53 protein-coding genes, 2 tRNA genes and 1 riboswitch (2 of these 56 running past the window's edge) are annotated in these 55,739 nt (G+C 71.1%); of the genes, 31 read left to right on the top strand and 24 right to left on the bottom strand.

Annotated features, from left to right (window positions below; translation table 11 throughout):
- On the bottom strand, nt 1-701 hold the 5' portion of the coding sequence (locus ACZ6C6_RS11460) for a ThiF family adenylyltransferase (protein WP_469201511.1). 448 nt of this gene lie to the left of the window's left edge; 701 of the gene's 1,149 nt are visible here — the first part of the coding sequence; the start codon lies at nt 699-701; the stop codon falls past the left edge of the window.
- 210 nt (nt 702-911) lie between these two features.
- Between ACZ6C6_RS11460 and ACZ6C6_RS11455 the strand changes: the two genes are divergently transcribed.
- The 4 genes from ACZ6C6_RS11455 to ACZ6C6_RS11440 all read left to right on the top strand — a co-directional run bounded on the left by ACZ6C6_RS11455 (nt 912) and on the right by ACZ6C6_RS11440 (nt 4,776).
- On the top strand, nt 912-1,532 hold the full coding sequence (locus ACZ6C6_RS11455; protein ID WP_469201508.1) for a M48 metallopeptidase family protein: 621 nt from the start codon (nt 912-914) through the stop codon (nt 1,530-1,532).
- A 131-nt stretch (nt 1,533-1,663) separates the two neighbouring features.
- Complete coding sequence (locus tag ACZ6C6_RS11450) at nt 1,664-3,310, top strand: TerD family protein (protein ID WP_469201504.1); 1,647 nt, start codon at nt 1,664-1,666, stop codon at nt 3,308-3,310.
- A gap of 11 nt (nt 3,311-3,321) precedes the next feature.
- Complete coding sequence (locus ACZ6C6_RS11445; protein ID WP_164402472.1) at nt 3,322-4,002, top strand: AIM24 family protein; 681 nt, start codon at nt 3,322-3,324, stop codon at nt 4,000-4,002.
- Nucleotides 4,003-4,020: 18 nt separating this feature from the next.
- Nucleotides 4,021-4,776: an AIM24 family protein gene (locus ACZ6C6_RS11440; RefSeq protein ID WP_469201501.1), complete on the top strand. Its 756-nt coding sequence runs from the start codon at nt 4,021-4,023 to the stop codon at nt 4,774-4,776.
- Between the two features lie 69 nt (nt 4,777-4,845).
- Here the strand turns inward: ACZ6C6_RS11440 and ACZ6C6_RS11435 are convergent, their stop codons facing one another.
- Together ACZ6C6_RS11435 and ACZ6C6_RS11430 are read right to left on the bottom strand one after the other, a co-directional pair.
- Complete coding sequence (locus ACZ6C6_RS11435) at nt 4,846-5,394, bottom strand: NUDIX hydrolase (protein WP_469201499.1); 549 nt, start codon at nt 5,392-5,394, stop codon at nt 4,846-4,848.
- Nucleotides 5,391-6,839: a zinc-dependent metalloprotease gene (locus ACZ6C6_RS11430; RefSeq protein WP_469201497.1), complete on the bottom strand. Its 1,449-nt coding sequence runs from the start codon at nt 6,837-6,839 to the stop codon at nt 5,391-5,393. Before ACZ6C6_RS11430 ends, ACZ6C6_RS11435 begins: the two co-directional genes overlap by 4 nt.
- A gap of 189 nt (nt 6,840-7,028) precedes the next feature.
- On the opposite strand from ACZ6C6_RS11430, the gene ACZ6C6_RS11425 reads away from it, so the two are divergent.
- From ACZ6C6_RS11425 to ACZ6C6_RS11410, 4 genes are all read left to right on the top strand, one after another.
- A complete protein-coding gene (locus ACZ6C6_RS11425; protein ID WP_469201495.1) occupies nt 7,029-8,171 on the top strand; it encodes an SDR family oxidoreductase in 1,143 nt (380 codons plus the stop codon).
- Between the two features lie 89 nt (nt 8,172-8,260).
- Nucleotides 8,261-8,722, top strand: coding sequence for a molybdenum cofactor biosynthesis protein MoaE (locus ACZ6C6_RS11420; protein ID WP_469201493.1), 462 nt, complete (start codon nt 8,261-8,263; stop codon nt 8,720-8,722).
- 127 nt (nt 8,723-8,849) lie between these two features.
- Complete coding sequence (locus ACZ6C6_RS11415) at nt 8,850-9,038, top strand: hypothetical protein (protein WP_365680293.1); 189 nt, start codon at nt 8,850-8,852, stop codon at nt 9,036-9,038.
- Nucleotides 9,039-9,131: 93 nt separating this feature from the next.
- Entirely contained in the window at nt 9,132-10,220 is a 1,089-nt protein-coding gene (locus tag ACZ6C6_RS11410; protein ID WP_469201491.1) for a YlbL family protein, read from the top strand.
- A gap of 27 nt (nt 10,221-10,247) precedes the next feature.
- On the opposite strand, the gene ACZ6C6_RS11405 is transcribed toward ACZ6C6_RS11410, so the two are convergent.
- Nucleotides 10,248-10,817: a PPA1309 family protein gene (locus tag ACZ6C6_RS11405; protein WP_469201489.1), complete on the bottom strand. Its 570-nt coding sequence runs from the start codon at nt 10,815-10,817 to the stop codon at nt 10,248-10,250.
- 128 nt (nt 10,818-10,945) lie between these two features.
- On the opposite strand from ACZ6C6_RS11405, the gene ACZ6C6_RS11400 reads away from it, so the two are divergent.
- The 4 genes from ACZ6C6_RS11400 (at nt 10,946) to ACZ6C6_RS11385 (ending at nt 16,514) form a co-directional block, all read left to right on the top strand.
- Nucleotides 10,946-13,924, top strand: coding sequence for a UPF0182 family membrane protein (locus ACZ6C6_RS11400; protein WP_469201846.1), 2,979 nt, complete (start codon nt 10,946-10,948; stop codon nt 13,922-13,924).
- 52 nt (nt 13,925-13,976) lie between these two features.
- A tRNA-Met gene (locus ACZ6C6_RS11395) sits at nt 13,977-14,050 on the top strand.
- A gap of 214 nt (nt 14,051-14,264) precedes the next feature.
- Entirely contained in the window at nt 14,265-16,346 is a 2,082-nt protein-coding gene (locus ACZ6C6_RS11390; protein ID WP_469201487.1) for a tetratricopeptide repeat protein, read from the top strand.
- Between the two features lie 94 nt (nt 16,347-16,440).
- Nucleotides 16,441-16,514 (top strand) — tRNA-Met (locus ACZ6C6_RS11385).
- A gap of 98 nt (nt 16,515-16,612) precedes the next feature.
- Here ACZ6C6_RS11385 and ACZ6C6_RS11380 read toward each other — a convergent pair.
- Nucleotides 16,613-17,032, bottom strand: coding sequence for a Fur family transcriptional regulator (locus tag ACZ6C6_RS11380; RefSeq protein WP_026171852.1), 420 nt, complete (start codon nt 17,030-17,032; stop codon nt 16,613-16,615).
- A gap of 174 nt (nt 17,033-17,206) precedes the next feature.
- Between ACZ6C6_RS11380 and ACZ6C6_RS11375 the strand changes: the two genes are divergently transcribed.
- On the top strand, nt 17,207-18,658 hold the full coding sequence (locus ACZ6C6_RS11375) for a catalase (RefSeq protein WP_469201485.1): 1,452 nt from the start codon (nt 17,207-17,209) through the stop codon (nt 18,656-18,658).
- 72 nt (nt 18,659-18,730) lie between these two features.
- Here the strand turns inward: ACZ6C6_RS11375 and ACZ6C6_RS11370 are convergent, their stop codons facing one another.
- From ACZ6C6_RS11370 to ACZ6C6_RS11345, 6 genes are all read right to left on the bottom strand, one after another.
- Nucleotides 18,731-19,132 carry a CBS domain-containing protein gene (locus ACZ6C6_RS11370; RefSeq protein WP_469201482.1) on the bottom strand — a complete coding sequence of 134 codons (402 nt, stop codon included), beginning with the start codon at nt 19,130-19,132 and terminating at the stop codon, nt 18,731-18,733.
- Between the two features lie 185 nt (nt 19,133-19,317).
- Nucleotides 19,318-20,118, bottom strand: a complete 801-nt coding sequence (gene hisN / locus ACZ6C6_RS11365; RefSeq protein WP_445065163.1) for a histidinol-phosphatase — start codon at nt 20,116-20,118, stop codon at nt 19,318-19,320.
- Nucleotides 20,119-20,169: 51 nt separating this feature from the next.
- Nucleotides 20,170-20,493: a DMT family transporter gene (locus tag ACZ6C6_RS11360; protein WP_073964058.1), complete on the bottom strand. Its 324-nt coding sequence runs from the start codon at nt 20,491-20,493 to the stop codon at nt 20,170-20,172.
- Between the two features lie 110 nt (nt 20,494-20,603).
- Entirely contained in the window at nt 20,604-21,620 is a 1,017-nt protein-coding gene (rsgA, locus tag ACZ6C6_RS11355) for a ribosome small subunit-dependent GTPase A (protein ID WP_469201479.1), read from the bottom strand.
- A 3-nt stretch (nt 21,621-21,623) separates the two neighbouring features.
- Nucleotides 21,624-22,973 (bottom strand): 3-phosphoshikimate 1-carboxyvinyltransferase, encoded by a 1,350-nt coding sequence (gene aroA, locus ACZ6C6_RS11350; protein ID WP_469201477.1) that lies wholly within the window; start codon nt 22,971-22,973, stop codon nt 21,624-21,626.
- 37 nt (nt 22,974-23,010) lie between these two features.
- Nucleotides 23,011-23,724, bottom strand: coding sequence for a M50 family metallopeptidase (locus ACZ6C6_RS11345; RefSeq protein ID WP_469201475.1), 714 nt, complete (start codon nt 23,722-23,724; stop codon nt 23,011-23,013).
- Nucleotides 23,725-23,789: 65 nt separating this feature from the next.
- On the opposite strand from ACZ6C6_RS11345, the gene ACZ6C6_RS11340 reads away from it, so the two are divergent.
- The 9 genes from ACZ6C6_RS11340 (at nt 23,790) to ACZ6C6_RS11300 (ending at nt 31,967) form a co-directional block, all read left to right on the top strand.
- The gene (locus tag ACZ6C6_RS11340; protein ID WP_469201474.1) at nt 23,790-24,605 is read left to right on the top strand and encodes an SOS response-associated peptidase; all 816 of its coding nucleotides are present in this window, start codon (nt 23,790-23,792) and stop codon (nt 24,603-24,605) included.
- A 50-nt stretch (nt 24,606-24,655) separates the two neighbouring features.
- A complete protein-coding gene (locus ACZ6C6_RS11335; protein ID WP_469201472.1) occupies nt 24,656-25,315 on the top strand; it encodes an alpha/beta hydrolase family protein in 660 nt (219 codons plus the stop codon).
- Nucleotides 25,316-25,598: 283 nt separating this feature from the next.
- Nucleotides 25,599-26,255: a sigma-70 family RNA polymerase sigma factor gene (locus ACZ6C6_RS11330; protein ID WP_018105559.1), complete on the top strand. Its 657-nt coding sequence runs from the start codon at nt 25,599-25,601 to the stop codon at nt 26,253-26,255.
- The gene (gene rsrA / locus ACZ6C6_RS11325) at nt 26,252-26,572 is read left to right on the top strand and encodes a mycothiol system anti-sigma-R factor (RefSeq protein WP_164401170.1); all 321 of its coding nucleotides are present in this window, start codon (nt 26,252-26,254) and stop codon (nt 26,570-26,572) included. Before ACZ6C6_RS11330 ends, rsrA begins: the two co-directional genes overlap by 4 nt.
- A gap of 109 nt (nt 26,573-26,681) precedes the next feature.
- Nucleotides 26,682-28,046: an HD-GYP domain-containing protein gene (locus ACZ6C6_RS11320; protein ID WP_469201468.1), complete on the top strand. Its 1,365-nt coding sequence runs from the start codon at nt 26,682-26,684 to the stop codon at nt 28,044-28,046.
- A complete protein-coding gene (locus ACZ6C6_RS11315; RefSeq protein WP_469201466.1) occupies nt 28,043-29,311 on the top strand; it encodes an HD-GYP domain-containing protein in 1,269 nt (422 codons plus the stop codon). The genes ACZ6C6_RS11320 and ACZ6C6_RS11315 overlap by 4 nt, the downstream gene beginning before the upstream one ends.
- A 91-nt stretch (nt 29,312-29,402) precedes the next feature.
- Complete coding sequence (locus ACZ6C6_RS11310) at nt 29,403-30,395, top strand: tetratricopeptide repeat protein (RefSeq protein WP_147970808.1); 993 nt, start codon at nt 29,403-29,405, stop codon at nt 30,393-30,395.
- A 59-nt stretch (nt 30,396-30,454) separates the two neighbouring features.
- Nucleotides 30,455-31,093 carry a peptide deformylase gene (gene def / locus ACZ6C6_RS11305; RefSeq protein ID WP_073964049.1) on the top strand — a complete coding sequence of 213 codons (639 nt, stop codon included), beginning with the start codon at nt 30,455-30,457 and terminating at the stop codon, nt 31,091-31,093.
- Between the two features lie 142 nt (nt 31,094-31,235).
- Nucleotides 31,236-31,967, top strand: coding sequence for a D-Ala-D-Ala carboxypeptidase family metallohydrolase (locus tag ACZ6C6_RS11300; protein WP_469201463.1), 732 nt, complete (start codon nt 31,236-31,238; stop codon nt 31,965-31,967).
- Between the two features lie 46 nt (nt 31,968-32,013).
- Here ACZ6C6_RS11300 and ACZ6C6_RS11295 read toward each other — a convergent pair whose 3' ends face one another.
- Together ACZ6C6_RS11295 and ACZ6C6_RS11290 are read right to left on the bottom strand one after the other, a co-directional pair.
- Nucleotides 32,014-33,924 (bottom strand): family 20 glycosylhydrolase, encoded by a 1,911-nt coding sequence (locus ACZ6C6_RS11295; protein WP_469201461.1) that lies wholly within the window; start codon nt 33,922-33,924, stop codon nt 32,014-32,016.
- A gap of 88 nt (nt 33,925-34,012) precedes the next feature.
- A complete protein-coding gene (locus ACZ6C6_RS11290) occupies nt 34,013-34,987 on the bottom strand; it encodes a GlxA family transcriptional regulator (RefSeq protein WP_469201459.1) in 975 nt (324 codons plus the stop codon).
- Between the two features lie 81 nt (nt 34,988-35,068).
- On the opposite strand from ACZ6C6_RS11290, the gene ACZ6C6_RS11285 reads away from it, so the two are divergent.
- Nucleotides 35,069-35,281, top strand: a complete 213-nt coding sequence (locus ACZ6C6_RS11285; protein WP_469201457.1) for a hypothetical protein — start codon at nt 35,069-35,071, stop codon at nt 35,279-35,281.
- Here the strand turns inward: ACZ6C6_RS11285 and ACZ6C6_RS11280 are convergent.
- The 5 genes from ACZ6C6_RS11280 to ACZ6C6_RS11260 form a co-directional block, all read right to left on the bottom strand.
- Nucleotides 35,278-36,297, bottom strand: coding sequence for a ribonucleotide-diphosphate reductase subunit beta (locus ACZ6C6_RS11280; protein ID WP_469201455.1), 1,020 nt, complete (start codon nt 36,295-36,297; stop codon nt 35,278-35,280). The two genes, ACZ6C6_RS11285 and ACZ6C6_RS11280, sit on opposite strands and share 4 nt — an antisense overlap.
- Nucleotides 36,297-38,723, bottom strand: coding sequence for a ribonucleoside-diphosphate reductase subunit alpha (locus ACZ6C6_RS11275; protein ID WP_469201453.1), 2,427 nt, complete (start codon nt 38,721-38,723; stop codon nt 36,297-36,299). The genes ACZ6C6_RS11280 and ACZ6C6_RS11275 overlap by 1 nt, the downstream gene beginning before the upstream one ends.
- A 140-nt stretch (nt 38,724-38,863) precedes the next feature.
- A riboswitch (cobalamin riboswitch) is annotated at nt 38,864-38,987 on the bottom strand.
- Between the two features lie 65 nt (nt 38,988-39,052).
- Nucleotides 39,053-40,669 (bottom strand): monocarboxylate uptake permease MctP, encoded by a 1,617-nt coding sequence (gene mctP, locus ACZ6C6_RS11270; RefSeq protein WP_469201451.1) that lies wholly within the window; start codon nt 40,667-40,669, stop codon nt 39,053-39,055.
- Entirely contained in the window at nt 40,666-40,920 is a 255-nt protein-coding gene (locus ACZ6C6_RS11265) for a DUF3311 domain-containing protein (protein WP_469201449.1), read from the bottom strand. Before ACZ6C6_RS11265 ends, mctP begins: the two co-directional genes overlap by 4 nt.
- A gap of 257 nt (nt 40,921-41,177) precedes the next feature.
- The gene (locus tag ACZ6C6_RS11260; RefSeq protein WP_469201844.1) at nt 41,178-41,948 is read right to left on the bottom strand and encodes a GntR family transcriptional regulator; all 771 of its coding nucleotides are present in this window, start codon (nt 41,946-41,948) and stop codon (nt 41,178-41,180) included.
- Between the two features lie 281 nt (nt 41,949-42,229).
- On the opposite strand from ACZ6C6_RS11260, the gene ACZ6C6_RS11255 reads away from it, so the two are divergent.
- From ACZ6C6_RS11255 to ACZ6C6_RS11240, 4 genes are all read left to right on the top strand, one after another.
- On the top strand, nt 42,230-43,528 hold the full coding sequence (locus ACZ6C6_RS11255) for a sugar ABC transporter substrate-binding protein (protein ID WP_469201447.1): 1,299 nt from the start codon (nt 42,230-42,232) through the stop codon (nt 43,526-43,528).
- Nucleotides 43,529-43,643: 115 nt separating this feature from the next.
- Nucleotides 43,644-44,657 carry a carbohydrate ABC transporter permease gene (locus tag ACZ6C6_RS11250; RefSeq protein ID WP_469201445.1) on the top strand — a complete coding sequence of 338 codons (1,014 nt, stop codon included), beginning with the start codon at nt 43,644-43,646 and terminating at the stop codon, nt 44,655-44,657.
- Nucleotides 44,654-45,517 (top strand): carbohydrate ABC transporter permease, encoded by an 864-nt coding sequence (locus ACZ6C6_RS11245; protein ID WP_365680342.1) that lies wholly within the window; start codon nt 44,654-44,656, stop codon nt 45,515-45,517. Before ACZ6C6_RS11250 ends, ACZ6C6_RS11245 begins: the two co-directional genes overlap by 4 nt.
- Nucleotides 45,518-45,526: 9 nt before the next feature.
- Nucleotides 45,527-47,062, top strand: a complete 1,536-nt coding sequence (locus tag ACZ6C6_RS11240) for a glycoside hydrolase family 3 protein (RefSeq protein ID WP_469201443.1) — start codon at nt 45,527-45,529, stop codon at nt 47,060-47,062.
- Nucleotides 47,063-47,122: 60 nt separating this feature from the next.
- Here ACZ6C6_RS11240 and nagB read toward each other — a convergent pair whose 3' ends face one another.
- Nucleotides 47,123-47,908: a glucosamine-6-phosphate deaminase gene (gene nagB / locus ACZ6C6_RS11235; RefSeq protein WP_469201441.1), complete on the bottom strand. Its 786-nt coding sequence runs from the start codon at nt 47,906-47,908 to the stop codon at nt 47,123-47,125.
- A gap of 199 nt (nt 47,909-48,107) precedes the next feature.
- Here nagB and ACZ6C6_RS11230 point away from each other — a divergent pair, with 199 nt between their 5' ends.
- Complete coding sequence (locus ACZ6C6_RS11230) at nt 48,108-49,178, top strand: SIS domain-containing protein (RefSeq protein WP_469201439.1); 1,071 nt, start codon at nt 48,108-48,110, stop codon at nt 49,176-49,178.
- 351 nt (nt 49,179-49,529) lie between these two features.
- A complete protein-coding gene (locus ACZ6C6_RS11225) occupies nt 49,530-50,996 on the top strand; it encodes a sensor histidine kinase (RefSeq protein WP_469201842.1) in 1,467 nt (488 codons plus the stop codon).
- 165 nt (nt 50,997-51,161) lie between these two features.
- Here ACZ6C6_RS11225 and ACZ6C6_RS11220 read toward each other — a convergent pair whose 3' ends face one another.
- Both ACZ6C6_RS11220 and ACZ6C6_RS11215 read right to left on the bottom strand, forming a co-directional pair.
- Nucleotides 51,162-51,419 (bottom strand): WhiB family transcriptional regulator, encoded by a 258-nt coding sequence (locus tag ACZ6C6_RS11220; protein ID WP_003953983.1) that lies wholly within the window; start codon nt 51,417-51,419, stop codon nt 51,162-51,164.
- A 319-nt stretch (nt 51,420-51,738) separates the two neighbouring features.
- On the bottom strand, nt 51,739-52,707 hold the full coding sequence (locus ACZ6C6_RS11215) for a diacylglycerol/lipid kinase family protein (RefSeq protein ID WP_469201437.1): 969 nt from the start codon (nt 52,705-52,707) through the stop codon (nt 51,739-51,741).
- A gap of 141 nt (nt 52,708-52,848) precedes the next feature.
- Between ACZ6C6_RS11215 and ACZ6C6_RS11210 the strand changes: the two genes are divergently transcribed.
- Nucleotides 52,849-53,307 carry a hypothetical protein gene (locus ACZ6C6_RS11210; RefSeq protein ID WP_469201435.1) on the top strand — a complete coding sequence of 153 codons (459 nt, stop codon included), beginning with the start codon at nt 52,849-52,851 and terminating at the stop codon, nt 53,305-53,307.
- Nucleotides 53,308-53,374: 67 nt separating this feature from the next.
- Here the strand turns inward: ACZ6C6_RS11210 and ACZ6C6_RS11205 are convergent, their stop codons facing one another.
- From ACZ6C6_RS11205 to ACZ6C6_RS11195, 3 genes are all read right to left on the bottom strand, one after another.
- Nucleotides 53,375-54,355 (bottom strand): RNA polymerase sigma factor SigF, encoded by a 981-nt coding sequence (locus ACZ6C6_RS11205; protein ID WP_469201433.1) that lies wholly within the window; start codon nt 54,353-54,355, stop codon nt 53,375-53,377.
- Nucleotides 54,352-54,765: an ATP-binding protein gene (locus tag ACZ6C6_RS11200; protein ID WP_018105584.1), complete on the bottom strand. Its 414-nt coding sequence runs from the start codon at nt 54,763-54,765 to the stop codon at nt 54,352-54,354. Before ACZ6C6_RS11200 ends, ACZ6C6_RS11205 begins: the two co-directional genes overlap by 4 nt.
- A 230-nt stretch (nt 54,766-54,995) precedes the next feature.
- Nucleotides 54,996-55,256, bottom strand: coding sequence for a UBP-type zinc finger domain-containing protein (locus ACZ6C6_RS11195; protein ID WP_328902252.1), 261 nt, complete (start codon nt 55,254-55,256; stop codon nt 54,996-54,998).
- 35 nt (nt 55,257-55,291) lie between these two features.
- Between ACZ6C6_RS11195 and ACZ6C6_RS11190 the strand changes: the two genes are divergently transcribed.
- Nucleotides 55,292-55,739: the 5' portion of a Na+/H+ antiporter gene (locus ACZ6C6_RS11190; RefSeq protein ID WP_469201431.1), read on the top strand. 1,148 nt of this gene lie beyond the right edge of the window; the window shows 448 of its 1,596 coding nt (coding positions 1-448); its start codon is at nt 55,292-55,294; its stop codon lies beyond the right edge, outside the window.

Here is a 55,739-nt window from a genome sequence, read left to right as displayed (position 1 = left end):
GGGACGTACGCCGAAAGTCCGTCGCGCGGGGCGACCACGATGAGGGACAGCCCCGGCTCGTGCCCGGCCGGACCGGAGCCCGCCGCCCCGGGCGCCCGGGGCCCGGGGCCGGGGGCGGAGCGGCGCACCAATTGCCGGGCCGCCTGGTCCCTGCGCTCCCCGACGGCAGAGGCGGGCAGGCCGCCGGGGGACACGTCTCCCGGCTCCGTACACCCGCCGTCCATGACCTCCACCCGGCCGACCCCCGCTCCCGAGAGCACCGCCGCGACGGCCGCGCCGACCCGGCCCGCGCCTCTGACCTGCACGCGCATCGAGCGGCGGGCCGCGAGTCTGCGCATCCCTCCGCCGGGCTCGGGATGGACGACGGAGAGCGACGCCAGGTCGGGGCGGTGACGCTCCAGGACGCCGGACCTGGCTCGCAGCGCTTCCGCCGGCGGGCCGCCCGCCCGTACGTCGTCCACGAGTCCGGCATCCACCAAGCGCGCCACGAGGGTGTCCACGTGACGCTCGGTCAAGTCCATCGCCCGGGCCTGTTCGCGAAGCAGCGGCATGCCTCTGGTGCCGTCCAGCAGTTCCATGAAACAGCCCGTCGCGATATCCATCGGGCCGACCTTCACCGCATGCGCGGGGGTCACCCCGAATTGCACGGTGTCCCCACCCCGCCAAGCGCGGCGCAGTGCGGGCTTCAACATCGGATGCACGGCTTCCCCCGGTCTGTGTGTCTGTGACTCCGCTGTGCGTGACTTGCTGTGCGTGTTCCTTTGCCAGAATGCAGCGGGGCGCCGAGACGTGCGGAAAGTTATCCACAGGCGTGGGTATTAGTCGTTCAAATGGTGCAAGGCGTGGAGCCGATCATGGAGAACCGTCCCGGAGGCGGGACTTCCCCCGCATACAGCGGGTAACGTCGAGGCGTGCCCGCCGATCCGTCGCCCGGCTCTGCCGGGGAGCCTGCCGTGCCCGCCGCCGGACCCCGCCGGCGCCGTGCGGACCCTGCCCGCCGCGCCCCCGCGACGAGCGCGGTCGAGGTCCGCAGAAGCGCCCGCCGCAGCAGGACGGTCTCCGCCTATCGCGAGGGCGACCGCACGATCGTGCTCATCCCCGCCCGGATGTCCGAGGCCGAGGAGCGGCGCTGGGTGGACGTGATGCTCGACAAGCTCGCCGCCCAGGAGAGCAGGCGCGTCCTCGGCGACACCGAGCTCGCCGAGCGGGCGGAGCACCTGTCCGCCGAGTACTTCGAGGGCCGGGCCAGGCCGGTGTCCGTGCGGTGGGTGACCAACCAGAACACCCGCTGGGGCTCGTGCACCCCGTCCGAGGGCAGCATCCGGCTGTCGCACCGGTTGCAGGGCATGCCGGAGTACGTCGTGGACTACGTGCTCGTCCACGAGCTCGCCCACCTCCTGGTGCCCGGGCACGGGCCCCGGTTCTGGCGGCTGCTGGACGCATACCCCCGCACCGAGCGGGCCCGCGGCTACCTGGAGGGTGTGGTGGCCGCCGACCGGCTGCCGCACCTGCCGGCCGCACGCGGCGAGTGACCGGTGGTGGCGACGGGTGAGCGGTGTCGGGTGTTTCTGTACCGGGTCTGTACCGGCTTCGCCCAATGCCGGAGTTTGCGGATAGCCTGACGCGACGCATTCACCTTCCGGATGGGGGACGGTCGTTACGCATGGCCAGGGAATTCCAACGCGGCCACAAGGCCAAGATCAGCGATCTCACGCCGGGGACGGACCTGTACGTAGGGGTGCAGATCGCCGGCCCGGGGCTGAGCTTTGACATCAGCTGCTTCGGGCTCGATGCCAATGAGCAGCTCTCCGACGACCGGTATTTCATCTTCTTCAACCAGCCGAAATCTCCCGAGGAGTCCATTCAGCTCCTCGGTGCCCAGGCCGGGGACACCGAGTCGTTCCGCGTCACCCTGGACCGCATTCCGGCGAACATCCACAAGCTGTCGTTCACCGCGACCGTCGACGGTGCCGGGCAGATGTCGCAGGTCGGTCCCGGATACATCCGGATCGTCGCGGGCGGCGAGGAAGTCGTCAGGTACGCCTTCAACGGCTCGGAGTTCAGCACCGAGCGCGCCGTCATGCTGGGCGACTTCTACCTCAAGGACGTCTGGCGCTTCGCCGCGGTCGGCCAGGGCTTCGACGGCGGCCTTGAAGCGCTGCTGAAGAACTTCGGCGGCGAGGTCGCCGAGGAGGAACCGGCCGCCGCCGCGCCGCCACAGGGCGCCGCCCCGTCGTTCGCCCCGCCCGCCCAGGCGGCCCCGGCCCCGTCCTTCGGTGCCCCGGCGGCCCCGCAGGCGCCCCAGGCCCCGCAGCCCGCGCCGTCCTTCGGGACCCCGGCACCCGCCCCCGGCCCGGCGCCGACCCCGCAGCAGCAGATGCACGCCGCGCCGACGATCGTCGCCCCGATGACGCCGCCCGGGGGCACCGTGCCTCCGCCGCCCGCGCCGGCCCCGTACGGGCAGCCCGGCCAGCAGCCGCCGCAGCACTTCGGGCAGCAGCCCCACCAGCCCCAGCAGCAGTTCGGACAGGTGCCCGGCCAGGCGCCCGCGCCCTACGGGCAGCAGGCCCCGGCCCCGTACGGCCAGCAGCCCCCCGGCATGCCTCCGGGCGGGCAGGGCATGCCCGGCGGCATGCCGCAGGCCGCCGGTGCCGGTCTTCAGGCCGCGCTCCAGCCGTACAAGGAGACCGCGACCGGACAGCGCTGGACCCCGCAGAACAAGCAGCTCATGCGGGTCGACCTGACCATGGGCGGTACGGGAGTGCTCGCCCGGCAGGGCAGCATGGTGATGTACCAGGGCAAGGTCGACTTCAGCTACAAGGGCGCGGGTTTCGCCGGCCGCATGGTGGGCAACGCCACCGGCCAGGAGATGCAGCTCATGCGCTGTACCGGCCGGGGCCAGGTCTTCCTCGCCGAGGAAGGCGCCCATCTGCACACCATCGAACTCCAGGGCGACGGAGTCTGCGTCTCCGCCGAGAATGTACTCGCCTTCGACGAGTCGCTCCAGTACGAGGTCCGCCGCATCGAGGGCCACGGAATCCCCGGCGGTGCCTTGTTCACCATGCAGTTCCAGGGCACCGGCACGCTCGTCGTCAAGACCCACGGCACCCCTGTGGTCCTGCCGGTCACCCCGACCACCTTCGCCGACTGCAACGCGGTCGTGGCGTGGTCGTCCGCGTCCCAGGTGATCATCTCCAGCCAGGTCCGGCTGCGCCGCAACGCCTATCCCGGACACAGCGGGGAGACCGTGAACCTCCAGTTCCGGGGCGCGCCCGGCAACTTCATCGTCGTCCAGCCCTACGAGGTCTGAGGGAGCCCGTCATGAACCAGCAACTCGCGGGCTACGCCCCGACCCCCGTCACGGCACGGATGGAGAACCACGGCCATTCCATGCTGAAGGTCGCCATGGCGACCGGCCAGGACCTCTACGCGCGCACCGGATCGATGGTCGCGTACGAGGGCTTCATCCAGTACGAGCCCAACCCGCCCGCCGTCCGCCAGATCGCCTCGCAGTGGATCACCGGCGAGGGCGCGCCCCTCATGAAGTGCACCGGCGACGGGCTGCTCTACCTCGCCGACTACGGTGCCGACGTCGTCGTCATCAACCTGAACAACGACTCCCTCTCGGTCAACGGCACCAACGTCCTCGCCTTCGACGGCCACCTCACCTGGGGCGTCGAGCGGGTCAAGGGTCTCGCCAAGTTCGCCGGCCAGGGCCTGTGGAACGTCTGCATCTCGGGGACCGGCTGGGTCGCGATCACCTCGCGCGGCACGCCGATCGTCGTCGACTGCGGGCGCGGCGAGGACGAGACGTACGTCGACCCGGACGCGCTGGTCGCCTGGTCCCCGAACCTCAAGGTGAAGGGCAAGCGCAGCTTCAAGGCGTCCTCGCTCATCGGACGGGGCAGCGGCGAGGCGTTCCAGATGGCCTTCTCCGGCCAGGGGATCGTCGTCGTCCAGCCGAGCGAGGACAGCACCGACCGGCTGCGCGTCCGGCACTGACGGGGAGGGAGACACACCATGCAGAGTTCGCTTTTCGGCCTCACGGAACAGCAGTCCCAGGAGCGCTACACCATCCAGAACCCGCAGCTTCTGCGGGTCGCGCTGACCGGCCACGACGACGTCCTCGCCCGCAAGGGCGCCATGGTCGCCTACCAGGGGCTGATGGAGTTCGACGGCGAGTACCAGTCGAACAGCCAGCGCCGTTCCCGCGCCCACACCGGTGAGGGCCTGGACCTGATGCGCTGCTCCGGGCAGGGCACCGTCTACTTCGCCAACCTGGCGCAGTACATCCACGTCGTGGACGTCGACCACGACGGCCTGACCGTGGACAGCTCCTACGTCCTGGCGCTCGACTCCTCACTGCACACCGAGGTCATCGCGGTGGACAGCCAGTACGGCATCTCGGGCACCGGCAAGTACCAGCTCAACATCTCCGGCACCGGCAAGGTCGCCCTGATGACCTCTGGCCAGCCGCTGATGATGCAGGTCACGCCCGACAAGTACGTGAGCGCGGACGCCGACGCGATCGTCGCCTGGTCGACCTCGCTGCGGGTGCAGATGCAGGCGCAGACGCACTCCTCGGGCGTCTTCCGCAGGCGCGGCAACACCGGCGAGGGCTGGGAGCTCAGCTTCCTCGGACAGGGCTTCGCCCTGGTCCAGCCGAGCGAGCTGATGCCGCCGCAGAACGCCCAGATCGGACAGGGCCTCGCCGCCCAGTACGGCATGGGCCAGCAGGGCGCGCACGGCCAGAACCAGAACAACGCCTGGAACTGAGCCATACAGCGAAGTAAGGGGCGGCCTCTCTGGAGGCCGCCCCTTACCGTTGTCCTCTCGTACGGGCCGCTACCGGCCGCCCTCCAGCACCGCGCGCGTACGCTCCACCAGCCGGACCACCGAGGCGTCGGAGACCCCGGCCACCTCGTCGTACGCGAACCAGCGCAGGTCCAGGGATTCGTCGCTGATGCTCTCCGTCGCGCCCGCCGGTGCCACCGCCGCGTACTGCACGTCCAGGTGCCAGTGGCACGGCGCGGGGATCGGATGCCGGTCCAGGAGCACGGGCCCGCCCGGCAGCAGCGCCAGTCCGGTGATCCCGGACTCCTCCGTCGCCTCCCGCAGCGCGGCCGCCGCGAGCGTGGCGTCACCGGGCTCGCAGTGGCCGCCCATCTGCAGCCACATCCGCAGCTTCCGGTGCAGCGTGAGCAGCACGCGGCCGCGCTCCGGGTCCACGACCAGGGCGCTGGCCGTCAGATGCCCGGCCCCGCAGGACTTCCACATGCCGTCCGGATGGCGCGCGAGGTGTTCCAGATAGGCGTCGCGCAACTCCTCCTGGGCGGCGCCGGCCCCCGCCCCGTAACCCTTGAGTACGAGGACGGCGTCGTCGTGCAGGCTCACTTGTCGGTGTCGTCCTTGCCGTCGCTGTCGCCCTCGTCCGTGACGTCGTCGGGGGTGTCCGCCCCCGCCTCGGGCTTCTTCGGACCGTTCGCCGCCTCGCCGAGCATCTTGTCCAGCTCGGAGAAGTCCAGCTGCTCGTGGTGCACGAAGCCGTCCGGGTCGTCCAGGTCGTGAGCGGTCGGGAGCATGTCGGGGTGCTCCCACAGCGCGTCGCGCCCCTCAAGACCGCGGGCGTCCGTGAGCGAGGCCCACAGCCGCGAGGCGTCCCGCAGCCGGCGCGGACGCAGCTGGAGGCCGATCAGCGTGGCGAAGGTCTGCTCGGCGGGGCCGCCGGACGCACGGCGCCGGCGCATCGTCTCGCGCAGCGCGTCGGCCGAGGTCAGCCGGGACTTCGCGGCGGCGTGCACCACCGCGTCCACCCAGCCCTCGACCAGCGCCAGGGCCGTCTCCAGGCGGGCCAGGGCCGCCTTCTGCTCCGGGGTCTCCTCCGGCTGGAACATGCCCTGCTGAAGGGCCTCCTGCAGCTGCTCGGGCTGCGAGGGGTCGAACTGGCCGACCACGTCCTCCAGCTTGCTGGTGTCGACCTTGATGCCGCGGGCGTAACCCTCGACGGCGCCGAACAGATGCGAGCGGAGCCACGGCACATGGGCGAAGAGCCGCTGGTGGGCGGCCTCGCGCAGCGCCAGATACAGCCGCACCTCGTCCTGCGGAACGGACAGGTCCTTGCCGAACCGCTCCACGTTCAGCGGGAGGAGCGCGGCCCGGCCCGCCGGGCCCAGAGGCAGCCCGATGTCGGTCGAGCCGACCACCTCGCCCGCCAGCACGCCGACGGCCTGCCCGATCTGCTGGCCGAACATCGCGCCGCCCATCGACCGCATCATGCCGATCAGCGGACCCGCCATCGCCTGCATCTCCTCGGGCAGCACATCGCCCATGGCGAGGCCGACCCGCTCGGCGACCGGGTCGACCAGCTGCTGCCAGGCCGGGAGCGTCGCCTCGACCCACTCCGCGCGGCTCCACGCCACGCTGGAGATGGCGCCGGACGGCATCGACGTCACGCCGTCCAGCCACAGGTCGGCCAGGCGCAGCGCCTCGTCGACCGCCGACCGCTCGGCGGGACCCACGCTCGCGTCCTTGGAGCCGTCCGGCGTGCCCTGCGAGACCGTCTGGCGGGCGATCTGCTTGGCCATGTCCCAGTTGACCGGCCCGCCCTCGTAGCTCAGCATCTGGCCGAGCTGCTGGAAGGCCGCGCCCAGGTCGTTCGGGTTCATCGAGCCGAACATGGCGGCGAAGGGGTTGTCACCGCCCGCGCCGGGGCCGAAGCCGAACGGGTTCGCCGGACCGCCCGAACCCTGCCCACCTCCGGTGGGGTCGTTCTTCTTGCCCTTGTCGCCGTCGTCCGGCTCCTCCGGCGGAAGGCCGAATCCGAATGGGGTGTCACTCACGGGTTTCCTCGGCTCGTAGGGCCGCCGGGGGAACCGACGGCGACTGCCCGACATCACCATCCAGCGTAGACACCAAGTCCGCTCAGGGCCTCAGTGCTCCGCCCGGTCCGGCCCTGCGGCAGGATGGACGCCACCTGGTACGTACGTGTCACGCGGGTACGTACTGAAGACAACCGCTGGAGACGCCCGGTGAGTTCCCCAGATCCGCAGGTTCGCGCAGCGCGAAACCTGGCCGACCCGTCACCCGAGAAGAAAACCGTTCCCGGCCGCCCCAGAGACCGCGGCCCGGTCGTGGCCGTCACCGGAGCCGCGACGGGCGTCGGTGACCTGCTCACCGCGCGGCTCGCCGCCTCCGAGGAGATCAAGCAGGTCATCGCCATCGACGAGCGCCGGGGCGAGGTCTCCGACGCGACCTGGCACCTCCTCGACGTCCGCGACCCAGCCATCGCCGACAAGCTGCGCGGCGCGGACGTCGTCGTCCACCTGGCGCTCGACCTCGACCTGGAGACCGACCCCGCCGCGCGCACCGCCTACAACGTGCGCGGCACCCAGACCGTGCTGACCGCCGCCGCGGCCGCCGGCGTCCACCGCGTCGTCCTGTGCACCTCCGCCATGGTCTACGGGGCGCTGCCCGACAACGACCTCCCGCTCGCCGAGGACGCCGAGCTGCGGGCCACCGCCGAGGCCACCGGGGTCGGCGACCTGCTGGAGATCGAACGGCTCGGCCGCCGCGCCCCGCGCGCCCACCCCGGGCTGCACGTCACGGTCGTACGCCCCGCCGTGCTCGTCGGCGGCACGGACACCGCGCTGACCCGCTACTTCGAGTCGCCCAGGCTGCTCGTCGTCGCCGGTTCCCGGCCCGCCTGGCAGTTCTGCCACGTGGAGGACCTGGTCACGGCGCTGGAGTACGCCGCCCTGGAAAAGATCGACGGGGAGTTCGCGGTCGGCTGCGACGGCTGGCTGGAGCAGGAGGAGGTCGAGGAGCTGAGCGGGGTGCGCCGGATGGAGCTCCCCTCCGCCGTCGCGCTGGGCGCCGCCGCCCGGCTGCACCGGATCGGCCTCACCCCCTCGCCCGCGGGCGACCTGGCGTACACCATGCACCCCTGGGTGGTCAGCGTGAGCCGGCTGCACGACGCGGGCTGGCGCCCGGCCTGGACCAACGAGGAGGTGCTCGCCGCGCTCCTGGAAGAGGTGGAGGGACGCCACACCGTCGCAGGCCGCCGCCTCGGCCGCAAGGACGCCACCGCCGCCGGAGCCGCCGGGGCGACCGTCGCGCTGCTGGGCACCGCGGCACTGGTGCGCCGCGCCCGCAAGGCCCGCCGCCGAATCTGAGCACCCTGTAGAAGGCTCCAAGACGGGGCGCGGCCCGCCGGGTGAACCGGCAATTCCGTCTTGTCGGTGCGGTACGGCACGATGGGCTCATGGCACTCACGTACGACCACCCCGGCGAGCAGACGGCGCAGGACCCCCTCCGGCTGCTGGACATCCGTGACACGCCGCTGTCGGTGGACGAGGTCTTCCGGGCGGTCGGTGACGACGCCGCGGGCGGCACCACCCTCTTCGTCGGCACCGTGCGTGACCACGACGGCGGACAGGACGTCGACGGCCTCGGCTATTCGTGCCACCCCTCGGCCGCCGAGGAGCTGCGCCGGGTGGCGGAGAAGGTCGTCGCCGAGTTCCCGGTCAGGGCGCTGGCCGCCGTCCACCGGGTGGGTGAACTCCGAGTGGGCGACATCGCGGTCGTCGTGGCGGTCTCCTGCCCGCACCGCGCGGAGGCGTTCGCGGCGTCCCGCAAGCTCATCGACGACCTCAAGCACGAGGTTCCGATCTGGAAGCACCAGCGCTTCTCGGACGGCACGGAGGAGTGGGTCGGCGCCTGCTGAACGCAAACCGGAACGGCGTCCATCCGCCCCGATTTGCGTAACCGCACCCCTGCCACGAGCGTTGGTTTTCCAGATGGTTAATCTGCTGATCGGCCAGTCGGCCGGATCAAGGGGTAGGGAGGTCGGCATGGCAGCGCTCGCCTGGTTGTTGATTCCGGTTCTCGCCGCGTTCGGCGCGGCGATATGGGGAGGCTGGGCCGCCCGCAACCGGACCACCGGTGACGTCACCGAGCTCGCCGGGTATGCGCGATTCCGCGAAGCCATGGAGAAGTCCCACTCCGGTTCCGAACCGGTGGAGCAGATATCGAACGTCTGAGGCCACGCCCGGCGTCCTCATCCGGCCCGCCCCCGGCCCCGTACGGACCGGCCCCGGCGGTGCACTGACAGACCCTTCCCGTACTGTCGTTCCATGCCACGCCGCACCGCGACGATGCTCGCCTCCACGCTGATCCTGATCGCGCTGCTCTGCGCGGGCGTGCTGATCAAAGTGCCGTACTCGGAGATGTCTCCCGGTCCGACGGTGAACACGCTCGGTGACGTCGAGGGCGATCCCGTTCTGCGGATCACCGGCCACAAGACGTACAAGACCTCCGGCAACCTCAACATGACGACGGTCCGCGTCACCGGCGCCGACTACAGCATGAATCTGGTCGAGGCCGTCTCCGGATGGCTGGGCCACGACAGCGTCGTCGTCCCGCACGACACCCTCTACCCGGACGGCAAGACCGAGGAGCAGTCGACGCAGGAGAACGCCGAGGAGTTCAGCCAGTCCCAGGAGAGCGCCAAGGTCGCGGCCCTCGAGGAGCTGAACATCCCGGTCACCTCGCACGTCGTGGTCTCCAGCGTCGTCAAGGACAGCCCCTCGCAGGGCCGACTGCACGCGGGCGACATCATCAAGAACGTCGACGGCACCGCGGTCGAGAAGCCCGAGGACGTGGCCAAGCTGGTCACCAAGCGCAAGCCGGGCCAGGACGTCACCTTCACCGTGATCCCGGCCAAGACCGCGGCGGCGGCCGAGAAGGCCGGCAAGCAGCCCGAGGGCACCGAGAAGATCACCCTCACCACGGTGAAGGCCCCCGAGGGGAACCGGGCGATCGTCGGCATCCAGGCGGGGACCGACCACACCTTCCCCTTCGAGATCGACATCAAGCTCGCCGACGTGGGCGGTCCGAGCGCGGGACTGATGTTCTCGCTGGGCATCCTCGACAAGCTGACCCCGGGGCAGCTGACGGGCGGCAAGTTCATCGCCGGCACCGGCACCATCGACGACGACGGCAAGGTCGGCCCGATCGGCGGGATCACCATGAAGCTGGTCGGTGCGCGCAACGCGGGCGCACGCTACTTCCTGACCCCCGACGACAATTGCGAGGCGGCTGCGGCGGACACCCCCGACGGGCTCACCCTGATCCGGGTCAAGAACATCGACGACGCCAAGAAGTCGCTGGACAAGCTCCGTGCGGGGGACACGGCCGGGCTGCCGAGCTGCTCGGCAGGCTGACCGCGCCCCCGCGGCACATGACGGCGGTCAGGACTCGAAGGTGGCCGCCAGCGCCTCGGCCAGCCCCGGCACGAGACCGGCACCTGTCAGCACCTCGCTCGCCGAGTCCTTCTCACGCAGGCGTACGGCGGACTCGCGCGCCCCGTCCCGCAGGACGGCCACGGTCATCCTGACCTCCTGCCGGTCGGGGTGCTCGGCGACCCACTTGGTCAGCCGCTCGTCGTCCAGCCCGTCCGGTACGGACGCCTCGGCGGACGGCGGCAGCATCAGGCGCTCCACCGTCATGGCGCACCCGGCGACCGCGTCGGGCCAGGCGATCGTGGCGAGGAACTCGTCCAGCGCCGTTCCCGCGGGCAGCTCCTCCTGCTCGACGGGGGTCAGCGCGGCGGCCTTCGTACCGTCGTCGTCAAGGCCGAGCTGGGCGGCGAGGCCCGGTTCCTGGGCCCGCAGCCGCGCGGTGTCGACCAGGGCGAAGAGGCGGGCCGGCTGGTCCCAGCCGAGGGTGGAGATGTACTCATCGATTTCGAGCACCGCGACGGTGAGCGGGCTCGCGGCCATCGGAGGGCCTGAGGGGGAAACGTTGGACATGGGCAACATCCTGCCTCCTTCAGCCCCCGGAACGGGAACTAGGTAAAGCATCAGTAAGTTGAAGGGATGGGCTCTACGATCGCTGGGCCCGCTCCACACGACCCGCGAACTTCGAGGTGCGCACGTTGGCTTTCCAGATGCCGGACCGCGGCGGAGGCCCGACCGGGCCACGGATCAGAGTCGGCCGCCCGTCCCGGCGCGCCCGAACCCTGCTCATGACTCTGGGCGTCCTGGCGATTCTCGCCATGGCGTTCGTCATGTTCGCCGGGTTCTGGACGGACTGGCTCTGGTACCGGTCGGTCGCGTATTCGTCCGTCTTCACCACCACCCTGTGGACCAAGATCGGGCTGTTCCTCGTCTTCGGACTGCTGATGGCCCTGGCCGTCGGCCTGAACATCTGGCTCGCGCACCGGCTCCGGCCGCCGCTGAGCGCGATGTCGCTGGAGCAGCAGAGCCTGGACCGCTACCGGATGAGCCTCGCCCCGTACAAGAAGTGGGTGCTGCTCGCGGTCACCGCGCTGGTCGGTCTGATCGCCGGCGCCTCCGCCTCGGGTCAGTGGCGGACGTGGCTGATGTACGTGAACGGCGTGTCGTTCGGTCAGAAGGACCCCCAGTTCCACCTGGACGTGTCGTTCTACGCCTTCGACCTGCCCTGGTACCGCTTCATGCTGGGCTTCGGCTTCGCGGCCACGGTGCTCTCGCTGATCGCCGCCGCGCTGACCCACTACCTGTACGGCGGGCTGCGCGTCACCAGCCCCGGCGCGCGGGCGACGGGCGCGGCCACCGGCCACCTGTCCGTGCTGCTCGGGGTCTTCGTCGCGCTGAAGGCCGTGGCGTACTGGCTCGACCGGTACGGCCTGGCGGTGAAGTCCAGCGACTTCAAGGCCACGGACAACTGGACGGGCCTGCGGTACGTCGACGCCAACGCCTACCTCCCGGCCAAGACGATCCTGTTCTGCATCGCCGCGATCTGCGCCGTGCTGTTCTTCGCGACGCTCTGGCGGCGCACCTGGCAGCTGCCGGTGATCGGCTTCGGTCTCATGGTGCTCTCGGCCATCCTGATCGGCGGCCTCTACCCGGCGATCGTGCAGAAGTTCCAGGTCCAGCCGAACGAGCAGGCCAAGGAAGCCCCGTTCATCCAGAAGAACATCGAGGCCACGCGCAACGCGTACGCCATCGATGACGCACAGGTCTCGGACTACACGGGCAAGTCCACCGAGGACGACGACGCCAAGCTCCGGGCCGCGGCGAACGAGGCCGCGAGCTACCGGGTGATGGACCCCAACGTCGTCTCGCCGGCCTTCCAGCAGCTCCAGCAGAAGAGGAACTACTACCAGTTCCCCAAGACGCTGGACGTCGACCGGTACAAGGACGCCGCCGGCAAGGAGCAGGACACGGTCATCGGTCTGCGCGAGCTCAACATCCAGGGCATCCCCAAGCGCAACTGGATCAACGACCACTTCACCTACACCCACGGCTACGGTGCCATCGCCGCCCGGGGGACAACGACCGGTAAGAACCCGAAGGGATCTCCCGACTTCACCGAGTCCGGACTGCCGACCACCGGCGACCTGGGCACGTACCAGCAGGAGATCTACTACGGCGAGAAGACCGAGCAGTACTCCATCGTCGGCGGGCCCCAGAAGGAGCTCGACTACGAGGACGACGGCGAGAAGACCACCAGCTACAAGGGCGACAGCGGGGTCAGTCTCTCCAACACGTTCAACCGCGCCGCGTACGCCGTGGCGTTCAGCGAGCCGCAGATCCTGTACTCGGGCGCCATCGGCGACGGTTCGCGGATCCTCTACAACCGCACGCCCAAGGAGCGCGTCGAGGCGGTGGCCCCCTGGCTCACCATCGACGGCGACGCCTATCCGGCCGTGGTCAACAAGCGCATCCAGTGGGTGGTCGACGCCTACACGACGACCAACGGCTACCCGTACGCCTCGCGCACCACGCTCGGTGACACCACGGCCGACTCGCTGACCACCAACCAGCGCGCGGTCGTCGCCCAGCAGAACCAGGTCAACTACATCCGCAACTCGGTCAAGGCCACCGTCGACGCGTACGACGGCACGGTCACGCTGTACGAGTGGGACACCAAGGACCCGGTCCTGAAGACCTGGCGCAAGGCGTTCCCCGGGACCGTGAAGCCCAGGGCGGACATCCCGCAGGAGCTGATGGACCACCTGCGCTACCCGCAGGACCTGTTCAAGGTGCAGCGCGAGCTGCTGACCCGCTACCACGTCACCAGCCCCGCCCAGTTCTACAGCGGCAGTGACGCCTGGCAGGTCCCGGACGACCCGACGAACAAGGAGTCCGGCTCCGTCCCGCCGTACTACCTGAGCATAAAGATGCCGGGTCAGACGGCTCAGAAGTTCTCGCTCACCACGACGTTCACCCCGAAGGGGCGGCCCGACCTCGGGGCGTTCATGGCGGTGGACGCCGATGCGGCCAGCAAGGACTACGGCACCATAAGGCTCCTGAGAGTCACCGGTGCGGTGAAGGGCCCCGGGCAGGTACAGAGTGAGCTCAACGGCAACGACGACGTCGCCGAGTTCGTGAGAAACCTCAAGGGCACCGACTCCGACATCGAGTACGGCAACCTGCTGACCGTGCCGCTCGAAGGGGGCTTCCTCTACATCGAGCCGGTCTACACGCGCGGTGGTACGCAGAACTACCCGCTGCTGCGCAAGGTCGCCGCCTCGTACGGCTCGAAGATCGTCTTCGAGAACAGCCTCGGAGAGGCCCTGAACGCCGTGTTCGGCGCCGAGGGGTCCGACACGAGCGAGCCCCCGGGCGACACCACCGAGCCGCCGGACACCAGTCAGCCGCCGGCCACCGGTGACGCGGCGCTCAAGAAGGCCATCGCCGACGCCCAGAAGGCGTACACGGAGGGCGAGGCGGCCCTGAAGAAGCAGGACTGGGTGGCCTACGGCAAGGCGCAGACCGATCTCCAGGACGCGCTGGAACGGGCGGCCGCGGCCCAGTCCAAGGCGGACGGCGACGGCAAGGCCGACAAGTCCGATGACGGCAAGGCGGCCGGGCCCGACAAGGGTGACAAGGCCAGTCAAGCCAGCACTTCGGACAAAGCGGGCGATGAGGGCGGGGGCTGAGTAACCCGGTAAAGCTCCACCTCCGCGTCGTGGTACGGTTTGAACACAACGACGCGGGGTGGAGCAGCTCGGTAGCTCGCTGGGCTCATAACCCAGAGGTCGCAGGTTCAAATCCTGTCCCCGCTACTGCACGACGAAGGCCCGGATCCTCCAGGGGATCCGGGCCTTCGTCATGCCGTGGTGGCTTGTTTCGCGAGGTGGGCGTGAAGTGCGGTTCGAGGGGCACCAGTTGGCCGGGGACGTGTTTGACTTGTCTCTCTGTGGGCATGTCGACAAAACGCTGAAGTGACGTCACTGACCGCGATATACCAGGTGTACGCGGGTTACAGGTGGTGCGACGATGGTATTTATGGGGGACAGGTCAACTCTGTTGAAGACAGGGCGGTTTGCGCGGGGTCACGTCCATCCGGCGGAAAAGTTGGCGGATGTGGTGTTTGCCGCTGCCGCCGAGCAGTACAAAGACACCATCGAGAGCGCCGAGACTTCCGAGACCACCGCCAAGAGCGCCGAGACCGCGGAGAGTGCCGCGACCGCCGAGCCCGCAGAGACCATCGAGACCGCCGACGGCGTGGAGAACGCCGAGCGGGCGGAGACCGAGGCGAGCGCGGACGGCGCCGAGGCCGAGGCACGTCACCGCCGCGCGGCCGACGCCGGTGACACCGCGTCGATGAGCGTGCTCGGCGCGCTGCTCCTGCGCCGGGGCGACCTCGCCGGCGCCGAACCCTACCTGCGGGCCGCCACCGCCGACGGAGACCGGGCCGCCGCCAACAACCTGGGCGTCCTGCTGCACCAGCGCGGCTACCCCGACGAGGCGGCCGGCTGGTGGCGCACCGCCGCCGTGGCCGGCTCCGCCGCGGCCGCGCACGCCCTGGGCCGGCACTTCCGCGAGCGCGGGGACGAGCCCGCCGCCGAATACTGGCTGCGCCAGTCCGCCGAGCAGGGCCACGCGCTCGGCGCCTACGCCCTCGCCGACCTCCTGGAGCACCGCAGCGACGTCGGCGCCGAGCGCTGGCTGCGCGCCGCCGCCGAACAGGGCCACCGCGAGGCGGCCTACCGGCTCGCGCGCCTCCTGGAGCGCAACGCCGCCGACGCCCCGCACGAGGTGTTCGGCCGCTCCGGCCTGGGCCCGCGCACCGGCGCGGAGGCCGTGGAGTCCCTCGCGCCCCGGCGCACCGCCGAGGGCGACGGCCCCACCGCCGGTCCCGGCCACGCGCGCACCGGCGAGGCCGAGCAGTGGTACCGGCAGGCCGCCGCGCGCGGTCACCGGCGCGCCGCCCTGCACCTCGGCGCGATCCTCGAACAGCGCGGCGAGCTCAAGGAGGCCGGGCGCTGGTATCTCATGTCGGCCAAGGCGGGCGAGGCCCGGGCCGCCTGCGCGCTCGGCTTCCTGCTGCGCGACGCCGGCGACCGGGAGAGCGCCGCCGTGTGGTGGCTGCGCGCCGCCCAGGACGGCGACGGCAACGCCGCGAACGCCCTCGGCGCGCTGCACGCGGCCCGGGGCGAGCAGCAGACCGCCGAGCGCTGGTACCGCGCGGCGATGGACGCGGGCGACGTCAACGGCGCGTACAACCTCGGGCTGCTCTGCGCCGCCCAGGACCGCACCCCCCAGGCCGAGCAGTGGTACCGCCGCGCCGCCTACGCGGGCCACCGCGAGGCCGCCAACGCGCTCGCCGTCCTCCTGCTCCAGGCCGGAGACCCGGCCGGTGCCGAGCCCTGGTTCTCAAAGGCGGCCGAGGCGGGCAGCGTCGACGCGGCCTTCAACCTCGGCATCCTCTACGCCGGGCGCGACGAGGACCGCACCGCCCTGCTCTGGTACGAGCGGGCCGCCGCGGCCGGGCACACCGAGGCGGCGCTCCAGGTCGGCATGGCGCTCCTGCACCACGGCGAGGAGCAGGAGGCCGAGCGCCACCTGCGCTGCGCGGCCGGTGGCGGCAGCGCGGAGGCGGCCTTCCGGCTGGCCGGTCTGCTGGACGCGCGGCAGCCGCCACCCGGGCCGCCCGCCCTCGGCGAGCCGCTGCCCGAGAAGACCGAGTGCGAGGAGTGGTACGAGCGCGCCGCCGAGCAGGGGCACCGCCGCGCCCAGGTCCGCGTCGGCATGCTCGCCGCCTCCCGGGGCGACGTGGAGAGCGCCGGCCACTGGTACCGGCAGGCGGCCGAGTCCGGCAGCCGCAACGGCGCGTTCAACCTCGGCCTGCTCCTGGCCCGCGAAGGCAGCGAGCGTGAGGCCGCCCTGTGGTGGACCCGGGCCGCCGCCGACGGGCACGGGCGGGCGGCGCTGCGGCTCGCCCTGCTCGCCGCGCGCCGCGGTGAGCTGGCGGAGGGGCAGCGCTGGTGCGCCCGGGCGGTCGAGCTGGGCCCGGCGGAGGTCGCGGAACGCGCGGCCCGCCTGCGCGAGGCCCTGCACCAGGAGCTGACGGCGTAGACCCCGGGGCGGCTCGGGGCCGGGGCGAGGGCCGGGGCCGTCCGAACGAATTTGCACTGGTCCGAGCCGTCCCGTAGGGTTGTGAACACAACGACGCGGGGTGGAGCAGCTCGGTAGCTCGCTGGGCTCATAACCCAGAGGTCGCAGGTTCAAATCCTGTCCCCGCTACTGAAGGCCGAGGGCCGGATCTTTTCGGAGATCCGGCCCTCGGTCGTATGCCCGCACGCGAAAACCGCCCCCGGCGGGGGCGGTCCGATGTCCCGTCCTCAGGCAGCCGCGGCGCAGTCCGGGCAGATGCCCCGGTAGGTCAGTTCGACGCCCGAGATCGTGAAGCCGAAGCGCTCACCGGCCGGCAGGTCCGCCAGCGGGTCGCCCGACGGGTGCACGTCGCGGATGGCGCCGCACTGCGCGCACACCAGGTGGTGGTGGGCGCGGTGCGCGTTGGGGTCGTAGCGCTTGGCGCGGCGGTCGGTGGAGACCTCGATGACCTCGCCGAGGCTCACCATCTCGCCCAGCGTGTTGTAGACGGTGGCGCGGGAGATCTCGGGCAGCTTGGCCACCGCGCGGGCATGGACCTCGTCGGCGGTCAGGTGCACATGGTCCCCGTCGAGGACCTCGGCCACGACGCGTCGCTGCGCGGTCATGCGCCAGCCGCGTCCTCGAAGTCGTTCCAGCAGGTCACTCATGGCGCCATTCTAGCAGCGCACGGGCCAGGTCTTGAATAGGTGCGACTTTGGATGCTCAGTTGACTTGGACTTTGTCCAATGTAGGATCGCTTTCGGCGTCGGTCGGAGGACAGGAAGACCGGACGCGGGCACGGCATGAAGGCATGACGTGCGGAAACGACGCAGGAGGCGCACGTGACGCAGGGACCGCTCACCACGGAGGCAGGCGCACCGGTCGCCGACAACCAGAACAGCGAGACCGCCGGGCTCGGCGGCCCGGTCCTGGTGCAGGACCAGTCGCTGATGGAGAAGCTGGCGCACTTCAACCGCGAGCGCATCCCGGAGCGCGTGGTGCACGCCCGGGGCGCCGGGGCGTACGGAACGTTCACGCTGACCCGTGACGTGTCGCGGTGGACGCGGGCGAGGTTCCTCTCGGAGGTCGGCAAGCAGACCGAGACGTTCCTGCGCTTCTCCACCGTCGCGGGCAACCTCGGCGCCGCCGACGCCGTGCGCGACCCGCGCGGCTTCGCGCTGAAGTTCTACACCGAGGACGGCAACTACGACCTCGTCGGCAACAACACCCCGGTGTTCTTCATCCGGGACGCCATCAAGTTCCCCGACTTCATCCACACCCAGAAGCGCGACCCCTACACCGGCTCCCAGGAGGCGGACAACGTCTGGGACTTCTGGGGGCTCTCGCCCGAGTCCACCCACCAGGTGACCTGGCTCTTCGGCGACCGGGGCATCCCCGCCTCGTACCGGCACATGGACGGCTTCGGCTCGCACACCTACCAGTGGCAGAACGAGGCGGGCGAGGTCTTCTGGGTCAAGTACCACTTCAAGACGGACCAGGGCATCAAGAACCTCACCACCGAGGAGGCCGTCCGGCTCTCCGGTGTGGACCCGGACAGCCACCAGCGGGACCTGCGCGAGTCCATCGAGCGCGGCGACTTCCCGTCCTGGACGGTCCAGGTGCAGATCATGCCTGCGGCCGAGGCGGCGACGTACCGCTTCAACCCGTTCGACCTCACCAAGGTGTGGCCGCACGCGGACTACCCGCCGGTCGAGATCGGCAAGCTGGAGCTCAACCGCAACCCGGAGAACATCTTCGCCGAGGTCGAGCAGTCCGTCTTCAGCCCGGCGCACTTCGTCCCCGGCATCGGTCCGTCCCCGGACAAGATGCTCCAGGGCCGTCTCTTCGCGTACGGCGACGCGCACCGCTACCGCGTGGGCATCAACGCCGACCACCTCCCGGTGAACCGCCCGCACGCCACCGAGGCGCGGACCAACAGCCGGGACGGCTACCTGTACGACGGCCGCCACAAGGGCGCGAAGAACTACGAGCCCAACAGCTTCGGCGGCCCCGCGGAGACGGGCCGGCCGCTCTCGGGCGCCACCCCGGTCACCGGCTTCACCGGCAGCCACCCGACGCCGCTGCACGCCGAGGACGACGACTTCGTACAGGCCGGGAACCTCTACCGGCTCATGTCCGAGGACGAGAAGGCCCGGCTGGTCGACAACCTGTCCGGCTTCATCGCGAAGGTCTCGCGCGACGACATCGCCGAGCGCGCGATCGGCAACTTCCGCCGCGCCGACGAGGACTTCGGCAAGCGGCTGGAGGCGGCCGTGCAGGCGCTGCGCGCCTGAGTCCCCTCGGCCCGTACGACCGGCGCGGCCCCGCACCCGGGGGCCGGGCCGGTCGCGTGCGCGGGGCGGTCGTCAGCCGACCAGGGCGGCCGGACGGCGGGGCGCGGGCGTCCAGCAGCGGATGATGTCGCGCACCGAGACGACCCCGACCGGGCCGCCGTCGTCGAGGACGATCAGGTGGCGGAAGCCGCCGTGCGTCATGGCCGCCGCGGCCTCGTCGAGCGTCCAGCCGGGAGCGGCGAAGACCACGTCGGTGGTGGTGTGGGCGGAGGCCGTCTCGGTGTCGGGGTCCTGGCCCGAGCCGACGGCGTTGAGGATGTCGCGCTCGGTGAGGATGCCGAGCCCGCAGGTATCGGGGTCGTGGACGACGGCCGCGCCGATCCGGCGGGCCGACATCAGCCGGGCGGCCTGGCGCAGCGTATGGGCCGGGCCGATGGTGAGGACCACCGTGCTCATGGCGTCACGGACGAGCATGGAGAGTGCCACCTCCTCGGTGAAGCGACCGCGTGAGCCGATTCACAAGTTCACAAGTGGGGGAGTGCTCAGAGTCGCACCGATGCGGGAAGGCGACAAGGGGTCGCGAAGATCACAAAAGGGGCGCGCGGTCCCACCGCGCGCCCCTCGAATGCCCGTTACGCCGCCCTGTGGGCGGAGCGCGGTCAGTAACGCTGGTTCAGGTAACCCAGCAGTTCGCGGTGGAGCGCCCCATTCGACGCCGCGCCGTTCCCGCCGCCCGGCCCGTCCACACCGTCCAGACTGGTGAACCGGCCGCCCGCCTCCTGGACGACGATCGCGTTCGCCGCCATGTCCCACAGCGACAGCTCCGGCTCCGCGCACATGTCCACGGACCCCTCGGCGACCATCATGTACGGCCAGAAGTCCCCGTAGCCCCGGGTGCGCCAGCAGGCCCGGGTCAGGTCCAGGAAGCCGTCGAGCCGCCCCTGCTCCTCCCAGCCGGTCAGCGAGGAGTACGCGAACGAGGCGTCCGCGATCCGCTCCACCTGGGAGACCTGGAGCCGGGTCGCCGAGGTCAGGCTGCGGCCGGTGTACGCACCCGAGCCCTTCGCCGCCCACCAGCGCCGGCTCAGCGCGGGCGCGGACACGACCCCCACGACGGGCTGGAAGCCGTTCTCCCCGGCTTCCATGAGCGAGATCAGGGTCGCCCAGACGGGCACGCCCCGCACGTAGTTCTTGGTGCCGTCGATCGGGTCGATCACCCAGCGCCGCGGACCCGTGCCCTCGATGCCGTACTCCTCGCCCAGGATGGCGTCGCGCGGGCGCGCCCGGTGCAGATGGCCCCGGATCAACTCCTCGGCGGCCTTGTCGGCCTCGCTCACCGGCGTCATGTCCGGCTTGGTCTCGACCTTGAGGTCCAGAGCCTTGAACCGGTCCATCGTCACCGCGTCGGCGGCGTCCGCCAGTACGTGGGCCAGGCGCAGATCATCGTGGTAATCGGGCATGCCGTCACAGTATCGACCCGGCCGTGAGCCGGGCCACACGGGCCTGGGCGGTCAGTGCGCGGAGCCGGAGAGCTGGAGCCCGATCACGCCGAGGATCACCAGCGAGATCGACACCAGCTTGAGCGTGGAGACCACGTCCCCGAGGAAGATCATGCCGTAGATGGCCGTCCCCGCCGCGCCGATCCCGGTCCACACCGCGTACGCGGGCCCCACGTCGAGCTTCTTCAGCGAGAGGGTCAGCAGACCGAAGCTGCCCAGCGCGAAGACGCAGAACGCGATGGTCGGCCACAGCCGGGTGAAGCCGTGCGAGAGCTTCAGGCAGACCGCGAACCCGGTCTCCAGAAGTCCCGCGACCACGACCAGCAGCCATGCCATCGTCCGCACCCTCCCGCATTGCCGACCGCCCGCACCGGCCGATGCCGCTGGGCGTGATTATGCACTTACCGGAAGCGGGTGATCGCAAACGTGCCCGGCCCGGTCGCCGCTCAGTCGCCCTCGCGCCGACTGCGGGTGGAGAGCAGCCGGCGCAGCGAGTCCAGCCGCGCCGGGTCCGCGTGCCCGGCCGCCACCCAGGCGTCCAGCGCGCATTCCGGTTCGTGGCTGTCGTGGGTGCAGCCTCGCGGGCACTCCTCCGTACCGGGCTGGAGGTCCGGGAAGGCGTTGATGACCCGCGACGGGTCGATGTGGTTCAGCCCGAAGGAGCGCACCCCGGGGGTGTCGATCACCCAGCCCCGGTACCCCGGCAGCGGCAGCGCCAGGGCGGAGGTGGTGGTGTGGCGACCGCGGCCGGTCACCGCGTTCACGACCCCCGTGGTGCGCCGCTTCTCCTTCGGCACCAACGCGTTGACCAGCGTGGTCTTGCCGACGCCGGAGTGCCCGACGAAGGCCGTCACCCGGCCGTCGAGCTGCTCGCGGACCCGGTCGGCCGCGTCCCCGTTCTCCAGCTCCTCGCGGCTGGTGACGACGAACGGCACCCCCAGCGGGGTGTAGGCGCCCAGTAGCTGGTCCGGGGACGCGAGGTCGGACTTGGTCAGCACGAGGAGCGGGGAGAGCCCCCCGTCGTACGCGGCGACCAGGCACCGGTCGATCATGCGCGGACGCGGTTCCGGATCGGCCAGCGCGGTCACGATCGCCAGCTGGTCCGCGTTGGCCACGACCACCCGCTCGAACGGGTCGTCGTCGTCCGCCGTCCTGCGCAGCACCGAGCGGCGCTCACCGATGCGGACGATCCGGGCGAGGGTGTCCTTGTCGCCGGACAGGTCGCCGACGAGCGAGACGGTGTCGCCCACCACCGCGGCCTTGCGGCCCAGCTCGCGGGCCTTCATCGCGACGATCGTGCGGTCGCCGACCAGGACGGTGAGGCGGCCCCGGTCCACGGTGAGGACCATGCCGTCCTCGGCGTCCTCGTGCTTGGGCCGGATGTGGGTGCGCGGGCGGTTGCCCTTGCGGTTGGGGCGGACGCGGATGTCGTCCTCGTCGGGGTTCTTGCCGTAGCGGCGCATGTCTCAGGCCCCGAGCATTCCGGTCCACATCTGCGGGAAGTCCGGCAGGGTCTTGGCGGTCGTCGCCACGTTCTCGATCTCCACTCCGGGGACGGCAAGGCCGATGACGGACCCCGCGGTGGCCATCCGGTGGTCGTCGTACGTATGGAAGGTACCGCCGTGCAGCGGGCGCGGGCGGATGTGCAGGCCGTCCGCCGTCTCGGTGACGTCGCCGCCCAGCTCGTTGATCTCCTTGGTGAGCGCGGCCAGCCGGTCCGTCTCGTGCAGCCGCAGATGGGCGACGCCGCTCAGCGTGGAGGGGGAGTCGGCCAGCGCGGCCACGGCGGCGATGCCCGGGGTCAGCTCGCCGACCTCGGAGAGGTCCACGTCGATGCCGTGGATACGGCCGGAGCCGGTGAAGGTCAGCCCCCGCTCGGTGAGCTCGCAGCTGCCGCCCATCGCGGTGAAGATGTCGCGCAGCGCGTCACCGGGCTGCGTGGTGCTCACCGGCCAGTCCGGGATGGTCACCCGGCCGCCCGTGACCAGCGCCGCCGCCAGGAACGGCTGGGCGTTGGACAGGTCCGGCTCGACGGTCAGGTCGCGGCCGAGGAGCGCCGAGGGGGAGACCCGCCAGACGTTCGGCTCGCCGCCGGTCTCCGGCTCGTCCACCTGCGCGCCGACGGCCCGGAGCATGTCCACGGTCATCCGGATGTGCGGCATCGAGGGCAGCCGGTCGCCGGTGTGCCGGACCTCCACGCCCTGGTTGAAGCGCGGCGCGGACAGCAGCAGCGCCGAGACGAACTGGGAGGACGAGGAGGCGTCGATCGCGACCGGCCCGCCGTCCAGCGCTCCGCCGCCGTGCACGGTCATCGGCAGCGAGCCCCGGGAGTCGTCGTCGATCCGGGCGCCGAGGACCCGCAGGGCCTCGATCACACCGGTCAACGGGCGCTCGTAGGAGCGGGGATCGCCGTCGAAGCGGACGGGGCCCTCGGCGAGCGTGGCCACCGGCGGCAGGAAGCGCATGACCGTACCGGCGTTGCCGACGTCCACGGTGACCGGGCCGTGCAGCGGGGCCGGGATGACCCGCCACGCCTCGCCCCCGCCTTCCGGGCCGGCGGCCGCGCCGGTCGCCGACGAGCTGGAGGACACCGTCTCCTCGATGCGTACGCCCATCGCGCGGAGCGCGTCCGCCATCAGCAGGGTGTCCCGGGAGCGCAGCGGGCGGCGCAGCCAGCCCGGCTCCGAGGAGAGCGCGGCGAGCACCAGCGCGCGGTTGGTGACCGACTTGGAACCGGGCACGGTGACGGTCGCGTCGACGGCTCCGCTCGCGGTGGGAGCGGGCCAGAGGGCGGGGTGCACGGCGCTTTCGGTCATGCGCTCACTTTAGAGGTTTGACCCGGAGTGAGCCCGGTCACAGCCCCAGCAGCCAGCGTCCGCCGCCGATCAGGGAGCACAGCGACACCGCGTGGAAGAGGAACAGCCACAGCGCCGCCGGGACGTCGGTCAGCCGGGACAGCTGGTCCGCGTCCGAGTCCGGCGCCCCGCCGTGCCGCCGCTTCGACTGGAGCTCGAACACCGGGCGGACGCCGCCCAGCAGCAGGAACCACACCACGCTGTACGCGAACAGCGACTGCCAGGCGGGCGAGGCCAGCCACGACACCAGCAGGAACACCGAACCGGTGAGGATCACCGTCAGCGCCCCGTACACATTGCGGATCATCACCAGCATCACCGCGAGCAGCGCGGTCGCCAGCCACAGCAGCAGGGTGATCCGGCCGTCCACCAGCAGCCAGGCGCCGCCGAGCCCGAGCAGCGAGGGCGCGGTGTAGCCCGCCGCCGCGGTCAGCACCATCCCGATCCCGGTCGGCTTGCCCCGGCTCACCGTCAGGCCGCTGGTGTCCGAGTGCAGCCGGATGCCGGAGAGCTGCCGGCCGGAGAGCAGGGCGACCAGTCCGTGGCCGCCCTCGTGCGCGATGGTGATCGCGTTCCTGGACATCCGCCACAGGAGGTTCGGCACGACCGCGATGAGCGCCGCGGTCGCCGTCACCACCACCAGCCACTGCTCCGGGGCGGGCTGGGTGCCGGTGACGCGGTCCCACAGGTTGCCGAGATCGGTGCTGTCCATGGGGCGGGCGGCTCCTTGCCGGATCGGGGTCCGTTCGGGATGGCGGTCGTGGCAGTCTGGCACTTATGTGCGGACGGTATGCAGCGAGTCGGCGGCCCGAGGACCTGACCGGACTCTTCCAGGTGGAGAAGTGGGAACCGGCCGAGACGCTGGAACCCGACTACAACGTGGCGCCGACCAAGGAGGTCTACGCCGTACTGGAACGTCCTGTGAAAGACGCGGACGACCAGCGCCCGGTTCGCCAGATGCGGGCACTGAAATGGGGGCTCGTCCCGTCCTGGGCCAAGAACCCGGAGGGCGCCGCCCGGATGATCAACGCCAGGGCCGAGACCGTCCACGAGAAGCCGTCCTTCCGCCGCCCCTTCGTCTCCCGGCGCTGCATCCTGCCCGCAGACGGCTATTACGAGTGGGTGACCGGCTCCGAGGAACGGCAGCTGGAGGAGAAGGGGCGCCGCAAGCGCCCTCGCAAGCAGCCCTACTTCGTGACTCCGGCCGACGGCTCGGTCTTCGCGATGGCAGGTCTGTACGAGTTCTGGCGCGACCGCACCCTGCCCGACGACCACCCGCAGGCGTGGTGGGTCACCTGCTCGGTGATCACCACCGAGGCGGAGACCGGCCCGCTCGCGGTCGCCCCCGCCGACGGACCGGCCTCGCTCTCCGACATCCACCCCCGGATGCCGCTGATGCTCACCCCGGACCGCTGGGACGACTGGCTGGACCCCTCGCGCACCGACCCGGAGGAACTGCGCGCCCTGCTGGCACCGCCGCCGCCCGGCCTGATGCGCGCCTACCCGGTCGCGACCGCCGTCAGCAACGTCCGCAACAACGGGCCCGAACTCAAGGACGAGCTGGCCGAGCCCGAGGTGAGCACCCTCTTCTGAGGCGTACGCGGCTCGCGCCATCCCCGTACCGCCGGCCCGGTCTTGGTTGGATGGGCCCCGTGAACACCGACGACGTGACCCCCCGTGCCGAGACCGTCGAGACCGGGGCCGGCACCGCCCGCGTCACCTGGCTGGACGCCCCGGCCCCGCGCCTCGTGCTCGCCCTCGGCCACGGCGCCGGCGGCGGCATCGAGGCCCGTGACCTCAAGGCCCTCGGGGCCGCCCTGCCCGCGCACGGCGTGAGCGTCGCCCTCGTGGAGCAGCCCTGGCGGGTGGCCGGCAAGAAGCTCGCGCCCGCCCCGAAGACCCTGGACACCGGCTGGCGCGGAATCTGGCCGGTCCTCGCTGCCCCCGGGCTGCCGGTCGTCGCCGGGGGACGCAGCGCCGGGGCCCGCGTGGCCTGCCGGACCGCCGCCGGACTCGGTGCCCGGGCGGTCCTCGCGCTCAGCTTCCCGCTGCACCCGCCGGGCCGCCCCGAGAAGACCCGCGCCGACGAGCTGCTGGGCTGCGGGGTGGACGCCCTCGTCGTCCAGGGCGGCAACGACCCGTTCGGGAAGCCCGCCGAATTCCCGCCCGGCGACTACCGGATCACCGAAGTGCCGTACGGCGACCACGGCTTCTCCGTCCCCAAGAAGTCCGGGCTCACCGAGGAGCGGGCGATGGAGATCCTGACCGCGTCCGTCATCGACTGGCTGGCGGAGCCGGCGTGACGCGCGCCCCTCGAATCCCCGGGAATGCCCCGTGGGGGACCGCTGTTGTTCCGGACATCGGTACGCCAACGTCGTAAGTGGAGAGGGAGTCCGTCGCATGGGTTCGACCATCTGCCCACGTCGCTCGAACGCCGCTGACCTGGAGTGGACGGTCCTGCACGCGGCCAAGACCACTCCCGAGCGGTCACTCGGCGGAACGGAACGACAGCCCGCGCCGGACCAAGGTCGACTATTCTCCGATTCGAGCGGGTCCGGTTTCGGCTCCGCCCCAGCGTTGGAGGAGGTGGGTCCGGTCACTGGGACCGACACAGGGACCGACGACGGCCGCCCGCAGGAGACGACGGCCGAGCGCAACGCGCGTTTCGAGCGCGACGCCCTCGGTTTCCTCGACCAGATGTACTCGGCAGCCCTGCGCATGACGCGCAATCCCGCGGACGCCGAGGACCTGGTCCAGGAGACGTACGCCAAGGCGTACGGCTCCTTCCACCAGTTCCGTGAGGGCACCAACCTCAAGGCGTGGATGTACCGCATCCTCACCAACACCTTCATCAACTCGTACCGGAAGAAGCAGCGCGAACCCCAGCGCAGCGCCGCCGAGGAGATCGAGGACTGGCAGCTGGCCCGCGCCGAGTCGCACATGTCGACCGGACTGCGCTCCGCCGAGTCGCAGGCTCTCGACCACCTGCCCGACTCGGACGTGAAGTCCGCGCTGCAGGCGATCCCGGAGGAGTTCCGCATCGCGGTCTATCTCGCCGATGTCGAGGGCTTTGCCTACAAGGAGATCGCGGACATCATGGGGACTCCCATCGGTACGGTGATGTCCCGACTGCACCGGGGCCGCCGTCAACTGCGCGGCATGCTGGAGGACTACGCCCGTGACCGCGGGCTCGTCCCGGCCGGCGCCGGGGAGTCGGACGATCGGAAAGGCTCGGGCTCATGAGCTGCGGAGAGCCGCACGAGACGGAGTGCGCAGAGGTCCTCGACCACCTCTACGAGTTTCTTGACCGGGAGATGCCCGACAGCGACTGCACCAAGTTCGAGGAGCACTTCGTCGAGTGCTCCCCGTGCCTGGAGAAGTACGGCCTGGAGCAGGCCGTCAAGAAGCTGGTGAAGCGCTGCTGCGGCCAGGACGACGTGCCGGCCGACCTGCGCTCCAAGGTGATGGGCCGCATCGACCTCATCCGCTCGGGACAGGCGGTGCCGGAACAGGACGTCGCCGTCTCCGGACCCGAGGTACCGAGCGCGGCCAAGGAGTAGCCGCTCCTCGCTTCACCCGAACGTGCTAATCGCCCCCAACGGCACCCGCCGGGACCACCCCCCTCGTTAGCGTGGCCCCTTCACGAGCGGAGCTGGGGGGCGAGCGAGGGTGAGAGCCACACGCGGGGCGGCGCGGGCCCATATCGGCGTCGTCGCCCTCGGCGCGGCCGTGTGCGCCGCGCCCGCCCTGCGCCCGGGCACCCCCTGGACGACGGTCGCCCTGCTCGCCGGGCTCCACCTCGTCTGCGAACTCCTCGCCCGCCGCCCCTCCCCGGCCGGCTCCGTCGGGGCGGGCGCCGCCTTCCCGCTGCTGCTCGCCGCCGCGTTCCTGCTCCCGCCCCCGGCGGCGGCCCTCGTCGCCGTCCCGGGCTCCCTCGCGGGCCGGGCCGGCAAACCACCCGCCGCCGCCCGCCGGATCTGGCGCGCGGCCGAGTCGGCCGTCGCCGTCTGGACGGCCGCCCGCGTCCACACACTGCTCGGCGGGCCCGCCGCGCTCGGCAGCCCGCCCGACCTGCCCTACGCGCTGCTGCCCGTCTGTGCGGCGGCCCTCGCCCTCAGCGTCGTGCTCGCCGCCCTCGACGGCTCGATCCTGCTCGTCGCGGAACAGCTGCCGGCCCGGCGCGCCTGGCGCGGGATCCTGCCGCGCTCGCTCGCCCCCCACCTGGTGCACGGCCTCGCCGGACTGATGATGGCCGTCCTCTGGAACAGCTCGTACGGGCCGCTCGCCGCGCTCTTCGTGCTGCTGCCCATGTACATCTCCGGCTGGGTCTACGCGCAGTACCACCGCGAGCACGCCGCGCACCGGGCCACCATCAGGGCGCTCGTCCAGGCCGTCGACATCAAGGACACCTACACCCGGGGCCACAGCGAACGGGTCGGCCGCGCCTCGGTCCTCATCGCGCATGAACTGGGCCTCGACCGGGACCGCGTCGAGGTCCTCCGGTTCGCCGGCATCCTCCACGACGTCGGCAAGCTGGGTGTCCCCACCCGGGTCCTGCGCAAGGACGGCCCCCTCACCCCCGAGGAGCGGCGCGTCATCGAGCTGCACCCGGAGTACGGGCACGAGATCGTCCGGGGCATCGGCTTCCTCGGCGAGGCCAGGGCCGCGATCCTGCACCACCACGAACGCCTCGACGGCAGCGGCTACCCGTACGGGCTCTCCGGCCGGGGCATCCCCGAATGCGCCCGCATCGTCGCCGTCGCCGACGCCTTCGACGCCATGACCTCCACCCGCTCCTACCGGCGGGGCCGGCCGGTCCCGGTCGCCGTGGAGGAGCTGAAGCGGTGCGCGGGCACGCAGTTCGACCCGCAGATGGTGCGGGCCCTGGCGCGCGGCCTGGAGCGGTACGGCTGGTTCGGGGCCGTCACCGCGGACGACGCGCAGCTGCCGCCGCCCCGGGAGGAGCCCGCCGGGCCCGCCCCGGCGCCGCTGAGCCCCCGGCCGGACGGTGCCGACGGGCAGGGCGGCCGGTGACCGCCGGGCCCGCGACCCTGGGGCTGCGCGGCGCCGCCCTTCTGCTCGCCGCCGCCGGACTCGGGTACACCCTGTGGCGCGGGGTCCACGATCCCGGGCACGCCCTCGCCTTCGGCGCCCTCGTCACCATCGGGGAACTGGCCCGCTGGGGCGCCCTCCCCGGGGAGCGGGAACCCGCGCCCCTCGGGGCCGCCGGGGCCCTCGCCTACGCCCTGCTCGGGCGCAGCGGCGGGCAGCCCACCAGCCACGGGGTCCTCCAGGTCGTCGCCGTCGTCGCCGCCGCCCAGCTCGTCGCCTCGGTGCCGCAGCTGGCGCGGGGCGACGGGCCGGGCGCCGACCAGGTGGCCCGGCGGCTGCTCACCGTGGCCTTCGCGGCGGTCTGCTTCCAGCCGCTGTACAACGCGGGCCGCAGCGAGAAGTGGTTCGGCGACGGTCCGTACTACGCGGCCTTCCTGCTCCTGCTGCTCGGCCTGACCGCCCTCTGCGACGCCGTACTCGCCGCGCTCCTGCACCGCGCCCGCACCCGGCCGCGCGGCTCCCGAGCCGCCCCCGCCCCGTACGGGCCGCTGCTCCGCGACGAGCTGCGGGCGCTCACCGGGATCGGCTCGGCCGTCTGCGCGACCGGCGCGGTCATGGCGCTCGGGGTGGCCGCCGCCGGCCTGTGGGCGCTGCCCGTGCTCTGCGTACCGCTGCTGCTCACCCAGCTCTCGTACCGCAGGTTCGCGGCCGTGCGCACCACGTACCGGCAGACCATCGCCTCGCTCGCCCGGTCCACCGAGATCGCCGGCTACACCCCGCACGGCCACGCCCGCCGGGTGGCTGAGCTGTGCACGGCCGTCGGGCGCGAGATGGGCCTGTCCGGGCCGGAGCTCACGGTGCTGGAGTACGCGGCGCTGATGCACGACATCGGCCAGCTCTCCCTGGTCGACCCGGTGCCGGACGGGGCGACGGCCCTGCTGCCGGCCGTCGAGCAGCGCCGGATCGCGCTGCTCGGTGGCGCGGTGGTCCGGCAGACCGGGGTGGACGCGAAGGTGGCCGTCGTGGTGGAGCGGCAGGCCGACCCGTACCGCGAGCAGCCGCTGTCCGCCAGGATCGTCCGGGCGGTGAACGCATACGACGACCTCAGCGGGGAAAGTCTCTCCGGGCCACTGGGTGCGCTGGAACAGCTCAGGCTCGGCACCGGGCGCGACTACCAGCCGCAGGTGGTGGAGTCGCTGGCCCGGGTGCTGGCCCGGGGCGGTCTGACCCCCGTCCCGCCCGGGTAACCGATGGGTAATGAGCGGGCCCCGGGCCCGGCATGGTTGGATGCGAAGAGAGCGGTAGAACGAGGGTGTCCAGTCGGGACAGGCGGGAATCGTGAGGATCTTCGGGAAGGTACGGCATCGGCCGTCCGCCTCTTGGCGGCAGGCCACGGACCGCGCGTTCACGCTGATCGGCGACGGCCGGTACGAGGACGCGGGGGCGCTGCTGACGCGCGCGGCGGACCTGGAGCCCTGGCTCTCCGAGTCGTGGTTCAACCTGGCGCTGCTGCACAAGTTCCGGCACGACTGGGAGCAGGCGAGGGCCGCCGGGCTGCGGGCCGTCGCCCTGCTCGACAAGGAGTCCGGAGCGCCGGACTGGTGGAACGTGGGCATCGCCGCGACCGCCCTTCAGGACTGGCCGCTGGCGCGCCGCGCCTGGCAGGCGTACGGGCTGAAGGTCCCCGGTGGCGGGCAGCAGACCCCGGCCGCGGGCAACGAGCCGGTCGGCATGGAGCTGGGCAGCGCGGCGGTCCGGCTGTCGCCGGAGGGCGAGGCCGAGGTCGTGTGGGGCCGCCGTCTCGACCCGGCCCGGATAGAGGTGCTGTCGATCCCGCTGCCGTCGTCCGGGCGGCGCTGGGGCGAGGTCGTGCTGCACGACGGGGTGCCGAACGGCGAACGGATCACCGCGGCGGGCCCGTCCTACCCGGTGTTCGACGAGATCGAGCTGTGGGCCCCGTCGCCCGTGCCGACCTGGGTGGTGCTGCTGGAGGCGGCCACGGAGGCGGACCGGGACGCGCTGGAGCAGCTGGCCTCGGACGCGGGCTTCGCCGCCGAGGACTGGTCCTCGTCGGTGCGGCTGCTGTGCCGGTCCTGTTCGGAGAGCCGGATGGAGAGCGACGAGGGCGACGGCGAGCACTTGGACCCGCACGACCACAGCGAGCCGGGGCATCCGGGCCCGCTGGGCCACCGCACGGCCGGTGAGCTGTGGGTGCCGGAGCGTGAGTGCGGCCTCGCGGCCCCGGCCGGTCTGGTGCGCGGGCTGCTGGACGGCTGGGTGGCGGACAGCCCGGACAGCCGCGAGTGGCGCGATCTCGAAGAAGTCTGCTGAGCGCTGCCCGTAGTCTGTGTACGCACCGATTCGGGTTTTGAGGAAGGCGTACGGCGGACATGGCGCAGCAGGAGACGGACGAGCAGGTCAGCGTCGACGAGGAGGGATTCCTCATCGACACCGAGGACTGTGAGGCGCGCGAGACGGCCCACCGCGAGCGCGGTACCTCCCGTCCGATCACGGTCGTGGGCAACCCGGTCCTGCACAAGGAGTGCAAGGACGTCACGGAGTTCGGCGACGAGCTGGCCGCGCTGATCGACGACATGTTCGCGAGCCAGCGCACGGCGGAGGGCGTCGGCCTGGCCGCCAACCAGATCGGCGTCGACCTCAAGGTCTTCGTCTACGACTGCCCCGACGACGAGGGCGTGCGGCATGTAGGCGCCATCTGCAACCCGGTCCTCGAGGAGCTGCCGCCCGAGGCGCGGGTCCTGGACGACTCCGGCGAGGGCTGCCTCTCCGTGCCGACGGCGTACGCCAAGCTGGCCCGCCCGGACTACGCGGTGGTGCGCGGGCAGGACGCCAAGGGCAATCCGGTCCGGGTGCGCGGCACGGGGTACTTCGCCCGCTGCCTCCAGCACGAGACGGACCACCTGTACGGCTACCTGTACATCGACCGGCTCTCCAAGCGCGAGCGCAAGGACGCGCTGCGGCAGATGGCGGAGAACACCCCGCGCTACGAGGTCGTCCCGAACGACTGACCCCGGCGACGAACGCGGCGCGGGCCCGTCCCGCGCCGCGTTCGTCTTTCCGTCAACCACCGTTTCTACACGCGTAGTTGACGGGCACCGTCTCATCCGACAGGCTCGTGCACCACACCTCCGACTGTGGTTGGGAGCTCCCGTGATCAGACGTTCCGCACGACTCCTGCTCAGCCTTGTCATGACCATGGCCTTCGCCTTGGGCGGTGCCGTGGTCACCGCAGGCACCGCGCACGCCGACGACTGCTACACCTGGTCCCGCACCCTGAGTCCCGGTGCCACCGGCAGCGACGTGCAGCAGCTCCAGATCCGGGTCGCCGGCTACCCCGGCTACAACTCGGTGCTGGCCATCGACGGCTCGTACGGTCCCGCCACCACCGCCGCCGTCAAGCGCTTCCAGGCCGCGTACGGGCTGGCCGCCGACGGCATCGCCGGGCCCGCCACGCAGGCCAAGATCTACGCCCTCCAGGACAGCGACTGCACCCCGGCGCACTTCACGTACGCCGAGATGAACCGCTGCAACAGCACCTGGTCGGGCGGCGCGGTCTCGGCGGCCACGGCGAAGGCCAACGCGCTGAGCACCATGTGGAAGCTGGAGGCCCTGCGCCACGCGCTCGGCGACCGGCCGATCAACATCAACAGCGGGTTCCGCTCGACGTCGTGCAACAGCGCCGTCGGCGGAGCCTCGAACAGCCGGCACTTGTACGGTGACGCGGCGGACCTCGGCGGGATCGCGTTCTGCACCCTCGCCACGCAGGCCCGCTACCACGGGTTCAACGGGATCCTCGGCCCGGGCTACCCGGACCACAACGACCACGTCCACGTGAACCAGGGCCCCAGCCACTACTGGTCGGCGCCCAACTGCGGTATCTGACCGAAGCGGTGGGGCCCGCCGGTGTCGGCGGGCCCCGACCGCGCGGTTACGCCCCCGCGCGCAGCGGCGTGCCGCCCGTGGTCTGCACCGCCGCGCCGTCGGCGGAGCGCTCGGTCAGGCGCAGCTGCGAGATCGCGTTGCGCAGGACGAACGCCCCGTGGCCGGCGTCCAGCTGCCAGCGCTGGGTGCGCGTGCCCGCCGAGCAGGCCCCGAGCGACAGTTCGGCGCCCACCTCCAGCGGGGCGCCGAGGTACTTCCTGCCGCGCACCGCGTCCAGGCACAGCCCGTCCGCCGAGCGGACCGTGTAGTAGCCGTCGGCGGTCGCGGTGAGCGTCCAGGACGCCTCGGAGCCCTTGACCAGGGCCACCCCGGAGTCCGCGGCCGGGGCCAGCGCCTTCGCGCCGGACGTCAGCCGGTAGGTGCCGTCGGGCAGCGGCGCGCGGTCGGTGTCCGCCCAGCCGGGGGCATGCCCGATGCGGCGGGCCATGGCCTCGAAACCGGCGTACGTCGCGCTGGGCCTGGGCCCGCCCCAGGTGGCCTGGGCGAGGAAGCGCAGCGGCATGAAGACCTTCGCCTCGACCTCGTTCTCGGTCTCGGCCGCCGCGCTGTCCGGCCACAGGCTGATCTTCGCGCCGGTCAGGTTGGCCGCCCCGGCCGGCAGCGTCTCGCCCTCGAAGCGCAGGGGCGTCCAGTCGCTCTCGTACAGCTCCCGGGTCCTGGTGGTGTAGCCGCCGCGCACCAGGTACAGCGCGTAGGCGGAGTTCATCACCGGGCGGCCCTCGGCGAGCAGGGCGGACGGTTTCTGGATGGCGCCGCCGCCGAGCCAGTGCTCGACGGTGATGTCCCGGTCCAGCGGGACGAGGGTGTTGCGGCCCAGCAGCCCGTCGTTCCAGATGCGCAGCGAGCGGCCCCGCTCCTTCACGTGGGCGTTGACCTGGTTGACGAAGTCCACGAACAGGTCGTCCGGGGTGGCCGACGCGCCGAACTTCGCGATGGCCGCCGCCTGGAGCTGCGGGTAGTCCGGGTAGGAGGAGCCGAGCATGTACTCGTCGGCGCCCATGTGCCAGGTGCCGGTGCCCCAGACGTCCAGGGCCTCGTCGACCAGCGAGGTGTAGTACGTCAGCGCCTCGGGCCGCGAGATGTCCAGGCGGGGCGGGGAGGCCACGCCGTCCTTGTCCTTGAGCTGGAGCTCCGGGTGGTTCTCCAGGTAGGGGTCCATGTGGCCGGGGGAGTTGATCTCCGGGACCAGTTCGATGTGGTACTTCCTCGCCATCGCGGCCAGCGCGCGGATCTGCGGCTTGGTGTAGTAGCCCCAGAACGCCGACTCCGGGTCGGTGTCGCTGCGGACCTTCGCCTCGATCCAGAGCTGGTTGAGCTTCTGGGACGCCATGTCCTTCATCAGCCGCTCGAACCAGGGCAGCGACACGTTGATGTAGCAGGCGCAGACCCCGACCCCGCGCTCCCGGTACGCGGGTACGTCGGACGCCGAGCCGCGCGCGGCCCGCCCGTCGTCGTTCAGCAACTGGAGCACCGTTCGCGAGCCGTAGAACACGCCCGCCGAGGTGGCCGCCGTGACCGTGACCCGGTCGCCGACGTCGAGCCGGTAGCCCTCCGCCCCGAGCAAGCCCTTCAGCGAGGCGTCCTGGCGCAGCACGATGTCACCGGCGCGCGCCCGGCCCCGGGCCACCTGCTGCCTGCCCGCCAGCTCACCGGCGAACCGGGCCGCGTCGTCCGCCGTACGCCGTTCTCGCACCCCGTCCAGCACGATCCTGGCCCGGTCGGTGAGGACGAACTCCCCGCTGCCCGGCTGCCACTGGCGCAGCGAGGGCAGCACCTCCGGCGGCGGGGTGGTCGCCCGGGCCTCCTCGGCCGAGGCGGTCTGCCAGGGGAGCAGGGTGGCGGCGAGCGCGGCCACCACGGCCCCGATGGTCCTTCGTCTTGCCTTCCGCATCTCCATGGGCCCGACCCTGGCGCGCGGGCCCGACTCCGGTCCATGGACATGTCACGCGATCGGTTGGACGAATGATCCGATGACGGCCCCGGGGTCAGGCCGCCTCGCCGACCGCCGACGGGCCCCGGAAGGTGCGCCGGTACGCCTGTGGCGTGGTGTCCAGCGCCCGTACGAACTGGTGGCGCAGCGCCGCCGCCGTCCCGAAGCCGGTGCGGTCGGCGATGGTGTCGACGGTTTCGTCGGATGTCTCCAGCAGGTGCTGGGCCAGCAGGACGCGCTGGCGCAGCAGCCAGCGGTACGGAGTGGTCCCGGTCTCCTGCTGGAAGCGGCGGGCGAAGGTGCGCGGCGACATGTGCGCCCGGTCCGCGAGCTGCTCGACGGTCATCTCGCGGTCGAGGTGGCGCTCCATCCAGGCCAGCGTGTCGCCCACCGTGTCGCAGCGGGTGCGTGGCAGCGGCCGCTGGATGTACTGCGCCTGCCCGCCGTCCCGGTGCGGCGGCACCACCATCCGCCGGGCGATGGTGTTGGCGGCGGCCGGTCCGTACGCCTGCCGGACCAGGTGCAGGCAGGCGTCGATCCCCGCCGCCGTCCCCGCCGACGTGGTGACCGGCCCGTCCTCCACGTACAGCACGTCCGGCTCGACGGCGGCCTCGGGGAAGCGGCGGGCCAGGTCGTCGGCGTGTCGCCAGTGCGTGGTGCAGCGGCGGCCGTCCAGCAGTCCGGCCGCGCCCAGGAGGTAGGCCCCCGAGCAGACGCTGAGCACCTGGGCGCCCCGCTCCACGGCCCGGCGCAGTGCGGTGAGGACCTCCTCGGGGAACTCGCGCTCCCCGAAGCGGCCGCCGGCCGGTACGGCGACGAGGTCGGCCTCCTCCAGCCGGTCGAGGCCGTAGGGGGTGCTGATCGTGAAGCCGGCGTGGGTCCGGAGCTGGGGTCCCTCGCCGGAGACCACTGCGAAATCGTGCACCGGCAGGCCCTCGTCGCTCCGGTCGAGGCCGAAGACCTCGCAGAGCACGCCGAGTTCGAAGGGGTGGACGTCATCGAGCATCAGGGCGGCGACGTTGTTCAGCATGGACCCAGTGTGGCAGTAATTCGATGTCCTATGACAGTCCTGCCACTGCCGCTTCTTCGCCGGAACGAGGACAGTAGAGGCATGAACACATTCCTGAACTTCCTCGGCATTTCCGCACTTTTCGCCCTCGTCCTGCTGCCCGCACTGGTCGGCATGGCCCGCGAACGCCGCATCGACCGCGAGCTGCGCGAAGCGGAACAGGACCGGAGCACCCGCCCACCGCAAAGCGCGGACGCCGCGCGGCCGGCGGGGGCCGCACGGCGTCCGTACCTCAGGAGCTGGGCGAGGGTCTAGAAGTCGTCGTCGAAGGCGACCGTGCCCTCCACGGCCACCTGGTACGCCGACGGGCGCCGCTCGAAGAAGTTCGTGAGCTCCTGGACCCCCTGGAGCTCCATGAACGCGAACGGGTTCTCCGATCCGTACACCGCCGGGAACCCCAGCCGGGTGAGCCGCTGGTCGGCGACGCACTCCAGGTACGCGCGCATCGACTCGGTGTTCATGCCGGGCAGCCCGTCGCCGCACAGATCGCGGCCGAACTGCAGCTCCGCCTCGACGGCCTCCTTCAGCATGTCGGTGACCTGCTGCTGGAGCGCGTCGTCGAAGAGATCCGGCTCCTCCTTGCGGACCGTGTCCACGACCTCGAACGCGAAGTTCATGTGCATGGTCTCGTCGCGGAAGACCCAGTTGGTCCCGGTGGCCAGGCCGTGCAGCAGCCCGCGCGAGCGGAACCAGTACACGTACGCGAAGGCGCCGTAGAAGAACAGCCCCTCGATGCACGCCGCGAAGCAGATCAGGTTCAGCAGGAAGCGGCGGCGGTCCGCCTTCGACTCCAGCCGGTCGATCTTCTCCACCGAGTCCATCCACCGGAAGCAGAACTCCGCCTTCTCGCGGATCGAGGGGATGTTCTTCACCGCCGCGAAAGCCGCCGCGCGGTCGTCCGGGTCGGGCAGGTAGGTGTCGAGCAGCGTCAGATAGAACTGGACGTGCACGGCCTCCTCGAACAGCTGCCGCGACAGATACAGCCGGGCCTCGGGGGAGTTGATGTGCTTGTACAGGGTCAGCACCAGGTTGTTCGCGACGATCGAGTCACCCGTCGCGAAGAACGCGACCAGCCGCCCGATCAGGTGCTGCTCGGCGGGCGTCATCCTGGCGAGGTCCGGCACGTCCGAGTGGAGGTCAACCTCCTCCACGTGCCAGGTGTTCTTGATCGCGTCCCGGTAGCGCTCGTAGAAGTCCGGGTAGCGCATGGGCCGCATGGTCAGTTCGAAGCCCGGGTCGAGCAGGTTCTGTTCGGTGGGGGTGGTGCTCATTACTGGCATGCCTCGCAGGACTCGGGGTTTTCCAGGGAGCAGGCGATGGCCTCCGCGTCGGGCGCCTGCGCCTGCTGTACGGGGACGGTCGCGGCGGCCGACGCGGCCCGGGCGATCCGGGTGGCCGGACGCGACCGCAGGTAGTACGTCGTCTTCAGGCCCTGCTTCCAGGCGTACGCGTACATCGAGGAGAGCTTGCCGATCGTCGGCGTCTCCAGGAACAGGTTGAGCGACTGGCTCTGGTCGAGGAACGGCGTACGGGCCGCCGCCATGTCGATCAGGCCGCGCTGCGGGATCTCCCACGCGGTGCGGTACAGCGCCCGCACGTCCGCCGGGATCCACGCGAAGCCCTGCACCGAGCCGTTCGACTCGCGCAGCGCCTCACGCGTCCGCGCGTCCCACACGCCGAGCCGCTTCAGCTCGTCCACCAGGTAGCCGTTGACCTGGAGGAACTCACCGCTCAGGGTCTCCCGCTTGAAGAGGTTGGAGACCTGGGGCTCGATGCACTCGTAGACCCCCGCGATCGAGGCGATCGTCGCGGTCGGGGCGATGGCCAGGAGCAGCGAGTTGCGCATCCCGCTCCTCGCGATCCGGGCCCGCAGGGCATCCCAGCGCTCCGGCCAGTTCAGCTCCACGTCGTAGTGGTCCGGGTGCAGCACCCCGCGCGCGGCCCGGGTCTCGGACCAGGCGGGCAGCGGACCCAGGGGGGTCCCCCCTGCACCGGAGCCTGTCGAAGGTGTTTGGGGGCGCTCCGCGAGGGCGCAGGACGCCTCGTACGCGGCGAGCATGACGCGCTCGGCGATCTTCGTGGAGAGCGCGCGGGCCTCGGGCGAGTCGAAGGGCAGCCGCAGCTGGAAGAAGACGTCCTGGAGGCCCATCGCGCCCAGGCCCACCGGCCGCCAGCGGGCGTTGGACCGGCCGGCCTGCTCGGTCGGGTAGAAGTTGATGTCCACCACGCGGTCGAGGAAGGTCACCGCGGTGCGCACGGTGGCGTCCAGCCGCTCCCAGTCGATCGAGGAGCCCTTGACGAACGCGCCGAGGTTGACCGAACCGAGGTTGCAGACGGCCGTCTCGCCGTCGTCGGTGACCTCCAGGATCTCGGTGCACAGGTTCGAGGAGTGCACGACCCTGCCCGGCTCGGCGGTCTGGTTCGCGGTGCGGTTGGAGGCGTCCTTGAACGTCATCCAGCCCTGACCGGTCTGCGCCAGGGTCCGCATCATCCGGCCGTACAGCTCGCGGGCCGGCATGGTCTTGCGGGCCAGGCCCTTCGCCTCGGCGGCCCGGTACGCGGCGTCGAACGCGTCGCCCCACAGGTCGACCAGCTCCGGCACGTCCGCCGGGGAGAACAGCGACCAGGCGGCGTCCGCGTCGACGCGGCGCATGAACTCGTCCGGGATCCAGTGCGCCAGGTTCAGGTTGTGCGTGCGCCGCTGGTCCTCGCCCGTGTTGTCGCGGAGCTCCAGGAACTCCTCGATGTCCGCGTGCCAGGTCTCCAGGTAGACCGCGGCGGCACCCTTGCGGCGGCCGCCCTGGTTCACGGCGGCCACGGAGGCGTCCAGCGTCTTGAGGAACGGCACGATGCCGTTGGAATGCCCGTTGGTGCCCCGGATCAGCGAGCCCCGGGCGCGGATGCGGGAGTACGAGAGGCCGATGCCGCCCGCGTGCTTCGACAGGCGGGCCACCTGGTGGTAGCGGTCGTAGATCGAGTCCAGCTCGTCCAGCGGCGAGTCGAGCAGGTAGCAGGACGACATCTGCGGGTGGCGGGTGCCGGAGTTGAAGAGCGTCGGCGAGGACGGCAGGTAGTCCAGCCGGCTCATCAGCCCGTACAGCGCCGCGACCTCGTCCAGCGCCCGCTCGGAGGTGTCCTCGGCGAGCCCGGCGGCGACCCGGAGCATGAAGTGCTGGGGGGTCTCGATGACCTGGCGCGTGATCGGGTGGCGCAGCAGGTAGCGGCTGTGCAGGGTACGCAGCCCGAAGTACCCGAAGCGGTCGTCGGCCCCGTCCGCGAGCGACCGCTCGACCAGGGCGTCCAGGGCGGTCGCGTGGAGCGTGACGAACTCGGCGGTCCGGTCCGCGATCAGGCCCTCGCGGTGGCCCACGGCGACCGAGGCGGCGAACGAGGTGGCACCCTGTCCGGCGGCCTCGTCCGCGATGGACCGGGTGAGCAGCCGGGCGGCGAGGCGGGAGTAGGCCGGGTCCTCGGAGATGAGGCCCGCCGCGGCCTCGGTGGCCAGCGAGCGCAGCTCCGCCTCGTCCGACCGGGCGTTGCGGCCGCGCAGCGCGGCGGCGGCGACGCGGCCGGGGTCGGTGTCGGGCAGGTCCGCGGTGAGGTCGGTCAGGGTCCGCAGCAGTGCGGTGCCCGGTCCGTCGCTCGTGGTTCCCGTTGATGCGGCCGCTGAAGCCGGATCGGCTGGCGCGATGGTCACGTGGTGCTCTCCCTCGCTCGGCTCTGGGCCGGCGGGGAGCGGGGGCAGCCGGGCAGGAGGGGCCCGGGCGGGGCGGCACTCCGTGCGGCGTCCACCGGCCCATCCCACGAGGCCCGGACGTCTGGGCATCCGGTTCGGTCGAGCCGGATGCGCCGTCGGCAGGTCCTCGGACTTGTCGGGTGTGCCGAAGCACACCGAAACACCGTTGCGGGACAGTTCCGGATTCACACCGGATTCCCCTGCGGCGACAGCGAGCATGAGCATACATGTGGGGGCCGCCCTGCCGGGCAGCCCCCACATGTTGTGTCGCGTGGCGTCAAGGTGTGCGGTCAGTGACCGCCGGGTGCTCCCGCCGTGGCCGGCGGCAGCTTCTCCTGGACGCCCGGGTCGCCCGCGTCCGCGGTGTAGTCGCCGGGGGAGGTCTCGTCGGTCCCGACGGGGGCCTTGACCGCGTTCAGGACGAAGGTGAGGACGACGACGACCACGACGTTCAGCACGAACGCGGTGAGGCCGATGTAGCCGATCTCGCCGAGGCCCGGGATCTCCTTGGAGGACCCGCCGAAGTGCTTCTGCGTCGGGCTCGCGACCCCGTACGCGGCAGCCGTGCCGTAGATCATGCCGACCGCCCAGCCGGCGATGAGCGCCCAGCGGTGGAACCACCGGGTGAACAGGCCGCCGACCAGGGCCGGCATGGTCTGGAGGATCCAGATCCCGCCCAGCAGCTGGAAGTTGATCGCGACGGTCTTGTCCATGGTGAGGACGAAGGCGAGCGCGCCGACCTTGACCAGCAGCGAGACCAGCTTGGAGACCTTGGTCTCCTGCTCGGGCGTCGCGTCCGGCTTCAGGAAGTCCTTGTAGATGTTGCGCGTGAACAGGTTCGCCGCGGCGATGGACATGATCGCGGCCGGCACCAGGGCGCCGATGCCGATCGCGGCGAAGGCCACCCCGGCGAACCAGTCGGGGAACATGTTCTCGAAGAGCTGCGGGATGGCCAGCTGGCCGTTGTCCACCTTGACGCCGGCGGCGATCGCCATGAAGCCGAGCAGCGCGAGCAGGCCCAGCATCAGCGAATACAGCGGCAGGATCGTGGTGTTGCGGCGGATCACCTCACGGCTGCGGCTGGAGAGCGTCGCCGTGATCGAGTGCGGGTACATGAACAGCGCCAGCGCGGAGCCGAGTGCCAGCGTGGCGTAACCCCAGTGCCCGGCCTCGGGCGGTGCGAGTCCGCCCGCGCCCGCCTTGGTGAACTTGTCCTGGGCGGAGGCGAAGATGTCGTCGAAGCCGCCCAGCTTGATCGGGATGTAGATGATCGCGACGGCGATGACCAGGTAGATCAGCCCGTCCTTGACGAACGCGATCAGCGCGGGCGCCCGCAGCCCCGACGAGTAGGTGTACGCGGCGAGCACCGCGAACGCGATCAGCAGCGGCAGGTCCTTGACGAACCAGTTGGTGTTCTCGCCGCCCCCGACGCCCATCACGTCCAGCACCGCCTGGATGCCGACGAGTTGGAGCGCGATGTACGGCATGGTGGCGAGGATTCCGGTGACCGCGACGGCCAGCGACAGCCCCTTCGAGCCGAACCGGCCGCGGACGAAGTCCGAGGTGGTGACGTACCCGTGCTTGTGCGAGACCGACCACAGGCGCGGCAGGAAGGTGAAGATCAGCGGGTACACCAGGATGGTGTAGGGCACGGCGAAGAAGCCGGACGCGCCCGCCGCGTAGATCGCCGCGGGGACGGCGACGAAGGTGTACGCGGTGTAGAGGTCGCCGCCGAGCAGGAACCAGGTGACCCAGGTGCCGAACGACCGGCCGCCCAGGCCCCATTCGTCGAGCGTGGCCTCGTTCTCGGCCTTGCGCCAGCGGGCGGCCAGGAAGCCCATGACCGTGACGGCCAGGAAGAAGAAGATGAAGACGCCGAGCGCGACGCCGTTCACGCCGTCCTTCATGCCGACGCACCCCCCTTGCGGGCGCGCTGGTCACGCTGCCACAGCTTGTACGCGATCATGGTGAGCGCGGTGGAGATCAGCACCCAGAGCATCTGGTACCAGTAGAAGAACGGGATGCCGATGAACGTGGGGTCGATCTTCGCGTACGAACTCACCCAGAGCATCGCCACGAACGGCGCGATGAGGCACAGCGCGATGACCACCCGCAGCGGTGTGACCGTGGGTGGCTTTCCTTCTGGTTCTTCCGGCATGGCGGCGACTCCGTCCCCTCGCTGATCACCTGTAATGCGCAGGAAATCTAGGCGAGGCATCCGGCCACCGTCACCCCCCGTCCGCATTGCGGTCCGGCAACGGTCGTCACCGGCCGGCCGGATGGCCGGATTGGCGGCAAACGTCCGGGGGTTGGTCCGGTCCAAGGCCGGCCACGGGAACGCCGAACGGCCCCCGGAGGCGGGTCCGGGGGCCGTTCGCGGCGCACATGCGTACGCCGGGTCAGTCGGTGCGACGGTCAGTCCAGCGGCCGCTTCAGGCGGGCCACGAACTTGTAGCGGTCGCCGCGGTAGACCGAGCGCACCCACTCGACCGGTTCGCCCTGCTCGTCCAGTGAGTGCCGGGAGAGCATCAGCATCGGCAGGCCCACGTCGGTGCCGAGCAGCCCGGCCTCGCGCGGAGTGGCCAGCGAGGTCTCGATGGTCTCCTCGGCCTCGGCCAGCCGGACGTCGTACACCTCGGAGAGCGCGGTGTAGAGCGAGGTGTACTTGACCAGTGAACGGCGCAGCGCGGGGAAGCGCTTGGCCGAGAGGTGCGTGGTCTCGATGGCCATCGGTTCGCCGCTCGCCAGGCGCAGCCGCTCGATGCGCAGGACGCGGCCGCCGGCGCTGATGTCGAGCAGCCCGGCGAGCGTGTCGTCGGCGGTGACGTAGCCGATGTCCAGGAGCTGCGAGGTCGGTTCGAGCCCCTGGGCGCGCATGTCCTCGGTGTACGAGGTGAGTTGCAGGGCCTGGGAGACCTTCGGCTTGGCGACGAAGGTGCCCTTGCCCTGGATGCGTTCCAGGCGGCCCTCGACCACCAGTTCCTGGAGCGCCTGGCGCACGGTGGTGCGCGAGGTGTCGAACTCGGCCGCCAGGGTCCGTTCCGGTGGAACGGGGGTGCCCGGCGGCATGGTGTCCGTCATGTCGAGGAGATGTCGCTTCAGCCGGTAGTACTTGGGTACGCGCGCGGTGCGCGTCCCGGCGCCCGCGCCCGTCTCGTTCTCCGCACTGCCCCCGTCGGCGCCCATGGCCCGCCTTCCCGACTGCTGCGTTGCTGCCGTCACCGGCTCCTCCGTCTGTCGCGGCTCACATGGTGGCACGGTCCGGTCACGGCTCGTCGCCCTCCCTCAGGTGTCGGTCCTATAACGGACGCGAGTGCACTTCTTATACACCCTTGACACCCCTAAAGGTCTAGGCCAAGCTCCCGGTACTGGTCTAAACCATTAAAGACCAGGTCCCAGCCCCAGAGGTACTCGTCGACGTTCTCGCGCGGTGGGGAGGGGGTTGCAGCATCCCTGAGGAGGGTGGCGTGAAGCGCAAGCTCATCGCGGCGATCGGCGTCGCGGGCATGTTGGTTTCCATCGCGGCGTGTGGTTCGGACGACAAGACGTCCTCGAAGGACCCGAAGGACCGCAAGGAAGACCTGACTGTCTGGCTCATGGGCGAGGCCCAGTCGACCTGGCCCGAACTGGTCAAGGACGTCAACGCCCAGTTCAAGAAGAAGTACCCGAACGTCAACGTCAAGATCCAGTACCAGGGCTGGGCTGACAAGGTCAAGAAGCTCGACACCTCCCTCGGTGGCGACAAGTTCCCGGACGTTGTCGAACTCGGCAACACCGAGACCATGCAGTACATCCTCAACGGCGCGCTCGGCGAGATCGACACCGCGAAGTACGAGAACTCCGACACCTGGATCAAGGGCCTCAAGGACACCTGCTCCTACGAGGGCAAGATCTACTGCGTTCCTTACTACGCCTCCGCCCGCCTCGCGGTCTACAACAAGGACATGCTGAAGGCCGGTACCGGCAGTGACGCCCTCCCGCAGAACGAGGACGACTTCCTCAAGGCGATGGACAAGGTCCAGGCCGAGCTCGCGAAGAAGGACAAGCGCGCCTCGTCCCTGTACTACCCGGGCCGCTACTGGTACGCCGCCATGTCCTACGTCGCGGCCGAGGGCGGTCAGATCGCCAAGTACGACGAGGGCTCGAAGGAGTGGAAGGCCAGCCTCTCCACCCCCGAGGCGCAGAAGGGCATCCAGCACTTCGTCGACCTGGTCAAGAAGTACAACAAGGCCGACCAGACGAAGGACGAGCAGGACCACGCCAACGTCATGGCCAACGAGAAGGCCGCGGTCATCTACGGCCAGGCCTGGGAGGCCGGCAGCGTCACCACGGGTGAGAACGGCAACCCGAAGCTCGACGGCAAGATCGCCACGGCCGGTATGCCCGGCCCGAACGGCAAGGCGCTCCCGTCCTTCATCGGCGGCTCCGACCTCGCCACCATCTCCAAGTCCAAGGTCCAGGACCTCGGCCAGGAGTGGATCTCCCTCTTCACCAACGCGAAGTCCATGGACGTCCTCGCGTCGAAGAACATCCTCCCGAACAACGAGAAGCAGCTTGAGCCGCTGAAGGCCAAGCCCGAGACGGCCGCCATCGCCAACGCGGTGCCGGACGCCTGGTTCACGCCGATCGCTCCGGGCTGGGCCTCCATCGAGAAGGAGGAGATTCTGGAGAACATGCTCCTGAAGATCCTCAAGGGCACGTCCGTCGCCGACGCCACCAAGAAGGCCGACAGCGAGATCGACGCACTGATCAACAAGAAGGCGTAAGTCTTCCGATCGCCAGGCGGGGGCCCGGCATTGCGCCGCGGCCCCCGCTCGCTTCAGCTCAAGAACGCCGTGTTATCCGGGGGCTGCCTCGGACCCGCGATGGAAGGTCAGCCACGTGACTGCCGCCGATACCAAGGCCGCCGGGCCACCGGTCCCCGTACCACGTGATCCCAAGGCGGACGGGAGCCCGCTGTCCGATGAGGGCGGCACCGCACCCCTGAAGCAGAAGAGGAAGCGGAAGAAGGGCGAACTGCTGCCCTACCTCCTGATCCTCCCGGCGATCGTGGCGATCGCCGCCGTCTACCTCTACCCGCTCGCCAAGACCGTCATCATGTCCTTCCAGGACATGGGCCGGCGCGAGCTGTGGACCGGTGATCCCGCACCCTGGGTCGGCTTCGACCAGTTCACCAACATCCTCGGTGACTCCGAGTTCTGGTGGGTGACCTTCCGCACCGTCGTCTTCATGGCCGTCTGCGTGTCGCTGACCATGGGCATCGGTCTGCTGATCTCCCTGCTGATGCGCCGGCTGTCCAACTGGGTGCGGCTCATCCTGACCTTCTGCCTCATCGCCGCCTGGGCGATGCCGCTGATGGTCGCCGCCTCCATCTTCCGGTTCATGGCCGACTCCGACTACGGCCTCATCAACACCCTCATCGCGAAGGTCGTGGGCGACGACTGGCTCGGCCACAACTGGTACCTCGACCCGGTCCAGGGCTTCGCGATCATCACGCTGCTGGTCGTCTGGGGCGCCATCCCCTTCGTCGTCGTCACCCTGTACGCCGCCCTCACCCAGGTCCCCCAGGAGCTGGAGGAGGCCGCCTCCCTCGACGGCGCCAGCAGCTTCGGCGTGTACCGCTACGTGACCTGGCCGGTCATCAAGCCGGTCTTCAGCATGGTCGCCACGCTGTCGGTGATCTGGGACTTCAACGTCTTCGGCCAGATCTGGCTGCTGCGCGGCAGCAAGCCCGAGCCGGAGTACGAGACCCTCGGCCTCTACTCCTACTCGAAGGCCTTCGAGTCCACCTCCTTCAGCCAGGGCACCGCGATCGCCCTGATCACGGTGATCCTGCTGTCCGCGGTGGCCGTGTACTACCTGCGCCAGCTCATGAAGACGGGAGAGGTCGAATGAGCACCACGACCGACACACCACAGGTCCTGCGCCCGGACCGCAAGAAGAGCCGCGTCGGCCTGAACATCCTCGGCCTCGGCATCTCGCTGGTCATGGTCTTCCCGGTCTACTGGCTGGTCATCAGCGCCCTGCGGCCCAGCCGCGAGATCCGCTCGTACGACCAGACCCTGTGGCCCTCGTCGATCACCTTCGACAACTTCGTCAAGGCCGTCGACCAGCCGAACTTCGGCACCGCCGTCCAGTCCAGCCTGATCGTCACGATCACCGCCGTCGTCGGCGGCATGATCATCGCCACCCTGGCGGCCCTGGCCATCGGCCGGTTCCGCTTCTTCGGCCGCAAGCCCCTGCTCCTGATCATGATCCTGGTCCAGATGCTGCCGCCCACGGCGATGCTCATCCCGATCTACGCCCAGCTCAACGCCATGGGCGGCATCGACGAGTACTGGAGCCTGATCGTCGTCTACCTGGTCTCCACGCTGCCGTTCGCGACGATCATGATCCGCGGCTTCGTGGTGAACATCCCGGTGGAGCTGGAGGAGTCCGCCATGGTGGACGGCTGCACCCGCTTCGGTGCCTTCCGCCGGGTGATCCTGCCGCTGCTCGCCCCCGGACTCGCCGCCGCGTCGATCTTCGCGCTGGTGAACGCCTGGAACGAGTACCTCTTCGCCTACATCCTGATCAACGACAACTCCAAGTACACGCTCAACGTGTGGCTGATGACGTTCACCAGCGAGCGCGGTACGGACTACGGCGCCCTCATGGCGGCGTCCACCATGATCGCTCTTCCGGTCGTCATCTTCTTCATGTTCGTGCAGAAGAAGATGGCCGCGGGGCTCACCTCCGGCGCCGTGAAGGGATAACGCCGCCCCATGACCACCCTCACCTCCACCACGGACACCGTCACCCGTGACGCGCTCGCCGTGCTGCAGCCCGGCTTCACCGGCACCACGGCCCCCGAGTGGCTGCTGCGCCGGGTCGGCGAAGGGCTCTCCTCCGTCGGGCTGTTCGGCCGCAACATCGAGACGCCCGGACAACTCGCCGCGCTCACCGCCCAGCTCAGGGCCGAGCGGGACGACGTGCTCGTCGCCATCGACGAGGAGGGCGGCGACGTCACCCGCCTTGAGGTGCGGAACGGCTCGTCGTTCCCCGGCAACCTGGCGCTCGGCGCGGTGGACGACACCGAGCTGACCCGGGCCGTCGCCCACGAGCTGGGCCGCCGCCTCGCCGAGTGCGGGGTCAACCTCAACTGGGCCCCGTCCGCGGACGTCAACTCCAACCCGGGCAACCCCGTCATCGGCGTCCGCTCCTTCGGCGCCGACCCGCACCTGGTCGCCCGGCACACCGCCGCGTACGTCGAGGGCCTCCAGGCCGCCGGGGTCGCCGCCTGCACCAAGCACTTCCCCGGGCACGGCGACACCGCGGTCGACTCGCACCACGCACTGCCCCGCATCGACGTCGACCTGGAGACCCTGCACGCCCGGGAGCTCGTCCCGTTCCAGGCGGCCATCGCGGCCGGCTCCAAGTCGGTGATGAGCGCGCACATCCTGCTGCCCGCGCTCGACCCGCACCGCCCGGCCACCCTCAGCCCCCAGATCCTCACCGGTCTGCTGCGCGAGGAGCTGGGGTACCAGGGGCTCATCGTGACGGACGCCGTGGAGATGCAGGCCATCGCCTCGACGTACGGGATCGAACGCGGCTCCGTCCTCGCCGTCGCGGCCGGTGCCGACGCGCTCTGCGTCGGCGGCGGGCTCGATGACGACAGCACCGTCCTGCGGCTGCGCGACGCGCTGGTCGCGGCGGTGCGCTCCGGTGAACTTCCCGAGGAGCGGCTCGCCGACGCCGCTGCCCGGGTCCGCGCCCTCGCGTCCTGGACGCGGGAGGCACGGGGGGCTGTACGGGAGCCGGGCGCGGCAGCACAGGAGGGGACCGCGCCCGGCACCGCACAGAGCACCGGCATCGCCTCGGACATCGGTCTGGTCGCCGCCCGCCGCGCGGTGAAGGTGACCGGCGAGGGCGCACCGCTCACCGCTCCGGCATACGTGGCCGCCTTCACCCCGGCCGCGAACATCGCGGTGGGCGACGAGACCCCCTGGGGCGTCGCGGCCGAGTTGGCCCGGCTCGTCCCGGGCACGGAGACCGACACGTACAACGGTGCGTCCGAGGCCCCGGCCGAGGCCGCGCTGCGGGCGGCGGGGGAGCGGCGCATCGTCGCCGTGGTCCGCGACGCGCACCGCCACGCGTGGATGACCGAGGCCCTGGACGCGCTGCTGGCGGCGCGCCCGGACACCATCGTGGTCGAGATGGGCGTCCCCCAGGCCGGGCCCCGGGGAGCCCTGCACATCGCGACGCACGGCGCCGCCCGCGTCTGCGGCCAGGCGGCGGCGGAGATCATCGCCGGGAGCTGACCTCCGCACATACGGGAGGGCCGGGACACCACACGGTGTCCCGGCCCTCCCGCGTAGGAACTACAGCCCCTGCCAGGCCGGCTTCGCCGCGTACGTCGCGCGGAAGTAGTCCGCCAGCTTCAGCTTCGACGCCGCCGCCTCGTCCACGACCACCGTCGCGTGCGGGTGCAGCTGGAGCGCCGACGCGGGCACGATCGAGGCGACCGGTCCCTCGACCGTCGCGGCCACCGCGTCCGCCTTGCCCTCGCCCGTCGCGAGCAGGATCGGGTGGCGGGCCTCCAGGATCGTGCCGATGCCCTGGGTGATGACGTGGTGCGGCACCTGGTCGATGTCGTTGTCGAAGAAGCGCGCGTTGTCGACCCGGGTCTGCTCGGTGAGCGTCTTGATCCGGGTGCGGGAGGCGAGCGAGGAGCAGGGCTCGTTGAAGCCGATGTGCCCGTCGGTGCCGATGCCCAGCAGCTGGAGGTCGACACCGCCGGCCTCGGCCAGCGCCCTGTCGTACGCCTCGCAGGCCGCCTGGACGTCCTCGGCGGAGCCGTCGGGGCCCATGAACGCGTCCTCGGAGAGCCCGAGCGGTTCGACCACCTCGCGCAGCACCACGGAGCGGTAGGACTCCGGGTGGCCCGCCGGCAGCCCGACGTACTCGTCCAGCTGGCAGACGCGGGCGCGCGAGGCGTCCACGGCACCGGAGCGGACCAGGTCCGCGAGGGCCTGGTAGATGGGCAGCGGGGTAGAGCCGGTGGCAACGCCGAGAAGGGCGTCGGGCTTGCGGCCGAGCAGGGCGCCGATGGCCCCCGCGATCAGTTCGCCGCCTGCCTTGGCGTCCGGGACGATGACAACTTCCACGCGGGGCCTGCCGATCCGATCGAGAGTGACGATATGTGGTATAGACCAATCAAGGTCCCAATCTAGCAGACTCACCCTGCCCCGGGACGTCCGTACCGGCACGCGGACGCGCCCCGCCGGGCGTCGCCCGCTGGCGGCCCCCGCGCACCCCGTGTTCGACTTGTGCGAGGCACCGCGCGACTCCCGGGAGGCACCAGACATGTCAGCCACGTACCCGGCCGGCGGGGGCGAGTGGCCCGGCCGCATCATGTCCGGCGAGATGGCCGAGCAGCCCGCGGTGCTCCGCCGCATCCTGGAGCGCGGCGCGCCCGCCATCCGTGAGACCGCCGGGCGGATCGCGGCGCGCAATCCGCGCTTCGTCCTGCTCACCGCCCGCGGCACCTCCGACAACGCCGCCCTCTACGCGAAGTACCTGCTGGAGATCACGCTGGGGCTGCCCTGCGGGCTGGCCTCGATGTCGACCACCACGGCGTACGGCGCGAAGCCGGACCTCCGCGACGTCCTGGTCGTCACCGTCAGCCAGTCCGGCGGCTCGCCCGACCTGGTGGCGTCCACCAAGGCGGCCCGGGAGGCCGGCGCGGTGACCCTGGCGGTGACCAACAACCCGGACTCGCCGCTCGCGGCCGTCTCCGAGTACCACATCGACATCCTGGCCGGGCCCGAGAAGGCGCTGCCGGCCACCAAGACGTACACCGCCTCCCTGCTCTCGCTGTACCTGTTCGTGGAGGGGCTGCGCGGCGGCGACGGGGCGGCGGCGGCCGTCCTGCCGGACCTCGCGGAGGAGGTGCTCGCCCGCAAGGACGAGGTGAGGGCCCTGGCGTCGCGCTACCGCTTCGCCGAGCGCATGGTCATCACCTCGCGGGGGTACGGCTACCCCACGGCCAAGGAAGCCGCCCTGAAGCTCATGGAGACGAGCTACATCCCGGCGCTCTCGTACTCCGGCGCCGACCTGTTGCACGGCCCCCTCGCGATGGTCGACAACATCTCGCCGGTGATCGCCGTGGTGACGGACGGCCGGGGCGGTGAGGCCCTTCAGCCCGTCCTGGACCGGCTGCGCGGCCGGGGCGCCGACCTCTTCGTCGTCGGGCCGCAGGCACAGGTGGCGGCGGCGTCCGCGGGGTTCGTGCTGCCGACGGCCGGGGTGGCGGAGGAGATCCAGCCGGTCCTGGAGATCCTGCCGCTCCAGATGCTGGCGTACGAGGTGACGATCGCGCGGGGCCAGGACCCGGACGCGCCGCGCGCGCTCGCGAAGGTCACGGAGACCCGCTGAGGCCCTGGAAGAACCCGCGGGCCGCGGCGCCGGGCCGGGACCCTCAGCCCGACCAGCACCGCAGCCCGGAGTGGGGCCGCCCTCGCGGGCGGCCGGCTCGGCCGGCGGTGTGCGGTGCCCCCGGCCGGGGGAGAGGCACCGGCGCAGTCAGGGCAGAGAGCGCGGGTACCTCGTCCGCTCTCCTGTGCGGGGAGAGCGGAGGTCTTCTCCATCAAGCATTGTGGACTAGACCACTGGGCCGTGTCCATCCATGCGCGGTGCCAATGTCGGCCCCGGTTCACTGCACGTACGGGCAGCGGTTCCGGTTCGGACCGGCGGGCATCCACGGGTACGCTCGCACACGTGCCCTCCATGAACGACCTCGTACGCCAGCACACCGCTCTGAGCGACACCGACCTAGAGTGGCTGCACCTGCTGGTCTCGGAGTGGCAGTTGCTCTCCGACCTCTCCTTCGCCGACCTCGTCCTGTGGGTCCCCACCCGCGACGGCACGCGGTACGTCTCCGTCGCGCAGATGCGGCCCAACACCGGTCCCACCTCCTACCAGGACGACATGGTGGGCCACCTGGTCCCGCGTGGCCGCCGCCCGCTGCTCGACGCGGCGCTGGACGAGGGCCGGATCGTGCGCGAGGGCGACCCGGAGTGGCGCGAGGAGGTGCCCGTACGGGTCGAGTCGATCCCCGTACGCAGGGAGGGCCGGGTGCTCGGCGTGATCGCGCGCAACACCAACCTCCTCACCGTCCGCACCCCGTCCCGGCTGGAGCTGACCTACCTCCAGTCCGCGTCGGACCTGGCCCAGATGATCGCCGCCGGTGCCTTCCCCTTCCCGGGCCAGCAGGTCGACATGGACGCGTCCCCGCGCGTCGGCGACGGCCTGGTCCGGCTGGACGCCGACGGGGTCGTGCAGTACGCCAGCCCCAACGGCCTCTCCGCCTACCACCGTCTCGGTCTCGCCTCGGACCTGGTCGGCCAGCACCTCGGCCAGATCACCGCCGAACTCGCCCCGTCCCGGGGCCCGGTGGACGAGGCCCTGGTGAAACTGGCCAGCGGTTACGCGCCCCGTGAGTTCGAGGTGGAGTGCGCGGGCGGGGTGATCCAGCTGCGCGCGATCCCGCTCAAGCCCAAGGGCGTCCGCATCGGCTCCCTGGTCCTCCTGCGCGACGTGACGGAACTGCGCCGCCGCGAACGCGAGTTGATCACCAAGGACGCCACCATCCGGGAGATCCACCACCGGGTGAAGAACAACCTCCAGACGGTCGCCGCCCTGTTGCGCCTCCAGGCCCGCCGGATGGAATCCCCGCAGGGCCGCGAGGCGCTCAACGAGGCGGTGCGGCGCGTCGGTTCGATCGCCATCGTGCACGAGACGCTGTCCCAGAATCTGGACGAGCGGGTGGAGTTCGACGACATCGCCGACCGGGTCATCGCCATGGTCGCGGAGATCTCGCCGGGCAAGGTGACCTGCCGCCGCACGGGACGCTTCGGGATACTCGACGCCGAGGTCGCGACACCGCTCTCGATGGTCCTCACCGAGGTCCTGCAGAACGCCCTGGAACACGCCTTCTCCGTCGCGGAGTCCGGCACCGTCGAGGTCTCGGCGGTCCGCGGCGGCTCGCCCGCCGAGGGTCGGCTGCTCATCACCGTCCAGGACGACGGCTGCGGTCTGCCCGAGGGGTTCGACCCGCAGAAGGCCGGCAACCTCGGTCTCCAGATCGTCCGCACGCTGGTCGAGGGCGAGCTCGGCGGCACGTTCGGCATGGTGCCGGCGCCGGAGCGCGGGACACAGGTCGTCCTCGACATCCCGGTCCGCAACGAGAAGTAGCGCGGCGCACCGCACACGCCAGAGAGCCCGGACCGTTGGTGAACGGTCCGGGCTCTCTGGTCAAGCATGCGCTTCGGGGGTACTGCGCGCTGCGACTCGGGGGGCGGGGTGGTGCGTACGCGCTGTACGCGCCGCCTGCGCTGAGGTTCGTAGCGGTGGCGTCGGTCAGGCGCTGGCGTTGCGCGCCCGGTTGCGAGCGGCGCGGCGCTTCATCGCGCGGCGCTCGTCCTCGCTGAGGCCACCCCAGACGCCGGAGTCCTGGCCGGACTCAAGCGCCCACTGCAGGCACTGCTCCATGACGGGGCAGCGACGGCAGACGGCCTTGGCTTCCTCGATCTGCAGCAGCGCAGGACCGGTGTTGCCGATGGGGAAGAACAGCTCCGGGTCTTCCTCACGACAAACGGCGTTGTGACGCCAGTCCATGGCTGCTACCTCTCCTTGGTGTTACGTACTGTGGCTTGTGAATGTGAACGCTTTCACGAATCCCCCCGCAGGTGTAGGCCCAACGCCCAGATGAACTGGTTGTGGTCCTGTGCAGTGAGGAGGGGTTCTGGCTCTCAGTGGAGGCCGTTGTTGCGGGCCGTCCCGATCGCCATGTAGAGATTCGCAAACCTCGGCGGCGGATACAACCCCTTCAGGAAAGTTTTTTTTGATTCCTCGGTGTCGGCTAGGTCACAGCCGTACTTCTAGAGGGTGGAAGCCAGTCCAAACGTTCGAGTTAAAGGACTTTGGTCCCTTCCACTCACACAATCACACGCAGTGCACGGCGTACGCCTGTGAACGTCACACTCGTACGCACCCCGAGGTGGTCACCGTCCATCTGGAAGGGCAGTGGGACCTTTGAATGCAAGGTGAAGTCCGTGAGGTCGTGCCGTGAAACCGCGTGCTTCCCCCGCGGGCCCTTCTCCGGGCTCGACGTGAGCAGCTGGGTGGCGTAGCGGCTGACCGCCACCGTGGACAGTTTCTGCAGGCCCAGCACGTCCAGGGCGGTGTCGAAGGACGCCTTCGGGGCCGCGTACACCGGCCGGTTCCCCAGGTACGTCCAGGGGGCCGTGTTGCAGATTATGGAAAGCGCGAGATCGGTGACCGGCTCCTCACCGGGCACATCGAGCGTTATCACGCCCTGCCTCCGGTGCGGCTCCTCCAGGAATTGCCGGAGCACCTGGCGCACGTACAGGGCGTGCGTCGAACGCCTGCCGCGCTCCCGCTGCTGTTCGACCCGGCCGACCACCCCGGCGTCGAATCCGAGGCCGGCGCAGAAGGTGAACCAGCGCTCCGGCACCGATTCGTCCTCCGTGCCCGGCGTACCCGCCGCGAGGCCGAGGCCGACCGTGCGTTCGGTCCGGTTCGCCAGCGCGTCCAGGATGGCGCCGGTCGCCTCCACCGCGTCGTTGGGCAGCCCGAGGGCCCGCGCGAAGACGTTGGTGGAGCCGCCGGGCACCACGGCCAGCTTCGGCAGGTGGTCCAGATCGGGGCCCCGGTGCAGCAGGCCGTTGACGACCTCGTTGACCGTGCCGTCGCCGCCGAGCGCCACCACGAGGTCGATGTCGTCGCTGTCGGCGGCCCGCCGCCCCAGGTCACGGGCGTGCCCGCGGTACTCGGTGGAGACGGCCTCCAGCTTCATCTCGCTCGCCAGCGCGTGGATCAGCACGTCACGGGTCCGCGCACTGGTGGTGGTGGCTGCCGGATTGACCACAAGAAGTGCGCGCATGTCTGCCAGCCTACCTACCACGGGGTACCCCCCTGAAGTCCTGCTCGCAGCACCTCACGCTCGGTGACGGCGCGGGGGTGCGGCGGTGGTGCGCGCGACCCCGGCTTTCCTTCGCCGGGGGCGGGATGCCAACCTGCAAGGGTGAGTACTCAGCAGAACGCGCCCTCGCCCCTGGCCGAGCCGGCGAAACCGGCCAGGATCGCGCTGGTGGCCGCGATCAGCGGCCTCGAAGGCGCCGCCCTCGTCGTCGGCGGGATCTACATGCTGGTGATGGGGCTGCTGGGCCGGCCCGACAGCCCCGAGCAGGCCGAGATGGGCGGGCTGACCGTCATCGCGCTCGGCCTGATCCCGCTTCTCGCTGCCCGCGGCCTGCTGCTGCGCCGCAGCTGGAGCCGGGGCCCGGCGCTCATCACGCAGATCATCGCGCTGCCGGTGGCCTGGACGTTGCTGCGCTCCCACGGCGTGCTGATCCCGGCCGGCATCGTGCTCGCGGCGGTCGCGCTGACCGCGCTCTACCAGCTGGTCAGGCCCGCCACCATCGAGGCCCTCGGCATCCGCAGGCCGGGCAGCACGTCCGACGCGGACACCGGGGACGCCTGAGGGCTCCCGGGACACACGAAGAGGCCGCCGGGACGACCCGGCGGCCTCTTCCGCGTCACCGCGCCCGCTACTCCTCCACGAGGAGCCGCTCGCGCAGCTGCGCCAGCGTGCGGGCCAGCAGCCGCGAGACGTGCATCTGCGAGATGCCGACCTCCTGCGCGATCTGCGACTGGGTCATGTTGCCGAAGAACCGCAGCAGCAGGATCCGCTTCTCGCGCGGCGGCAGGTCCTCCAGGAGCGGCTTCAGCGACTCCCGGTACTCGACGCCCTCCAGCGCCTCGTCCTCGGAGCCCAGCGTGTCCGCCACGGCCGGCGACTCGTCGTCCGTGTCCGGCACGTCCAGCGACAGCGTGCTGTACGCGTTGGCCGACTCCAGGCCCTCCAGGACCTCCTCCTCGGAGATCCCCAGCCGCTCCGCCAGCTCGTGCACCGTCGGCGAGCGGCCGTGCAGCTGGGAGAGCTCCGCCGTCGCCGAGGTCAGCGAGAGCCGCAGCTCCTGGAGGCGGCGCGGCACCCGCACCGCCCAGCCCTTGTCGCGGAAGTGGCGCTTGATCTCCCCGACGACCGTCGGCGTCGCGTACGTCGAGAACTCGACGCCCCGCTCCGGGTCGAACCGGTCGACGGATTTGATCAGCCCGATGGTGGCGACCTGGGTCAGGTCGTCCAGCGGCTCCCCGCGATTGCGGAAGCGACGGGCCAGGTGCTCCACCAGCGGCAGGTGCATCCGCACCAGCCGGTTGCGCAGCTCCGCCCGCTCCGGCGAACCGTCGGCGAGCTTGCCCAGCTCGATGAACAACGCCCGCGCCTCGCTGCGGTCGTTTGGATCGTGGTGCCCGTGCTCGCTCATCTGGCCTGCCCGCTCCGCCTGCGACTGCTTCACCGCGACCGTAATGCCGGCGGGCCCGTCCGCCCCGCCCACCGCACGGGGCAGCTCCGCCCCGTCCACCGGATGAGGCAGGGCCTGCTGATCCGGGATGCCCGCCGCACGCACCACCCCCGGTCGGATCGTCTCGTCCCGCACAGGACCGTCCCCGTTCCCGTTGCTCACGCCGGCCCGGGTCCCGCGCCGCGCTGTTTGTACAGGCTGATGCTGACCGTACGGTCGTCGGCGACCGAGGAGTCGACCTTCCCGGCCAGTGCGGAGAGCACCGTCCAGGCGAAGGTGTCGCGTTCCGGGGCGCGGCCGTCCGTGGTCGGGGCCGCGACCGTCACCTCGAGTGAATCGTCGATGAGACGGAACACGCAGCTGAGGACGGAGCCGGGCACGGCCTGCTGGAGCAGGATCGCGCACGCCTCGTCCACCGCGATGCGAAGGTCCTCGATCTCGTCGAGAGTGAAGTCCAAACGTGCTGCGAGACCGGCCGTGGCCGTGCGCAGCACCGACAGGTAGGCACCCGCAGCGGGCAGCCGGACCTCTACGAAGTCCTGATTCCCGGGCTCGCCTGCGATCTGGGACACCCTCACCTCCAAGGTGGCACAAACTCATTCGAGGTTCCGGGAGAACGCCCGGAGCCATGCGGTACGTCTTCGGTTCTCGGTCCGGCGACGCTATCGCGATCCATGATGCCGTGTCGCCGGAACCCCGCCCTGAGGCTGTCACTCATGGTAGGTCCATGAGTACGCACAGTGCCTAGGGGTCTGCGTCGCTCAATTACGAACAACGCGCGCCGGTTTGACGTACCCGGACGTCAGACGATCGAACCGTCGACAAAGCACCAACGCCAGTTCTCGCCCGGTTCGAAGCTCCGCATGACCGGATGGCCGGTCCGCTCGAAGTGCCCCGTCGCGTGCCGGCCCGGCGAGGAGTCGCAGCAGCCGACATGACCGCAGCTCAGGCACAGCCGCAGCTGCACGGGGTGGGTGCCGGCCGCCAGGCACTCGGGACAGGTTTCGCCGAGGGGCGCGGGCTCGGGGCGCGGCAGGTCCGGTACATGCGGGCAACCACTCATGATGGCCAGGTTACGACGGATGCGAGGATCATGAGATGGACGCATTGCCCCTGGTGGCGCTGGTCGCGGGCAGTGCCGCGACCGCCGGCCTCGCCCGCCGCACCCCGGTGCCGGCCCCGCTTCTCCTGGTCGCCGTCGGCCTGATCGCCTCGTACGTGCCGGGGGTGCCGTCGTACACCCTGGACGCGCACATCGTGCTCCCCCTGCTGCTGCCGCCCCTGCTCTACACGGCCGCCGTGGACAGCTCCTACCTCGATCTGCGGGCCAACCTGCGGCCGGTGGCCCTGCTGTCCGTCGGGTACGTCCTGTTCGCGACGGTCGCGGTGGGATGGCTGGCCTATCTGCTGGTGCCCGATCTGCCGCTGACCGCCGCGCTGGTGCTCGGCGCCGTGATCGCCCCGCCGGACGCCGTCACCGCCGCGGCCATCGCCCGCCGGGTGGGGCTGCCCGCGCGTGTCACGACGATCCTCCAGGGCGAGTCCC

The sequence above is a fragment of the Streptomyces sp. NPDC041814 genome (assembly GCF_055590565.1).
This window is presented reverse-complemented; position numbering and strand designations above follow the sequence as displayed.

Bases quoted from the DNA above. Each gene is read 5' to 3' on its own strand.
- def (WP_073964049.1), top strand. From the start codon at position 30,455: ATGGCGCAGCAGGAGACGGACGAGCAGGTCAGCGTCGACGAGGAGGGA.
- ACZ6C6_RS11260 (WP_469201844.1), bottom strand. From the start codon at position 41,948: ATGGGCGCCGACGGGGGCAGTGCGGAGAACGAGACGGGCGCGGGCGCC.
- ACZ6C6_RS11225 (WP_469201842.1), top strand. From the start codon at position 49,530: ATGAACGACCTCGTACGCCAGCACACCGCTCTGAGCGACACCGACCTA.
- ACZ6C6_RS11450 (WP_469201504.1), top strand. From the start codon at position 1,664: ATGGCCAGGGAATTCCAACGCGGCCACAAGGCCAAGATCAGCGATCTC.
- ACZ6C6_RS11295 (WP_469201461.1), bottom strand. From the start codon at position 33,924: ATGGAGATGCGGAAGGCAAGACGAAGGACCATCGGGGCCGTGGTGGCC.
- ACZ6C6_RS11405 (WP_469201489.1), bottom strand. From the start codon at position 10,817: ATGTTGCCCATGTCCAACGTTTCCCCCTCAGGCCCTCCGATGGCCGCG.
- ACZ6C6_RS11440 (WP_469201501.1), top strand. From the start codon at position 4,021: ATGCAGAGTTCGCTTTTCGGCCTCACGGAACAGCAGTCCCAGGAGCGC.
- hisN (WP_445065163.1), bottom strand. From the start codon at position 20,118: ATGCCCGATTACCACGATGATCTGCGCCTGGCCCACGTACTGGCGGAC.
- ACZ6C6_RS11215 (WP_469201437.1), bottom strand. From the start codon at position 52,707: ATGCGCGCACTTCTTGTGGTCAATCCGGCAGCCACCACCACCAGTGCG.
- ACZ6C6_RS11415 (WP_365680293.1), top strand. From the start codon at position 8,850: ATGGCAGCGCTCGCCTGGTTGTTGATTCCGGTTCTCGCCGCGTTCGGC.
- ACZ6C6_RS11410 (WP_469201491.1), top strand. From the start codon at position 9,132: ATGCCACGCCGCACCGCGACGATGCTCGCCTCCACGCTGATCCTGATC.
- ACZ6C6_RS11285 (WP_469201457.1), top strand. From the start codon at position 35,069: ATGAACACATTCCTGAACTTCCTCGGCATTTCCGCACTTTTCGCCCTC.
- ACZ6C6_RS11360 (WP_073964058.1), bottom strand. From the start codon at position 20,493: ATGGCATGGCTGCTGGTCGTGGTCGCGGGACTTCTGGAGACCGGGTTC.
- ACZ6C6_RS11420 (WP_469201493.1), top strand. From the start codon at position 8,261: ATGGCACTCACGTACGACCACCCCGGCGAGCAGACGGCGCAGGACCCC.
- ACZ6C6_RS11400 (WP_469201846.1), top strand. From the start codon at position 10,946: ATGCCGGACCGCGGCGGAGGCCCGACCGGGCCACGGATCAGAGTCGGC.
- ACZ6C6_RS11345 (WP_469201475.1), bottom strand. From the start codon at position 23,724: ATGGACAGCACCGATCTCGGCAACCTGTGGGACCGCGTCACCGGCACC.
- ACZ6C6_RS11240 (WP_469201443.1), top strand. From the start codon at position 45,527: ATGACCACCCTCACCTCCACCACGGACACCGTCACCCGTGACGCGCTC.
- ACZ6C6_RS11195 (WP_328902252.1), bottom strand. From the start codon at position 55,256: ATGAGTGGTTGCCCGCATGTACCGGACCTGCCGCGCCCCGAGCCCGCG.
- mctP (WP_469201451.1), bottom strand. From the start codon at position 40,669: ATGAAGGACGGCGTGAACGGCGTCGCGCTCGGCGTCTTCATCTTCTTC.
- ACZ6C6_RS11265 (WP_469201449.1), bottom strand. From the start codon at position 40,920: ATGCCGGAAGAACCAGAAGGAAAGCCACCCACGGTCACACCGCTGCGG.
- ACZ6C6_RS11445 (WP_164402472.1), top strand. From the start codon at position 3,322: ATGAACCAGCAACTCGCGGGCTACGCCCCGACCCCCGTCACGGCACGG.
- ACZ6C6_RS11380 (WP_026171852.1), bottom strand. From the start codon at position 17,032: ATGAGTGACCTGCTGGAACGACTTCGAGGACGCGGCTGGCGCATGACC.
- rsgA (WP_469201479.1), bottom strand. From the start codon at position 21,620: ATGCGCCGCTACGGCAAGAACCCCGACGAGGACGACATCCGCGTCCGC.
- ACZ6C6_RS11290 (WP_469201459.1), bottom strand. From the start codon at position 34,987: ATGCTGAACAACGTCGCCGCCCTGATGCTCGATGACGTCCACCCCTTC.
- rsrA (WP_164401170.1), top strand. From the start codon at position 26,252: ATGAGCTGCGGAGAGCCGCACGAGACGGAGTGCGCAGAGGTCCTCGAC.
- ACZ6C6_RS11335 (WP_469201472.1), top strand. From the start codon at position 24,656: ATGGGCCCCGTGAACACCGACGACGTGACCCCCCGTGCCGAGACCGTC.
- ACZ6C6_RS11245 (WP_365680342.1), top strand. From the start codon at position 44,654: ATGAGCACCACGACCGACACACCACAGGTCCTGCGCCCGGACCGCAAG.
- ACZ6C6_RS11340 (WP_469201474.1), top strand. From the start codon at position 23,790: ATGTGCGGACGGTATGCAGCGAGTCGGCGGCCCGAGGACCTGACCGGA.
- ACZ6C6_RS11280 (WP_469201455.1), bottom strand. From the start codon at position 36,297: ATGAGCACCACCCCCACCGAACAGAACCTGCTCGACCCGGGCTTCGAA.
- ACZ6C6_RS11230 (WP_469201439.1), top strand. From the start codon at position 48,108: ATGTCAGCCACGTACCCGGCCGGCGGGGGCGAGTGGCCCGGCCGCATC.
- ACZ6C6_RS11390 (WP_469201487.1), top strand. From the start codon at position 14,265: ATGGTATTTATGGGGGACAGGTCAACTCTGTTGAAGACAGGGCGGTTT.
- aroA (WP_469201477.1), bottom strand. From the start codon at position 22,973: ATGACCGAAAGCGCCGTGCACCCCGCCCTCTGGCCCGCTCCCACCGCG.
- ACZ6C6_RS11370 (WP_469201482.1), bottom strand. From the start codon at position 19,132: ATGCTCGTCCGTGACGCCATGAGCACGGTGGTCCTCACCATCGGCCCG.
- ACZ6C6_RS11220 (WP_003953983.1), bottom strand. From the start codon at position 51,419: ATGGACTGGCGTCACAACGCCGTTTGTCGTGAGGAAGACCCGGAGCTG.